Source organism: Nonomuraea sp. NPDC005650 (assembly GCF_040605375.1).
In the GTDB taxonomy this organism is placed as follows: Bacteria; Actinomycetota; Actinomycetes; order Streptosporangiales; family Streptosporangiaceae; genus Nonomuraea.
The window spans coordinates 1-53,970 of record NZ_JBEXCR010000060.1 but is presented as its reverse complement, the minus strand read 5'-3'; the positions used below and the strand labels follow the sequence as shown (position 1 = coordinate 53,970).

Below are 53,970 nucleotides of genomic sequence, written 5' to 3'. Positions count from 1 at the left end.
GCCGTACGTCGGGCCCGTGACCGCCGAAGCGCCTGACCAGCTCGTCGAGGCGCTCAAGGGCGGGCAGGCCCCGGGCGGGGTCGCGGAGCAGGCCGACGACGCGGCGGGTGGCGGCCAGGGCGTCGGAGCCGGCCGCCTCGATGTCGGCCAGGGAGGTCGCCAGCCGCTCCGGCCGCTTGCCGGCTAGCAGCCGCGCGGTCTGCGCCTGGAGCACGACGCACGTGACGTGGTGGGCGACGACGTCGTGCAGCTCCCTGGCCAGCTCCAGGCGTTCGGCACGGCGTACGCGCTCCTCGACGGCCCGGCGGCGGGCCGCCAGCAACCGCGGCCACAGCCCGGCCGCGACGGCGCCCGCCCAGCCCGTGGCGCTCAGGACCCCCACAACCGCCTGGGGGCTGACGGCGAAGGCCCCCGCCACCACCACGAGCCCGCCGCCGGCCACAGCGCAGGCCGGACGGGGCGGCAGCACCCGGACGGCGGACCCGACGAGCACGGACAGCCCCAGGGTCACGCCGGGACCGGGTTCGGCGGGCAGGCGGGCGACCCGGGCGACCACGATGGCGACCGCCGCGACGACCAGCCCCACGACCGCCGCCCGCAACCGGTTCCGCCGGCGCGCGAGCGCGAGCGCGCAGACCGCCGCCCCGGCGGCGCACCCGAACACCCCGTACGCGCCACCCCAGCTCGCGCCCACCCGGTAGACGTAGAAGGCGAGCACCGCCGCGGCGGCCGCGCCGAGCCCCACGTCGGCCGCCGTCCCGGCCCGCCACTCCCGCACCCGCACACCGCCCAGGCTAGGAGCCGCCACCCGCCGGCCACACCGGCCGAAAGTACGGTCATGCGGCGCGGGCCCAACAAGTAGGAGTCACCGGTCACGGTGAGTCTTCACCGGAGATCGGCCGGACAGCAGACTGTTGCGTGCGGCCATCGCCGGCTCTCCGCGAAACGTGAAACGTGGCTCTTTCGCGGGAGCGTCCATGCGATGGCCGTCACCATTCCGGCATCACCGTTGCGAACGGGGTCGAATCTGCACGTCTCGGGAGGACAGCACACCTGCCGGCGGGGAAAAAACCGTACCCGCTTCGACGATCAATCGCCCCTGATCATGAACGGCTTGCCATCATGTGCTCACACGAAGCAGGGCCCCGGCCGCCCAGGACGGGATCCTTCCGACCGCGGCGAAGGTAGGAGTGCGTGAACGTAGAGGCGGAGATCCTCGAGCTGAAGCTCCGGGTGGAAGCTCTCGAAGCGGCCCTGCGCTCCGACGGCGGCCTTGACCGACGCCCCCGGCACAACGACATCGTCCCCGCCCAGTCCGGCCCCCACCGGCGCGACCTGCCGGCCCACGTCACGCAGACGTCGATCGACGTGGCCGAGCTGCGGGCCGAGATCGCGGACGTCCGCACCGAGGTGAGCCAGGACTTCGAGGCTCTGATCATGGAGGTCGCCGGCCTCCGCCTGCAGATGAACCAGAACTTCAAGACCACCCAGTCGGACCTGCTCGGGAAGATCGACTCGCTGCGCTGCGAGATGATCGACCTCGGCCTCAGGCTCGATCGGCTGCTGGAGCCGGGCGGCGCCTGAGGCGCCCGGCCGGAGCCTCAGGCGCCGAGGTCGTCCGCCAGCCGTCGCAGGTAGGTCGCGAACTGCCGCTGGTCGCGCTCGTCCCAGGAGGCGGTCAGCTCCTCGAAGGCCCGGCGCTGCCACTGCCTCGACCCGGCCAGCAGCGCGTGCCCGCTCTCGGTGAGCCGCAGGGAGGCGCGGCGCCGGTCGCGCTCGGAGGTGTCGCGGGCGAGATAGCCCGCCTCGACGGTGTCCCTGACCATGCGGCTGGCGCCCGAATGATCGAGCCCGAGCTGGTGCGCGACGGTGCCCACCGTGGGCGGCTCGGGTGCGCCCCCGTCGGCGCGCGCGGTCGTGTGCACGGCCTCCACCACCAGGATGTGCTGCACGTGACGCGACTCCCCGGTCAGCTCTTCCGACGCCCGCCCGGCCCAGCGGCGGGACCAGAAGCGCACCAGGCGGAACAGCGCCGGCCCTCCGTCAGGCTCTTCGCTCATGCGCCCTCCTTCGTCGGTCGCATGAGCGAGATTCGGCTGTGTTGGATTGGTCGCTCGCTTCGCTCGCTCATGTCCTCACCTTACGGCAATTTGCGTGCGATACGCACATATGATTATGTGCGAGTCGCATACAACCTCTCCGAAGGGATGCCGTCATGGCCATCGTCATGAACCATCTGATCGTCCCCGCCGCCGACCGCGAGGCGGCGGCCGCATTCTTCGCCGACCTGCTGGGGCTGCGGGTCGGCCCGCCCGCCGGGCCGTTCGCGCCCGTCAGCGTCAACGACGACCTCACGCTCGACTTCGACGACCGCCGCGAGCCCCACCCCGGCCACTACGCCTTCCTGGTCGACGACGCCACCTTCGACGCGGTCATGGAGCGGCTCGGGAAGGACCCGGCGGTCGACTACGGCTCCGGCCCCATGAACGGCTGGGACCGTGCCATCAACCACCTGGCGGGCGGCCGGGGCGTCTACGTGCGCGATCCCAACGGTCACAGCTACGAGCTGTTCACCGCCGTGCCCGAAGATCACTAAGTCGGCGCACCGCCGTGGGCAAGGCATGATTTAGCCGGTAAATCCGGTGGTGCGCGAGAAGGGCAAAGTGCCATCACCTGCCCCCCTTGGGTGGCTAGAGTGAGGGTTCCAATATCGGCGGGATATTCCCTGGTATCCGCAGCGCGAGGAGTCGCGGGTGAATCACCGCGTGACCGATGAGGCCATGGTCCGAGCCCTGTACCGCGAATACGGCGCCCCACTGATGGCCTTCGCCGTCCGGTTGACGGGTGGCGATCGGCGCTGGGCCGAGGACGTCGTGCAGGAGACTCTGGTGCGCGCCTGGCGCAACCTCCCCGACCTGCGTACCGATTCAGGTTCCCTGATGCCCTGGCTGGCGACGGTGGCCCGCCGCGTCGTCATCGACAATCGGCGCCGTTCCGGCACGCGTCCGCTCGACACCGTCGAGGACGTGCCGGAACGCGTCAACGCGGTGGCCGCCGAGGACGAGCGGCTGCTGCGCGAGATCGTCGTGACCGACGCGATGATGTCGCTGTCGCCGGCCCATCGCCAGGTGCTCACGGAGACGTTCCTCCTGGACCGCTCGCTCCAGGAGGCGGCGGAGACGATCGGGGTGCCCGTGGGCACCGTGAAGTCCCGCGTGTACTACGCCATGCGCGCGTTACGCGTGGCGCTGGAGGAAAGGGGGGTGACGCTGCCATGACGTGGGAGGCGCGTCACGACAAGAGTCACAGCGAAAGGGGGGTGACGTTGCCATGACGTGGGAGGCGCGTCACTACGAAAGCCACCGCGAGGGGGGTGACGCGCTCATGAGGGAGCCGCGTCGCCTCGAAAGGGGGGTGACGCGGCCATGACCGAGGTGCGTCACGAGGACGTGGCCGCGTACGCGCTCGGGCTGCTCAGCGGGGAGGAGAAGACCGAGTTCGAGCGTCACCTGCGGGCCTGCCCGAGCTGCTCGGCGGAGGCCGGCGGGTTCGCGGCGATGGGGGAGCTGATCAAGACCGTCCACCCGGACGACCTCCTGCCCAGCCCGCCGGACCCCGAGGTCGAATCCCTCCTGGTGCATCGCGCGGGCATCGAACGCCGCCGCCGGCGCCTGCACCGCACGTTCATGTCCGCCGCCGCCAGCGTGCTCGTCGCGGCCGGCGTCTTCCTCGCGGTCAGCTCATTGACCAGCGGCCCGAACCCCGACAGCATCCACAGCCCGGCCCGCGCGCTCCTCATGACCGGCCACACCTACTCCGCCACCGACAAGGCCACCGGAGTGTCCGCCCTCGTCGGCCTGGAGGACAAGGGCTGGGGCAGCCACGTCGCGCTGGAGCTCAAGGGCGTCAAGGGCCCGCTGCAGTGCCGCCTCCTGGCCGTGGGCAACGACGGCCGCTCCGAGGTGGTGGCGAGCTGGGGCGTCCCCGACAAGGGGTACGGCGTGCCCGGGTCCCCCGACCCCCTGCTGCTGCACGGCGGCACCAGCCTCCCGGAGTCGGAGCTGAACCACTTCACGGTAGAGACCTTCGACGGCAGGAGCCTGGCCACCATCCCAGTGTGATCTCACAGTGCTGATAAGCCCGCGCGCAGCTCGCTGACCTGCCGCGGCTCCGCGATGCCGTCCCAGGGGGCCAGCGCAGCCAGCCCGGCGTCGCGGTGCCCGGCGGCGCGTTCGGGCCGCAGCCGGGCCAGGTGGAGGTGCGCCAGCGCGGTGCCCACTCCCCGCGGGGGCAGTCGCGGCTCGGCCTCCTCCAGCAGCGCGACGACCTCCTCGGGACGGTGATCGGGCTCCTCCAGCAGCACCCCGGCCCGCTGCACCAGGCAGCGGGCCCGCCCGATCTCGTCCGCGGTGCCCGCGTAGAGCCGCTCGGCCTGTTCCAGATGGGACTTCGCGTCGAAGCGCAGGTTCCGGTAGTGGTGCGCGAGCGCGAGCAGCTCGTGCGCGTGCGCCGCCGCGCCGTCGTCGCCGGCCCGCGTCGCCAGGTCGAGCGACTCGAACAGCACGGCGCGGGCGTCGGCATAGAGGCGGTACGCCTCGGGGTCGCGCCCGTCGCGGTCGAGCGTCTGCCCCTTGCGCAGGAGCAGCGCCGCCATGTTGATCAGCCGCAGCGCGTGCCCCGCCAGGTCGCCGCCGGACAGCGCCTGGCCGTAGCGCACGAGCGCCGACTCGACGGCGGTGAACTCGTCGCCGCTGGCCAGGAGGATGGCCGCGTGCTCCAGGTGCAGCTCGGCGGGCCACGACTCCACCTTGACGCGCAGCCTGGCCGCCCGGTTGAAGTGCTGGCGCGCCGTGGGCGGGTCGCCCCAGGTGAGCAGGATCGCGCACTGGCGCAGCTCGGCCGTGGCCTGCACGTGCTCGTCGCGCAGCGCCTTGGCCGCCTTGGCCAGCGCCTCCGCGGCCCGCAGCCGGTCCTCGTGCCGCTGTTCGAGCCGGAACCAGGCCTCCAGCCCGTCGGCGATCCGCGCCAGCGCCCGGGCGGTCTTGGGCGCGGGGCTCTCGTGCGCCAGCACCTCCAGCAGCACCCTGTCCTCGATCGCGAACCAGGCGCGGGCCTCCTCACCGGGCAGCAGGGCGGCGAACGAGTCGGCCTCGTCGGCGAAGTGCTCGACCAGCCGCCGCCAGGCCGCGGCGTCCTTCGGTGAGGGAGGCGGTCCGGGCGTGGCGCCGGTGGGGAAGGCGCCGGTCACCCTGACGCGCGTCATCCGTACGTTCTCCACCAGGCCCAGGTCGGCCAGCTCCCCGATCGCGTCGGCGGCGGAGGGCACGCCGAGCAGCGCGGCGGCCGCCCGGTGGTCGACCTCGGCGATCGGCAGGCCGGCCAGCAGGACGAACAGCTGCTTGGCCGTCGGCCTGAGCTGCCTGATGCTGAGGTTGAGCACGAAGTCGAGGGTCTTGACGACGGACAGGTTCCGCAGGTCGTCGACCAGCGACTGGAGCGCGACGCCGGGGTTGCGGGCCAGCCAGCGGCCGATCCTGACGATCTCCAGCGGGCTGCCCAGGCAGGCGTCCACCAGCAGTCCGAGCGCCTTCGGGTCGCGGTTGACGCGCTCGTCGCCGACGTGGCGGGCCAGCAGTGCCTGCCCCGCCTCGGGCGCGAGCGGGCCGAGCTGGATCGGCTCGATGTGCTGCGGCAGCTCGTCGACGACCGTGCCCGCCACCACGATGTGCGCGCCCGGCACCCGGGGCGGGAGCCAGGCGATCTGGCTCCAGGTGCTGACGTTGTCCAGCAGGAGCACCCGGTCCGTGCCGGTGAGCGCGTCGATCACCTGCGCGGTGGCGTCCGCCGGCTCCTGGATCGCGCCGGGCGGCCGGTCGAGGGTGCGCAGGACCCGCTGGGCCACGCTCAGCGGCGTCTCCGCGTGGTCCCTGTCGGGGCCGCGCAGGTCGGCGTAGCGCTGCTTGCGGGCGTCGGCGGTCAGGTCCCACGTGGCCAGGATCGCCACCGAGGACGTGCCCATGCCCATCGCGCCCTGCACCACGACGATCCCGCGCTCCTTCGCGCGCTCCTTGACCTGCTGGACCTCAGCGTCCCTGCCGACGAGCCCGTCGATCCTGTCGGGGAAGGGCAGGCGCTGGAAGATCGTCTGGGGTGTGGCCCTGCGGCGGCTGCGTACGAAGTGGGTGAGCCAGCCGGCCACGACCGGCAGGGAGACGATCAGGATGACGAGCAGCCAGGCCGGCAGCCACTCCGTCACCCGCTCGATCAGCTTCTCCTGCAGCAGCAGGACCGTGCCGCCCGCGGTCACCAGCCCGCCGAGGCCCAGCTCGGGCAGGTGCGCCCCGGCCTGCCGGGAGAGCTGGGACAGGCGGAAGCGCAGCCGCTCCCTTCGCGAGATGTCGGTCATCGGCGCACCCCTCGCGTCAGCCCCCGGTACAGCCAGGGCCCGGTGACGACCACCAGCAGCACGGGCACCGCGGTCGCGATCACCGCCTGCGCCGCCAGCGGCCCGGCGGCGCTCATGAAGTGGCGGGCCTGCTCCAGCAGGATCAGCGGCAGGTGGTCGCCCGACGGCCAGTTGAGCAGCAGCCCGACGACCGTGTCGTTCCACACCAGGACGAACGCCAGGACCCCGGCCAGCACCAGGGCCGGGCGCGCCTCGCGTACGACGTGGACCAGCTCCCAGCGGTCCCGCGCCAGCATGGGGGCCGGCACGCGGACGAACGCGTTGTACAGCACCAGCACCGCCAGCGGGATCACCAGCGCCGCGTGCACGATGGCCAGCGCCGGGGCGGTGCCGACGACCGGGCTGAGCCAGCGCTGCAGCGGCACCGCGAACGCCTGCGGCGGCAGCACGGCCAGCGCCACCGCGACCAGCAGCACGGGCCGCCAGGCGCGGCGCGGCAGCAGGTGCTCGTGCGCCAGCACGTACGCGGCCGGCACGGCCGCCAGCAGCACCAGGCACACCACCACGACGGCCCGCAGGAACGTGGTGCCGAGCGCGCCGGCGAACCCGCCGTCGGCCAGCGCCTGCGTGTACGAGCCGAGCGTCCACGGCCCGCCGTCCCACCACCCGGACAGCGCCGCGGCGACCGGGTCGCGCAGCGAGGTCAGCACGAGCACCAGGAACGGCAGCACCCAGAGCACCGACACGGCCGCGCACAGCAGCCAGATCCGCCAGCCCTTCCTGGGCGGCGGCGGGACCACGGGCTCGGCCCAGGTCACCCGCCCGCGCAGCCCGAACAGGGCGGGCACCGCCATCACGGCCACGAGGACCGACAGCCCCACGGAGAGCGCGGAGGCCCGCGTGACGCCCAGGTCGCCGTGGTGCCGCCACCAGAACAGCCCGCCGCCCTCGATCTCGGCCTGCATCGACCCGGGCGCGCCCATCAGCACGACGTCGAACACGCGGGCCGCCGCCGCCAGCGCGAAGAGGTACGCCAGCGCGGCCGGCCCGGCGAGCGCCGGCACCACGACGGACCAGATCCTGCGCCGCCGCCCGACGCCGAACGCCCTGGCCATCCGCAGCAGGTTGGTCGGCAGCCGCGCCAGCGCCTCGTGGAAGACCAGGAACGCGACCCCGGCCCACTGCCAGACCAGCGCGAGCCCGAACACCGCCCAGATCCACACGGGGCCGAGGAAGGCCACGTCCGTGCCGAACAGGGCGTTGACCAGGCCGCGGCGCGGGTTGGTGTCGAACATCAGCCGGAAGATCGCCCCTGTGGTGAGCGGGGACACCGCGGCCGGCAGCACCAGCAGGAAGCGCAGCACGCCGCCGAGCACCGGGCCCGCGTTCCTGGCCAGCCAGGCCAGGCCGAGCCCCACGGCGCACACGACCACGGCCAGCACCAGCCACATGAACGAGTTGCCGAGCGACTGGAGCACCCGGCCGTCGAGCAGCACGTCGTACGCGCCGAGCCCGCCGGAGAGGCTGAGCACCACCGTCGCGCAGAGCGGGACCAGGATGACGCCCGCCGACAGCAGGACCGCCAGGAGCAGGTAGAGCGAGGCGCGCAGGCGCCCGATCCCGTGCCCGGCCAGCGGGATCCTGGCATCGTGGTGCGTGGCGACCTCGAACAGGAAGGCGTTCCGCTCGCTCACAGCGCGCCCTCCTTGCTGCCCGCCACCAGCTTGTCGCGGGCCGCGCCCGCCGCGGTGGCGGGGTCGACCGCGTTGACGGCGACGGCGGTGAACAGCTCGGTGAGCACCCGCCACAGCCCGCGCCCGTCGCCGCCCTCCAGGCCGCCGATGAGCCGGTCGGACAGGTCGTAGTGGGCGTTCACGGCGGCGTTCAGCTCCTGGGCGGGGCCGCGCAGCAGCTCGTGGGAGGGCGGCGTGAACGGCGTCAGGAAACCGCCGTCGGCGATCCAGGCGGTCAGCGCGTCGCGCTCGCCGCTCGCCCGCGGCCTGGTCAGCCAATTGACGAACTCGATCGCGTTCGCCGGCCCGTCCCTCATCGCCACCGCCACGTCGCCGCCGACGACCAGCGGGGGCAGATTGCTCCCGTAGGCGGGGAAGCGGAAGTGCGCGGCGACGCCCCTGCCGCCGTAGCGCTCGATGACCGGCAGGGCGAAGTCCGGCGCGGCCACCACACTCGCGGTGCGGTAGGCGAAGACGTCGAAGATCGAGTCGTGGAACTGCATGGTGAGCGCCCGCCGGGCCTGCTCGGGCGTGAACGCGCCGCGCCAGATCGTGCCGAGCAGCTCCAGCGCGTCCGCGAGCTGCGGCGCGCTCCACCAGTCGGGATTGCCCGGCAGCCCGGGCGGGAAGAGGCCGCCGTAGACCTCGGGGGCGTAGGCGAGCAGCACGTTCTCGAACCAGTCGCTGAGCACCCACCCGTCGGCCGCCCCGATCGCCAGGCTGCCGGGGGTGGGCTGCCAGGAGGCCAGGTCGGCGGGCGGCGTGTACTCCCCTGCCCGGTGCCAGACGAGCGACTTGTGCGCGAGCTTGAACCAGGCGCCCAGCTCCTCGTAGCTCCCCGGCGGCGTCACGAGCCCGCGCCAGAACTCCCGCTGCCTGTGGTCTCCCGTCCACGGCCGGATGCGCGGCCGGATCATGGGATCGAAGAGCAGGCCCAGCCTCGGGATCACGGCCACGTCGGGCACGACCTCCTCGGCGGGCCCGCGCAGCACGGCCGCGATGTTGTCGCCGGCCGAGAAGACGTGGACCGGGCGCCCGTACTCCTTGACCACGTCGAGGAAGCGCCGCAGCTCGTCGCCGCTCCACACCACCGCCACCTGCAGCGGCCGCTCGCGGGCGCAGCCGGCGAGGGCCGCCGCCGGCAGCGCGGCCAGCAACGCTCTACGGCTCAGGGACATCGGCGATCTCCCAGAAACGCGAGGGGGAGGCGAGGCTGGCCACCCTGGTGCGGTCGTCGGTGACGACCAGCACGGCCAGGCTGGGGTCGGTGCCCAGCGCCGCGCTCACGGCCGCGTGGCAGGGCCCGCAGCCCGTACGGTCCTCGACCACCATCACCTTGACCGGCGCCCGCCGGCACAGGGCCCGGGCCAGCGCCACGTTCAGCCGCTCGTCGTGGGCCAGCTCGTGCGGCCTCGACCGCAGGAAGCCCTGGATGTCCATCCGCTTGGCCATGTACGCGACCAGGCCGCGGACCGGCGGGGGCGCCTGGCCCCGGGCGGCCAGCGCGAGGTTCTGCTCGACGGTCAGGTGCGGCAGCAGGCCGGCCCCGGCCGGGACCAGCCCGATCTCGCGCTCGGCCGGCAGCCGCATGGTGATCTCCTGGCCGCCGAGCCGGATCTGGCCGTCGTCGGGCATCTCCAGGCCGATCAGGATGTCGGTGAACGTGTCGGCCTCGGCGCAGTCGGCGGCCACCACCACGGCGGTGCGCCCCGAGCCGAGGGTCAGGGGATCGGGCGCGAGCCCACGGCGCGTCCCGTACGCCTGCCAGGCGAGGCCGGACAGCTCAAGAAGCGGCGGATCCTCGACCATCTTTCGACGGTTTCACAAAGAGTGGATCACGGCAACGTGATTGACCGCTTCCGCTACGTGGCCACCCAGAGGCAGAACGGGTGCCCGGCCGGGTCGAAATGCACGCGTACGTCGTCTTGGGGCTGGAAATCGGCCACGGTCGCGCCCAGCTCGACGGCGCGGGCGCTGCTCGCGTCGAGATCGTCGACCTCGACGTCCAGGTGCATCATCAGCTGCTGCCGGCCGGGCGACGTGGGCCAGGCCGGGCGGACGAAGCCGGGGTCGCTCTGGAAGGACAGCCCCGGGCCGTCGCCCGGCGGGGCGAGCAGCACCCAGTCGGGCTCCTCGGCCTTGACCCGCCAGCCGAGCAACTCGCGGTAGAACGCGGCCAGCGCCGGCCCGTCGAGCGCCTCCAGGCAGACGGTCGACCACCTGAACCTGGGCGTCCCGCTCATCCCGGCCCCATGAAATGGGTCGTGAACCAGTCTCTGGCGTGCCCGGCCACGGCCTCCAGCGCGCCGGGCTCCTCGAACAGGTGGGTCGCCCCGGGCACCACGGTGATCCGGCTCTCGGCGCGCAGGCGCTGCTGAGCCTCCTCGTTCAGCTTCACCACGATAGGGTCCCGGCCGCCCACGATGAGCAGCGTAGGCGCGCGTACCGCGGCGAGTCGAGGCCCGGCCAGGTCGGGCCGGCCGCCGCGCGAGACGATCGCGGAGATCGCGTTGTCCGGCTCGGCCGCCGCCCACAGCGCCGCCGCCGCGCCGGTGCTGGCCCCGAAGTAGCCGATGGGCAGCCCCGCCGCCTCCTCCTGCCCGCGCAGCCGTTCCGTACGTTCCAGCAGCCGCTCGGCCAGGAGCCCGATGTCGAAGACGTTCGCCCTGTCGGCCTCCTCGTCGGGCGTGAGCAGGTCGAACAGCAGCGTGCCCAGCCCCGCCCGGTTGAGCTCCGCGGCCACGTAACGGTTACGCGGGCTGAGCCGGCTGCTGCCGCTGCCGTGCGCGAACACCACCACTCCACGAGCGGCGTCAGGAACGACCAGATCGCCGGACACGTGCCCCACCTTTCTGCCGGCGACGGCCCGCTCAAGGACCCCCGCCCGCGACTGCCGTCCACCTGCCACTTCCCGCACGAGCCCGCCTCTATCCCGCGCCTCCTCCCGGGCCGATCGGCCCGTCTCCTCGTTCTCGGGCTCATGGCGCCGGGATGGGCCCGGACCGCGCCGGCGTGGCGTGATCAGGCATACTGCACGGATGTCCGATTTCGCCGACTTTCAGGCCGAGGGGCGGGCGGCGCTGCTGGCGGGCCGGGCGACCCACGACAGTCCCATGGTGGAGGGCGCGAGGCGGTGGGGAGCGGCGGCCGTGCTCCGCCCCTCGGGCGAGGTGCTGGACCGGCTGGCGGCGCTGGCCGGGACCATAGAGGCGCCGGGGCACTGGGTGCACGGCCGGCGGACCCTGCACGTCACGCTCAGGTCCCTGGAGCCCTACCGCGACCGGATCCCGGCCGGCGACCCGCTCCGCGCGGTCTACCGGGACGCCCTGGCCGAGGCGGCGCGGGGCATCCGGCCCGCGCGGGTGCGGCTGGCGGGCGTGAGCCCCCACCCCGGCGGCGTCCTGGTCTGCGGCCATCCCGAGGACGACACGCTGGCCAGGCTGTGGGAGCGGTTCGCCCGCGCGATGGCCGCCCGCGGCGTGCGGGACCTGGAGCACGGACGCGTACGCGACCGCTGGTACGTCAGCCTCGTCCACTTCGCCGGCCCGCTCGCGAACCCCCGCCGGATCGTCGAGTGGTGCGACGCCCACGCCGACGCCGACCTCGGCCTGGCCGAGCTGGACACGGCGGAGATCGTACAGTTCGTCCTCGCGGACTCCGGCATCCACGTGAAGGCGCTGGAGGAGGCCCGGCTGGGCCGGGCGTGACGGCGGGGCGCCACCCGGCCCCAATCCGAGGGTGGCGCCCCGCCGCCGTCCAGATCAGCCCAGCACCACCGCCGTGACGAACTGCAGCAGGTGCCAGGCCACATAGGCGCTCAGCGCGCAGAAGGCCCACTCCTTGCCCCGGCTGATCCTGGAGATCCACCGGAGCTCCTCCGCCGGCTCCCTGCGGGCCTTGAGGGACCTGGTGACGAAGTACGCCGACATCACCCAGGCGACCCCCGACCCGCCGAGCAGCCCCAGCGAGAGCGCCAGCAGGATCGGGGACCCGTCCATGAGGTCCGGCGGCGGGAGCTGGCGGACCCAGGCGGCCAGCACGCCGGTGAGCAGGACAACCGTGATCCGCCTGTCCTTGCGCGCCTGGCGTTTGAGCCACTGAAGGTCTCGACGCAGATGGTTCTTGAGCATCCGGATCACCCCCGTTGGAGTAGCTGGTCGCACCAGCTAACGGAAATTTCCGGAGAAGATCTGCGACCTCACAACCGAGATTTCACGACTTTTAGCGATATTTCAGGGTGTGAGGCCGGCTCCCAGCTCGCGAAGATCCTCCGACACCCGCCGTACCTCGAAGACGTCCCCCACCTCCTCCAGCAGCCGCAGCGCCTCCCGCAGTTGCCCGCCGGCCGGGCCCCGGTTCCCCAGCCTGGCCGAGATCAGCCCCAGCGCCCGCAGCGCGCACCCCAGATCCCGCCTGGTGCCGCACTCCAGATGGACGTCCCTGGCCTGCCGCGCGTAGACCAGCGCCTCCTCGGCCAGATCCAGGTCCAGCAGCACCATGGCCAGCGTCGTGAGCGCCGCCGCCCACCGGTCCTTGGTGCCGGTCTCGTTCTGCAGCTCGACCGTCTCCCGCGCGAGCTTCAGCGCCTCCTGCGGCTTGCCCGCCGTGTGCAGCGCCTGCGCCATCGACAGCAGCGCGCTGGCCCGGTTGTCCCGCAGCTCCTCCCTGATCGCCAGCGACGCCTTGGCCGCCTGCAACGCGGGCCGGTGCTGCCCCAGCGACAGGTACGTGTTCGCCAGCGTCTCCTGCACGTCCGCCTCGGCCCGCCGGTTCCCCATGCCCTGCACGATGTCCAGGGCTTCGAGCGCGTACACGAACGCCACGTGCGGCAGCCCCTGCCGCCGCCGCACCCTGGCGAGCCGGTTGAGCATGCGGGCCTCCACCGGCTCGTCGCGGATCACCCGGCTGATCGTCAGCGCCTGGTTGAGGTAGTCGTCGGCCCGCAGGTAGTCGGACAGCCGCCAGTGCACCAGCCCGATGTCCCCGAGCGTCTCCGCCTTGCCCTGCTCGTGGTGGAGCTCCACCTGCACGGCCAGCGCCTGCTCGTAGTAGGCGAGGGCCTCGTCGTACCGGGAGCCGTTGCGCGCGATCCGGCCGAGCGCGCACAGGGCGCGCCCGCAGCCGTGCTGGTCGCCCGTCGCCGTGTACCCGGCCAGGGCCCGCTCGGCGTCCCGCTGCGCGTCGTGCGGCAGCCGCAGCAGGTCGTAGATCTCGGCCAGGCAGAGCAGCGTCTCGGCCTCGGCGTGCTCGTCGCCCAGCTCGTGGCAGATCGACAGCGCCTCCAGGCCCTCGGACAGCGCCGCGTTCGGCTCGCCCAGGTTCCGCTGCACCGTGGCCAGGATGATCAGGCTCTGCGCGGTGCCCCTGCGGTCGCCGAGCTCCTCCCGCACCTCCAGGGCCTGGCCCGCGTGCTGCAGCGCCGGCTCGTACCGCTCCTGGGTCACGTGCAGCCGCGAGATGGTGTGCAGGCAGCTCGCCACCCCGGCCAGGTCGCCGATCTCGCGGTAGAGGTCGAGCGCCTCGCCCGCGCACTTCAGCGCCTCCTCGTTGTGGCCCGCGATGCCGTGCACCTCGGCCAGGTCGTTGAGCGCGCGGGCCCGTCCCTCGGCGTCGCCGAGCGAGGCGAACTCCTCCAGCGCCTCCCCGATGAACCTGGCCGCGAGCGTCGAGGGCCCGATGTCCCGGTGGATGGAGCCCAGGTTGCTGCGCATGCGCGCGATCGCCCGCCGGTTGCTCACCTGCATCGCCGAGGTCAGCCCGGCCTGCTGGATCTCCAGGTTGATCTCGTTGTACCGCAGCTTCCTGAACGGCTCGAACACGGCCTCGGCCAGCCGCCAGGCCATCCCCTGGGCGCCGCTCTCCTCGGCCAGCCGCACGGCCGAGACCAGCGAGCGCCGCTCGGCCTCGAACCACTCGGGCGCCGTCGCGGGGTCGATCGCCACCGCCAGATAGTGGTCGAGCAGCCGCGCCCTGGCCTCCCGCACGCCTGCCTCGGCGTGCCTGCCCAGCTCCCTGGCCAGCCGCTTGACCAGGTCGTGCACCCGGTAGCGCGGCCCGGCCAGCGGCTCGACCAGGTACGCCCGGTGCAGCCCTTCCACCGCCACCACGGCCTCGCCGACCGGGGCGCCGAGCGCCGCGGCCAGCACCTCGGGGGTGAAGTCCCGGCCCGGCAGCAGCCCCACATGCCGGAACGCCCGCCGCTGCCCCGGGCTCAGCGACTCGTACGCCAGGTCGAGCGCCGACCTGAACGCCTCCTCCGGATCGCCCACCAGGAGCGTGCCCGGCCTGCGCAGCTCCTGGACCCGGTGCTGCACGCTCAGCCCGGGGTTCTCGGCCAGCTTGGCCGCCGAGATCCGCAGCGCGAAAGGGTGGTACGAGCACACCCTGGCCAGCTCGGCCAGCGCGTCCCGGTCGGCGGCCCGCGGCGAGTGCTCCCCGAGCACGGCCACCAGCAGCGCCACCGCGTTGCCCGGGTCCAGCACCGGCAGGTCCATGAGGTCGGCGTGCCCGGTGGCCCGCAGCGGCGCCATCCGCGTGCGGCTGGTCACCAGCACCACGCAGTCCTTGCCGCCCGGCAGCAGCGCCCGCACCTGCGCGGGGTCGGCGGCGTTGTCGAGGATGAGCAGCAGCCTGCGCCCGGCGATCCGGCTGCGGTAGAGCAGCGTCAACTCGGCCTCGTCGTCGGCGGGCATGTGCTCGCCGACCCCGAGCGAGCGCAGGATCTGCCCCAGTGCCTCGGCCGGCGACATCGGCGGCTGGCTCGGCGACTGCCCGCGCAGGTCGATCACGATCTGGCCGTCGGGGAACCGGTCGGCGTGCAGGTGCCCCCAGTGCGTCACCAGCGCGGTCTTGCCCACGCCAGGGAGGCCCTGAACGATCATGGTGTTCGTCCGCCTGGGCCGTTCCAGCCAGGCGGTGAGCAGGTCCAGGCTCTGCTGCCGCCCGGTGAAGTCGGGCACGTCGGCGGGGAGCTGGCGCGGCTTCGGCACCTCGCCGACGGGCAGCGGCTCGGAGAGCGCCCCCGGCCTGGTCAGGAACGGCGTCACCCGTCCCTGCCACGGCTCCGACAGGTGCTCCCAGCCGCCCGCCAGGGCGCGCAGCGCGGACGGGTCCTCGATGCGCAGCCGCCGGTAGCCGGGCCGTACCAGCCAGCCCCGCTGGACCCACTGCATGAGCTGGCGCTGCACCACGTCGGGGGAGCTGCCCACGAGGTCGGCCAGCGTCTCCATGGACAGCGGCGGCGCCGACTCCGAGGCCAGCGTGTAACGCTCGTCCAGGTGCAGCAGCCACACGGCCAGCCGGGCGGCGACGGGGGCGCGGGCCAGCGACTCGTGCCTGCGGGCGGCCACGTTCCTGGCGAACAGCTCCTGCACCATCGCCGTGGCCACGGCCGGGCCGGCGGCGGCATGCTCGCGCAGCCGGCGCATGTCGATGGGCCAGGCCCGCACCTCGGTCAGCGCGTCGACCTTGGCGCGCTCGGCCGGGTTCCAGAAGGCCAGCTCGCCGACGAGGTCGCCGTCACCGCGCAGGTCGTGGATGGCCTCACGCTCGCCCGCGGGGGCGTATTCGCGGGCGTAGCCGTAGTCGATGAGGTAAACCCGGTTGGCGGGCCGCAACGGCGAGCAAATGGTCTCGTTACGCCGGAAAACGCGGGGCCTGGCGCCCTCGTCCACCAACGACCGGAACAGACCCACCCCGAACCCCCAATCCGGGGACGGCGGTGTCCTCGTATGACAGACGCGAAACAGCCTCAACGACCATTTGTCACATCGTCGGGCGCCTCTGTCAACGATCAGACGGCGGCGCTGTCCTGCCGGTCGGGGACGAAGCGGTAGCCGACGTTGCGGACCGTGCCGATGAGGGACTCGTACTCGGTGCCGAGCTTGGCGCGCAGGCGCCGCACGTGGACGTCGACCGTCCGGGTGCCGCCGAAGTAGTCGTAACCCCAGACCTCCTGCAGCAGCTGGGCGCGGGTGAAGACCCTGCCCGGGTGCTGGGCGAGGTATTTCAGCAGCTCGAACTCCTTGAACGTGAGGTCGAGCACCCGGCCGCGCAGCCGCGCGGTGTAGGTGGCCTCGTCGATCGACAGGTCGCCGCTGCGGATCTCGTCGGGGACGTCCTCCGTGGCGGCCTGGGAGATGCGGCCCGTGGCCATGCGCAGGCGCGCCTCCACCTCGGCCGGGCCCGCGCTGTCGAGCAGCACGTCGTCCACGCCCCACTCGGCGGTCATCGCGGCCAGCCCGCCCTCGGTCACGATCACCAGGAGCGGGCAGTCGATGCCGGTCGTGCGGATCAACCGGCACAGGCTCTTGGCCTGCACGAGCTCCTTCCGCGCGTCGACGAGGACGGCGTCGGCGGGAGGTGTGTCGATCAGCGCGGACGCCTCAGCGGGCGAGACCCGGACCGAGTGGAGCAGCAAGCCCAGCGCCGGAAGCACCTCGGCGGACGGCTCGAGGGCGTTGGTCAGCAGGAGCAGGTTGCTCATTACGGCCTCCTCAAACACGCAAGGACCCGGGGGCTACGTCGCCCAGGTCCCGTAGGTGAGGATATCCCACGAGTAAGTGGCGTCCATTGCGCGTCCAGCAGATGAACAGCGCGTCTCCCGAAACAACCTTGTTAAGGGCGACGCACAATAGACCGGAAAGCGATTGTGAGGTGCCCATGGCCACGGGAAAAGTACGTTATTGGGCTGCGGCGAAGGAGGCGGCCGGAGTGGCGGAGGAGCCGTTCGACGCGGTCACTCTTGGTGAACTCATGACGAAAATCACACAAAACCATGCAGATCTGGCACGTGTGGTGAGGCGTTGTTCGTTCCTCGTGGACGGTTCCCCGGTCGGCAGACGCCCTCATGACGAGGTCGTTCTCGCGGACGGGGCGACCGTGGAGGTGCTGCCGCCGTTCGCCGGCGGGTGATTGAACACTGTGTGGGGGAATGAGTGAGGCCAGTCGATAGGCTCTTGACCCCCGCCATAGACAGGGAGCCCCATGCGGAAGCTGATCATTTTCCTGATCGTGCTGATCATTCTCCTTGTCGCCGTCGACCGGGTCGCCGTGGCCGGGGTGGAGCGCGACCTCGCGAACCGCATCGCGGCCGCGTCCGACCTCTCGGGCACGCCGACCGTGACGATCGAGGGCATCCCTTTTCTCACCCAGGCGGTCTCCGGGCACTATCCCGAGGTACGGTTCGATCTCGGCACGTTCACCTACGGTGGCGTGCCGGTCAAGAACCTCCGGGGCGCCGCCTACGACGTGACGGCGCCCCTGGCGGACGTCCTGCAGAACAGAGCCAACATCAAGGCCGGGCGCGTGACCGTCAGCGGCACCCTGACCAGGGCGACGATCGACAAGTACGCCCCCCGTGGCGTCAAGATCGGCGGCAACGGGGACCGGCTCACGGCGTCGGGTGAGGTGACGGTCGGGGTGCAGAAGGTGAAGTTCAACGCCGAGATGCGGGTCGAGCTGGCCGACGGCGGCATCAAGATCCGGGCCGAGAAGATCGAGGGCGTGCCCGACCAGCTCGCGCAGTTCGTCTCCTACACGATCCCGTTCAAGGGCAAGCTGCCCTTCGACGTGAAGGTGACCGGGGTCAAAAGCGTGGCCGATGGATTGGAGTTCTCGGCCGAAGCGTCTGACGTGCCGATCCGTGGATGACTCTGAACCGGACCCGGGGCCGGTACGTGATGAGGTACGTGAGCGAGCGCAGCGAGAGAGCCAAGCGGCACAGCAGCGCAGCGCTCACAGGTCCGACGAAGGAGGGCCTGTGAGCGCAGCCGGCACGACCGCGGATGAGGAACTCGTGAAGACCCTCTTCGACGAGCATGCCGGGCCACTCTACGGCTACGTCCTGCGGCTGACCGGTGATTCCATGCGGGCGGAGGATGTCGTGCAGGAGACCCTGTTGCGGGCCTGGCGACATCCCGACGCCCTCACGGGGCGGCCGGTGCGCGCGTGGCTGTTCACGGTGGCCCGCAATCTCGTCGTGGACCAGCATCGGGCCAAGAAGGCCAGACCGCAGGAGACTGGGGACGAGGCGCTGGCCGTCCTGCCGGCGGACGACGACCTCGAACGCGCCGTCGAGTCGTGGGCGGTGGCCGAGGCTCTGGCCGCGCTCAGGCAGGAGCACCGTGAGGTGCTGCTGGAGGTCTACTATCGGGGGCGATCGGTGAAGGAGGCGTCGGCGACGCTGGGCATACCGCCGGGCACGGTCAAATCGCGCACCTACTACGCGTTGCGGGCGCTCAAACTGGCCCTCGAGGAGCGGGGGTTGGCGCCATGATGACGTGCGAGGAGGTAAGGCTCGCCCTGGGCGCGCACGCGCTGGGCGCGCTGGACCCCGACGAGGCGCTGGAGATGGACCACCACCTGGCGACCTGCGAGGAGTGCGGTCGCGAGCTGCTCGACCTCGAAGGCGTGGCCTCCTTTCTTGGCAAGGTGTCCGAGCGAGACGTGGAGCTGGTGGCAAGCCCGCCGCGGCAGGTGCTCGACCGGCTGCTGAACGCCCGCGCCAAACGGAACAGGCGCGGCCGGCTGCTGCTGGTGGCGGCCGCCTCCGTAGCGGTGCTGGCGCTGGGCGGCACGGTCGTGACGGTCGTGAACAGCGGCGCACAGCAGCAGCGGACGTCCGCCGCGGCCGCCCCCATGCCCACCCAGGAGCCGGGGAGCGCGCAGAGCGCGTCACCGGAAAGTGCGCAGGACTCGGCCTCGCAGAGCGACCAGGCGCCGCTGAGCCGCCTGGCCGAGCCGTCGGCCATGCCCAAGCGGCCCACCACGGCCCCGAGCGCGTCGCCGTTCATGATGGCCGAGGGCCTGAAGTTCTCCGGCGTGAACAGGGCCGAGGGCTACCGCGCCACGGTGTCTGCCTGGCCCGGCGACAGCGGCACGGAGCTGGACGTGAGCGTGCGGGGCGTGCCCGTCGACTCGACCTGCAGCCTCCTCGTCGTGGCCGCCGACGGGCGGCGCGACCTGACGGAGAGCTGGACGGTCAGCCGCGAGGCGTACCAGGACAAGGCCGTCTTCAAGCGGTCGACGACGTTGCCGATGGCGGAGATCGCCACGTTCTACGTGGTCGACCAGCAGGAGAAGGTGCTCATCAAGATCTCGGTGCGGAAGTAAACGCGGGCTCGCGTGGTTGCATGAGTCGATGACTGGTTGGTGGGTGGCGCTGGCGACTCTGGCGCTCGGTTCTGTGATCGGGGTGGTTCGCCTGCGCCGCGACGGACGGGTGCGTGACACGGGTGGCGACCGGCTGTCCGAGGCCGATCTCGGCGCCGGGCTGGGCGAGCGGGCGACGCTGGTGCAGTTCTCCACCGCGTTCTGCCAGCCGTGCCGGGCGACCAGGCGGATCCTGGCCGACGTCAGCGGGATCGTGCCGGGGGTGACCCACGTCGAGATCGACGCCGAGTCCCGGCTGGACCTCGTACGGCGGCTGGACATCATGCGCACGCCTACGGTCCTCGTGCTCGACACCAGCGGAAAGATCGTGAAAAGGGCCGCCGGCCAGCCCCGCAAGGCGGACGTGCTGGCGGCCCTCGCCGCGGCCGTGTCGCCGCCGCCGTCTCACGAATCGTCTCACCAACCGGACGAGATGTGACAGATGACGAGACGCCGAGTAGTGTCGTCGGCATGAACCCATCGACAGAGCTGCTGACGAAGCGGCGCGCGGTTGATTTCTGCCGCGTGACCACCGCGCTCTGTCGCGCTGCCTGAGGACGATCCCGCGGACATCCGGTCCGCCCCGTCGACCCTTCAGGAGCATCCCGCGATGCGTGCCGATCCTAGAGCGCTGCGCTTCGGCGCGGCCATCACCACCCTGGTTCTCGCCCTCGTCCTGGTGACGGGGACTGCCTGGCTTCTCGCCGTCCAGGCGGTGGTCTTCGCACTCGGCGTCGTGTCGCGCTCGCCGTACACGATGCTCTTCCGCTCGCTCGTCAAGAGCGCGCCCAAGGAGACCGAGGACGCCCGCCCGCCGCGTTTCGCGCAGGCGGTGGGGCTGGTCTTCGCGGTCGCGGGCCTGGTCGGATATCTCACCGGGATCACGCCGCTGGCCCTCGTGGCCACGGCTGCGGCTCTCCTCGCCGCCTTCCTCAACGCAGCCTTCGGATTCTGCCTTGGCTGCGAGATGTACCTGCTCATTCGCCGTCTACTGCCCGCCGCCAAAATGGAGGTTTCCAAATGAGCCGCTCCGCCGCCCTGGTGGACGCCGACTGGGTCGAGGCCAACCTCGACACTCCCGGAGTCGTCCTCGTCGAAGTCGACGAAGACGTCAGCGCCTACGACAAAGGCCACATCCGTGGCGCCGTGAAGGTCGACTGGCGACAGGACCTGCAGGACCCGGTGCGCCGCGACTTCGTGGACAAGACCGGTTTCGAGGCTCTGCTGTCCGACCGCGGCATCTCCAACGATGACACCGTCGTGCTCTACGGCGGCAACAACAACTGGTTCGCCTCCTACGCGTACTGGTACTTCAAGCTCTACGGCCACGGCAATGTCAAGCTGCTCGACGGCGGGCGCAAGAAGTGGGAGCTCGACTCCCGCGAGCTGGTTCGTGACGTGCCGGAGCGGGCCAAGACGCAGTACGTGGCGCAGGAGCAGGACACCAAGATCCGCGCCTTCCGCGACGACGTGGTCGGCGCCATCAGCAAGCTCAACCTGGTCGACGTGCGCTCGCCCGACGAGTTCACCGGCAAGCTGCTCGCTCCCGCGCACCTCCCGCAGGAGCAGGCGCAGCGCGCCGGCCACGTGCCCACCGCCCGCAACATCCCGTGGTCCAAGGCCGCCAACGACGACGGCACGTTCAAGTCCGACGACGACCTGCGCACGCTCTACGGCGAGGCCGGGGTCGACTTCGGCAAGGACACCATCGCCTACTGCCGCATCGGCGAGCGTTCTGCGCACACCTGGTTCGTGCTGCACGAGCTGCTCGAGCAGGACAACGTGAAGAACTACGACGGTTCGTGGACCGAGTACGGCTCGCTCGTGGGCGTGCCGATCGAGCTGGGAGAGGCCCGCTGATGACGACTGCACAGGGTTGCGGAGCGCCGGAGCAGACGATCGCTCTGCCCGCCGGGATCGACCTGTCCACCCAGGCCGTGATCCAGGGCGTGGTGACCGGCGCCGGCACGGCGTACGCGCGGCTGCTCGACCACTCCGGCGAGTTCACCGGCGAGGTCGTGGTGTCCGACGAGGGCGTCTTCCGCTTCTTCGCCGCCCCCGGCGACTGGACCGTCCGCATCATCGCGGGCGGCGGCGTCACCAGGGACATCAAGGTAGAGGCGAAGCTGGGCGAGGTCTCCTCGCTCGCGGTCGCCGTCTGAGCCTGCTCAGGTAAAAGACCCGCGTCCGGTCCGGACGCGGGTCTTTCGCTGCAACGGATCCGGACGCGGCGGTGTTGTAGCCAGTGTGAGAGAAACCGACTGTCCAGACCCGGTGCGCAAGGCGCTGCTCGACGACCTCGACGAGGGGTTCGCCGAGCTGTACGGCGCCTACCGCGGCCTGGTCTTCTCGACCGCGCTGCGGCTGAGCGGGCGCTGGGCCGACGCCGAGGATCTCACCGCGGAGGCGTTCTTGCGCGCGTACCGGGCGCTGGCCGGATACGAACGTGACCGCATCGCGACGCTCCAGCCGCGCGCCTGGCTGATGACGATCCTGATGAACATCTGGCGCAACTGCGCCAGGTCCAGGTCCCGCAAGCCGCCACCGGAGCTGCAGGACCAGCCGGTCGAGGAGGCCGACCCCGGTCAGGACGTAGAGGAGGCCGCGGTGCGGCGCGAGACCGGCGACGAGCTGGCCGGGCTGCTCGAACAGCTGCCCGAGGAGCAGCGGGTCGCGGTGGTGCTCAGGCACGTCGTCGACCTGCCGGTCAGCGAGATCGCCACCGTGCTCAGGATCCCCCAGGGCACGGTCAAGTCGCACGTGTCGCGGGGGCTGCGGCGGCTGCGCGCACTGGGAGGTGCCCGATGACCCACGATCCACTGTCCACCGGCCGGGCGTCCGACGGGCTGCTGGCGGGGCTGGCCGCCCTGGCCACCGACGCGCCCGATGGGCTGCTCGACCGGATCGCCGCCCGCTGGGTGAGCGTCCCGAGCCCGATAGGGGAGCTGCGGGTCGCGTTCACCGACCAGGGCGTGGCTTACGTGCACTCGGGCGACGGGTTCGCCGAGGCGTTCAGGGGGCGCTTCGCCCGCCCGCTGCTGCCCGCCGGACGTCCGCCCGCCGGGCTGCTGCCCGCGCTGCGCTCGGGCCGCCTGGGCAAGGTACGGCTGGACCTGCGCGGGCTGAGCGACTTCCAGCGCGACGTGCTGGAGACGGCCCGGACGATCCCGCGCGGCGAGGTCAGGCCGTACTCGTGGATCGCGGAGCGGATCGGCCGGCCCCGGGCGGTACGCGCGGTGGGCACGGCGCTCGGCCGCAACCCCGTGCCGCTGCTCATCCCGTGTCACCGCGTCACGCGGTCGGACGGCGTCGTGGGGGACTACGTGTTCGGCCCGGCGGCCAAGGAACGGTTGCTGCTGGCCGAGGGCGCCGACCTGGAGCGGGTGCGGGAGCTGGCCGGGGACCGGGTGTTCTACCTGGCCAGCGACACCACGGGCGTGGTGTGCTTCCCGACCTGCCACAACGCCCGGCGCATCACGCCGCGGCACCGGCACGGCTTCCGCACCCTCGCCCAGGCCGGCGCCGCCGGCTACCGGCCGTGCCGCACGTGCCGGCCCGCCGGCGCTCAGGGCTTGATCGGGTAGCGCATGAGGAGCGTGGCGCGCACGACGTCGGGGCCGTGCGCGCGGTAGCCGTGCGGCACGTCGGAGACCCATGAGATGTGGTCGCCCGGTCCGGCCGTGAGCGGCTCGCGCATGGGGCCGGCGCTGAGCGTGCCGGTGAAGACCGTGACGTGCTCGCTCACGCCCTCGTGGTGGGCGGGCGAGGTCTGGGTGAGGCCCGGCGGGACGGTCACCCGGTAGAGCTCGTACGTGACCCGGTCGTCCTCGAACACCTCGAGCAGCTCGGCCTCCATCGCCCGGCCCCGCATGATCTGCTGCTCGGGCGGCGCGTCGAGGATCGCCCCGATCGGCACCCCGAGCTGGGCGGTGATCGCCCAGAGCATCTCCGCCGACGCGTCGATCTTGCCGGTCTCGACGTCCGACAGGACCTCCCTGTCCATGCCCGCGCGATTGGCGAGCTCCGACAGCGACACGCCCCGCTCGTGCCGCAACCGCCGGAGGCGATCTCCCACGACGTGGGGATCGGCGTCGAGTGCGGGCCGCGGCTCCATAGTGCAATGGCACGCGCCGCGCCTCATGACCGCCATTTCCCCGCCGATAATTCTTTTGTCACTGCCCAGGGACCACACCCGCACTGAAACGCGCTTTCTAGGGGTTGCTGGTGCGACACAAGGGACAGACCGCTACGATTCTGCAGATGTCCGGTTCGACAGGTGTGGCGGCACCTCCCCGACCTGGGCCTACGCCGGCTCAGGGGATGCCGTCGCCGTACTCGCTGCCCCTGCACGCCCTCCGGTTGGCGGGGAAATGCGCCCTGCCCCTGATCCTCTGGTACGCCGCCGGCAAGCTGACGCGCTTCGTCCTGCTCTACGCCGCCACGGAGGTCGCCTACGGCGACTTCCGGCAGGTCCGTCTGGTCCTCGTGATGACGTTCCTCACGCTGATCATCCTGTCGGCGATGACGGTCACCGCCGGCATGCTGTTCTCCCTGCGCAACGCCCTGTGGGAGATGCGCGCGAGGACCGAGGAGGGAGTGCGGGACGAGCGCTTCTTCCGGGTGCTCGACCGGGTGGCCCCGGCCTTCGCGGTGCTCTACCTGGCGTGGGGCTTCCAGACGGAGGACGCCAGGGACGTCTACCAGATGGACATCTTCCATCACCTCTACGACCAGCTGGAACAGTCCTTCTTCGGGGAGCAGTCCCAGGTCGGCCGGGGGCTCACGGACCTCGACTGGCGGGTGTCGCTGGGGGCGATGGCCGCCATGTTCGGGCTGAAGCTGCTCTTCGCCAAGCTCCTGGAGAAGACCGGGGGCAGTGGCAGGTTCTACGGCTTCTGCGCCGCCTTCTCGGAGTTCGCCTTCGTCTTCTACGGCCTGAACGCCACCCTCTACATCGGCACCGCGCGCGCCGACTGGGTCACCCACCGCAACGTGGTCGCCGGCACGGAGGAGTTCTGGGCCGAGGCGCAGAAGAACGTGCCGCTGTGGGAGACCGTCACCGGTTTCTTCGGTGAGGTCTGGCCGTTCTTCCTCGACGCCGTCGCCGTCCCGCTGGCCTGGCTCACCGTGGCGATGCTCGTCTTCGGCTCGTACTCCGACGAGACCCGCGCCCTGGTCAGGGGCACCCGCCTGGAGCGGGGCGTGGACCGGCTGGAGGGCTCCCACGATCTCACGCAGAAGTCGTTCGACCAGCTCACCGGCGGGTTCAGGGACCGCTGGCTGCCGCTGGCCAACTCCCTGCGGATGGTGGTCAAGGCCGGCGCCCCGCTGTTCGGCATGATGTGCCTGTGCTACGTGGGCCTGCTGGTGGCAGGGGAGTACGCCGAGCGCGGGCTGCGCCGGCTCATCGGCACCCAGCAGGAGTGGGTGTGGACGTTCCAGGGGCCGCCGCTGACCTTCCTGCGCGAGATGATCGTGGCCGTGCTCACGATGGCGCTGCTGGCGGCCACGTACGACCTCGCGGCCACCAGGGCCCGCCTCAACGGCAAGCCGTTCGACGACGTCTGAGCCCGTCCCCGGGCCGTCCGGGCGGTCGCCGGCCGCGGCCGGTCAGCCTGGGCGGTCGCCGGCCGGTCAGCGCCGCTTGAACCGCAGGACGTCCACGTCTTCCTCCAGCTTGTTCACGGTGTCCCGCTTGAAGAGGTCCGCCGTGGGCGTGTCCGAGCGGTAGTTGCTGGGCCTGAGGGACAGCTCGACCTCGTCCGCCACCGCGGTCGGCACCACCGCCGCCGCCAGGATCTTGTACTCCTTGCCCACCTCCAGCCGGTCCGTCGGCCGATCGTTGGCCTGCGGGTCGATGTTCACGACCCAGCTGCGGCCGGTGCGGTCCTCCAGCTTGGCCTCGGTGAACAGGCCGGTCTTGGTGGCGCTGCCCGCGTCGAGGACCTTCTTGGTGATGTCCACCCTCAGCGCGGCCACCTCGGGGCCGTACGGGAGGCCCTCGGGCATCTTGATGCGCGTGACCGTGGCCCGCCACTCGATGTTCTTCACCCTGGCCGCCTGGCCGACCGGGACGACGGTCTCCTTGGTCTCCTTGGTGGTGGTCTTCTCGAAGAACAGGTAGCCGTCGTACGACTGTGCGCCCATGGTGACCAGCGACACGACGACGGCGGCCACGGCGACCAGCACCGTGCGCTTCTTACGTCCTCCCGGGGCGGCTCCCCGCCGCGACCCGGGCGGGGAGTCCTGCGGGGTGCCGGACGCCGTCTCCGGTCCGGGCGCCTCCTGGGCCTCCTGCGGCGGAGGGGGGTTCTGGTGCCGGGGGTGGGGCGTGGTGGCGCCCTGCGGGGGCGACGTGGACACGGGGACCTGGACGGCCGGCAGGGGCTGCGTCGCGCCGCCCGCGGGCTCGCGCGAGGCCGGGGGCCACACCTGCTGGTCGACCTGCTGGGCGGCGTGCCGGGCACGCGGCTGCTGCGGGGTGGGGCGAGGCGGCAGCCCCGGCCGCCGCGCCGGGCCTCGCGCCTGCGCCGGTCCCTGGTCGTGCGCCGGCCGCTGGTCGTATGCCGGGCCTCGCGCGTGCGCCGGGCCATGCCCTTGCGCCGGTCCCTGAGCGGGCGCGGGGCCGCCTTGGTCGTACGTGGGGCCTTGGGTGTGTGCCGGGCCCGGGGCGTACGGGCGGCCTGGGGCGTCTGTGGGGCCCTGGGCGTGCGTGGGGCCCTGGGCGGGTGTCGGGCCCTGCGGGGGCGCGCTGGGCCACTCCAGGGCCTCCTGAGGCCCACTGGGCCAGCCCGTCGGTTCCGGGGTCGCGCCGGGCCGGCCCATGGGCTCATGGGGCGCGTCCGGCCAGCCCATCGCCTCCGGCGGCACACCCGGCCGTCCCTCCAGCGCGTCGTAGCCCGGAGGCGGCGTTCCGCGGCCGCCCTGGCGTCCGTGGCGGCCCGGCAGGTCGCCCGCCGACGGCACCCGGGGGACCGGCGCCGTCTCGGCACCGGGCGACAAATCCTCATCGAGGCGCGGCTGCCACCCCTGGCCGGGCGGCGGGTTGCCGTGGCCGGAATGCGCGCCGAGGCCGGGGGGCGGCTCCGTGCTGGGCGGGGGCGGTGCCGGATCGTCCTCGCGCCGCGGGTCGTTCTTGGGCGAGAACCAGTCGCGCTCGTTCGTGCTCATCCTGCGATCACTTCTTGTCGGTCGAGTAGACGTCCTGAGGCGAGGCCACGAGCTTGCGCGCGCCCTCGTCGTCCAGGCCGAGATCCACCTCGACCTCCGGCTGGTACGGCTCCACCACGAACCCCTTGCTCAGCCCGAACTCGACGTGCGCCCCCGGCAGCGCGGACGGCGGCACCTCGAAGAAGAAGCGCCCGCTCCGCCAGATGTCCGGCTGCACCCACGACGCGGCCATCGTGAGGTCGTCGTTCACCCGGTCGGTGGCGTCGAACCGCTTCCCGTCGGCGGTGAGCAGTACCGGCTGGGCCAGGTGATAGGGCTTGAGGCTGGACTTGGCCGAGACGTTGACGACGAGGAAGACGTCGTCGGTCCCGATCGTCGTCATGCTGCTCTGGATCGACTTGGCGGCCAGGATCGAGTCGAGCCGCAGGGAGAATCGCCGGGCGTCCACGATCTCGCCTTTGGCGCCCGTGTACGTGATCGGGTCAGTGATCTCACCCTCGGCCATGTGCAGGGTCTGCAGCCAGACGGCGCCGCCCAGCAGCACCAGCCCGATGACGACGCTGAGTAGCCGGGCGCCGATCCCCCGCTCCCGGCCGGCCCTCCTGCTGCGACGGCCCGACGCGACTGTTGATCTTTGCTGTGTGACGGTCACGTTGCGTCACCCTTCTTGACCGCAAGAGTCACCCGGGCCTTGATCTCGGGGTAGAACTTGTAGTTCTCGAGATTCTCCTCGGCGATCATCCGCCAGCGCGGGACGTTGGTGTTCCATTCGGGCTCGAACTCGAACGACGCCACGTCCATGGTGATCTTCTCCGGCGGCTGCTCGGTGTCGTTGAGCCGGTAACGGACGATGACCTGACTGGTCACCCCTGGCTGGAGCTGGCCGGTCTCGCCGCCCTTGGCCTGCGCGAACGTGAGCGGCCCCGAATCCTTGGGGAAGGCGGGAGTGATCTTCACCAGCGAGCCGGCGAAGGAGTTGCTCGTGAAGGCCTGTTCCAGCTTCACCGGGGGCAGGCCGACCTGGTAGGTCTCGTCGCCCTTGTTGGTGACCTCGAAGACCAGCTCCACGAACCGCTTGTCCTTGTCCCAGGTCCCCTTGGCCTTCTCCACCGCCATGCGCGACTCGACGAACTTGGTGGAGTACAGGCCCTGATCGAGCACCGAGCCCGGGCCCAGTGCCTCGGGCTCCTCGGGGGCCTCGCTCAGCCCGCCCAGCAGAGCGGTGATGCCGATGGCGGTGAACGCCATCAGGGCAACGGCGGGCACCACTACCGGGCGTCTGGGCTTTTCACTGCTTGCGCCGGAGGGTTCCGTCATGGGCAAAGATGGTAGTAGGTCTCGCTTGTCCCATCTGCCGCAATACTCCCATCGGACTGGGAGAATTGCCGAGAAACCCTGCCGCTACGGGCCTCGAAGCTCATACGCTGTCACGGAGCGGAAAGGGTTGGCCCTTACTCCTAACGACATATCGGCGGCCGGAGGGTCACGTGACGGACGTGCATCCCGAGCATGCCCAGCTCCAGGCGGACCGCATCTACCTGGGCTGGCAGTACATCCTGCTGCACCCCGACCCCGGCCCACCGCCCAAGCGCCCCTCTCCGCTCGAGGATCCCGCCGAGACGCCCGCCCCCGTCGACCCCGACCTGATGCGCCGCGAGCGGCTCCAGGAGGACATCCTCAACAAGCCCGTGCGCCTCGTCCGGGCCTTCATGGTGATGCTGGCCGTGCTCATCCTGGCCGCGAGCATCGCGGGCTATCTCGCGTGGTCGTTCGCGATCGCCGGGCTCATCGCGACCGTGGGCGTGGCGGGCATCTGCAGTTACGCGCTGTTGCAGGGCGACCGGGCGGTCAAGTACCGCGTGCTGGAGCAGCAGGCCAGGAACGAACGCCGGCGCGAGGAACGTGACAAGGAGCTGTTCCGCGCGCAGGAGGAGCACGCCCAGCGCTACCGCGAGTGGCAGGACTCCAAGGAGCGCCACGACCGGCAGCTCTCGTGGTACGCCGTCGCCGTGCCGGACGAGATCGACCGCATCGACGTGGCGGGTGGCACGCTCCCCGGCTGGTCGGCGCTGATCACGCTGCTCGGCGCCACGCGACTCTACAGCGGCGGCCATCTGACCGTGCTCGACCTGTCCGAGGGCGCGATCGCCAAGGACCTGGTCGAGCTGGCCCGCAAGGGCGGCGACGACCCGCTGGTCTGGGTGCTGCCGGTCGACCTGCCCAGGCTCGACCTGGGCGCCACGCTCAAGCCGGAGGCGTTCGCGGACGTGCTGGCGCACGTGGTGAGCGTGAGCGAGGAGCACCGCACCACGCGCGACCTCAGCTTCGACAACGCGATCCTGGAGCGGGTGCTCGAAGTGCTCGGCGAGAACGCCACGATCAGCCAGGTCACGGCCGCGCTGCGGGCGCTCGCGCAGGTGGGCGACCCGCGCGACGACCTGAGGTTCGGGCTGATCACGGCCGCCCAGCTGGAGCGCATCGGCACGCTGTTCGGCCGCGGGGTGAGCGAGCGGGTGGTGATCGAGCGGGCCTGGGCGCTGGAGTCGCAGCTGCGCAAGCTGGAGTCGCTCGGCACGCAGGCCGTGCGGCTGCCGCCCGCCCGGCTGCGGGTGGTGAGCATGGACCGGCAGGCGGGCGCCTTCGGCAACCGGGTGCTCGGCACGTACGTGGCCACCGCGCTCACCCACATCCTGCGCCAGTCACCCGCCTCCGACCGGCCCTGGTACCACACGATCATCGTGGCGGGCGCGGACAAGCTCAGGGGCGACGTGCTCGATCGGCTGATGGACGCCTGCGAGACCTCCCGTACCGGACTGGTCCTGACGTATCGGTCGTTGACCCCCACCGTGCGGGAGCGGCTCGGCAGGGGGCACGCGGCGGTGGCGTTCATGCGGCTGGGCAACGCCGAGGACGCGCGGGTCGCCAGCGAGCACGTGGGCACCGAGCACCGGCTGGAGCTGGCCCAGCTCACCGAGACGATCAGCGACTCGCTGCCGGGCCTCGACGGCGGCTACACCTCCACGATCTCCCAGATGGACGACGACCGGGAGGACCGCGACGAGAACCTCGCGGATCTGGCCGGCGACATCACCGAGTCCACCGAGTGGGGCAGGACCGCCGACAAGATCTCGGAGAAGGAGCGGGTGCTGCAGCGCTCTCGCGAGTTCCTGGTCGAGCCGCACCAGCTCCAGCAGCTCCCCACCACCTCCGTGATCGTCACCGACGCCACGGCCCAGGGCAGGCGCGTACGCCTCGCCGACGCCAACCCGGCCATCCTGACCTTCCCCAAGACCACGCTCGGCGAGCTGGAGGACGTACGCGAGGCCGTGCTGGCGCTCGACCCCCAGGCACAGGACGGCGACGGGGAGCCCCCACCGAACCTCGGGCCACCACCGCCACGCCTGGACTGGCGCAAGGGCAGGCAATGACATGGTCAATGTCAACGTGACGAGCTGACGGTTGGCGGAATTTAACAAAGAACCGTCTGTGGGGGAATGAAATGCAGCCGAGTGTGTCGCTGAGTGGGCCCTGGTATCGAATCCAGTCGATCGCAGCACCCTCGCGAAGCTCGTCGGCGGAGTGGGATTTCGTCACCGTGCTGCCCGCGGTGCTGTCGGCGGCGCAACGCGACCGGCCGTTCGTCATCGGGTGGCTGTCACGGGGATCCGGCGCGCCGCTTGAGCTCATCACCAACGCCGGACCGCTGTCGCCGCCGCGCCAGCCGCGCAGGTCCACCGACGCGCCCGACCGCCCGAGCGGGCCGCAGCCGCTGCTGTTCCCGGGTGGGGCGCGCGGGGTCCAGCTCGACGAGGAGTATCTCGCCGACCTGGCCGACCTGGTGTGGACGCCGTGCCCGGGCCGCCAGGCGCCGCCGCTGGGGAGCAAGGGGCGCGAGTTCGACCCGGACGAGCTCAGGCGGCCGACGCTGTTCGAGTCGACGCTGGTGACGTTGATGTCGCGGCCTTTCGCCTGGCTGGTGGTGGCCGAGCCGACCGACCTGCTCGACGCCGAGGTGGCGCACCTGCGTACCCAGCTCAACGTGCTCAGGCAGTACGGGGACGCCTCCGAGCGGTCCCGCTTCGACGCCGAGCGGGCCGAGCGGCGCATGCAGGAGCTGGACTCCTTCAGGGAGGCGGGGCTCTGGAACGTACGCGTGCTGGCCGGGGGCGCCACCGCCGAGGAGCTGCGGCAGATCGCTCCCGTGCTGGTCGGGTCGGTCGAGATGAGCCACCACCCGTACCGGCTGCGCAGCTCGCACGGCGCGGTCTACGGGCTGTCGGAGGCCCTCGCCATGACCATGCAGGACCCGTCCGACGGCGCCGCCGCCCCGTTCGCCGCCACCGCCGGCGCCCTCGCGGCGCTGGCCGGGCTGCCCAGGAGGGAGGTCCCGGGGGTACGCGTGCTGGAGTCGGGCTTCTTCGACGTGACCTCAGAGGCCGACGGCGGCGAGCTGGAGCTGGGCGAGATCCTCGACGGGCAGGACCGGGGGGTCGGGACGTTCCGGGTGCCGCTGGCCACGCTCAACCGGCACGCGTTCGTCACCGGGGCGACCGGCTCGGGCAAGTCGCAGACCGTGCGTCACCTGCTGGAGCAGCTCAGCCGGGCCCGCATCCCGTGGCTGGCCATCGAGCCCGCAAAGTCCGAGTACGCCGCCATGGCCGGGCGCCTCGACGACCCGGTCACCGTCATCAACCCGTCGGCCCCGGACGGCGTGCCGTTCAGCATCAACCCGCTCGAACCCGAGCCCGGCTACCCCGTCCAGGCCCACATCGACATGGTCAGGGCGCTGTTCATGGCGGCGTTCGACGCCGAGGAGCCGTTCCCGCAGATCATGTCGCTGGCGCTGCAGCGCGTCTACGAGGCCACCGGCTGGGACGTCGTCACCGGCGGCGCCGTGCCGGGCTCGAACGTCCCGCCCAGCGTCCCCACCCTCGAACAGCTCCAGCAGCACGCCATGGACGTGATCAAGGAGATCGGCTACGGCCGCGAGGTCCAGGCCGACGTCGAGGGCTTCATCTCGCTCCGGCTCCGGTCCCTGCGGGTCGGCTCGGCCGGGCGCTTCTTCGAGGGCGGCCACCCCGCCGACATCGGCGGCCTGCTGGAGCGGGACGTCGTGCTGGCGATCGAGGACGTGGCCAACGACGAGGACAAGGCGTTCCTCATGGGCACGCTGATCATCCGGATCGTCGAGCACCTGCGCATGCGGGCCCGCCGGGAGAAGTCCCACGAGCTGCGCCACGTCATCGTGATCGAGGAGGCGCACCGGCTGCTGCGCGACCGCGGCCACGGCCGGGCCTCCACGCACGCGGTGGAGCTGCTGGCCGGGCTGCTGGCGGAGATCCGCGCGTACGGCGAGGGCATCGTGGTGGCCGAGCAGATCCCGACCAAGCTCGTCTCCGACGTCGTCAAGAACACCGCGCTGAAGGTCGTGCACCGGCTCCCGGCGGAGGACGACAGGAAGCTCGTCGGCGCCGCCATGAACCTCAGCGACGAGCAGTCCCGCCACGTGGTCTCCCTGCAGCCGGGTTCGGCCGCGGTCTTCGCCGACGGGATGGACCGGCCGCTGCGGGTCCGCGTACCGCTGGGGGAGGCCCGCGAGAAGGTGCTGCCCGGCCCGCCGCCGCCCATCCGCGGGCGCCGGTCCGCGGCCTGCGGCGCGACCTGCCGTACCGGGCAGGCGTGCACGCTGGTCGAGCTGCGCGAGGCCGACGTCCTTGCCGACGCCCCCGAGTGGGCCTGGCTGCGCATCTGGTGCGACACGGTCGTGCTCGCCTTCGTCAGCAACCGGCCGCTGCCCGGGGTGCCGCGCGCCCTGGGCGCCGCCTGGTCCGACCTGCCTGCGCGGCGGGCGGAGTGTGTGCTCGCGACCCTGATCGAACGCTCGGTGCAGCGGCGCGCCTGGTCGCTGCGCAGCTGGTTCGACCCGGCCCTGCTCACGGAGAAGGCCGCCGAGACCGCCACGCGCCTGCTCTCCGGGCTCGACGGGGGCGGCGAACGGCCGGGGGCGTCGTGGGTGATCCCGCAGGTCCGGTGGCTGCACGAGGTGGACAGGCTCTTCCCGTACGGCCACCCCGCCCCCAACCTGCGCAGCCCGGCGCCGCCCATGGAGTACGCCCTCTTCCGCCAGCCCTCGAACGGCAACGGCGCCAACTCCGACCTCGTCCACACCGAGCTCCTCGGGCACCGGGCCAAGGCGCTGCGGCACCACCCGCTGTCGATGGAGGTGGACCGGAACCGGGCACTGGCCTGGCGGGTCATCCTGGGGGACGACGAGAACGAGGGGCTGCAGCGGGACATCACGACGGTGGCGATCGGGATCGAGTCTTCGGCGCGGCTGCGGCACGTGGGGCAGACGATGGGGGCGGGGTGGCTGGAAGGGGTGCTGTCATGGCCGCGCCGGTTCGTCCTGCCGTTCGACCACGGCGGCGCCCCGGAGATCGCCTTCGCCGACTCCGCCCCCTCCCCGTCCTGACCTCTGAACTCCTGGGGACCTCAGCCGCCGGCGGCCTGTCGAGGCCGCTTCCGGCACACCGGACATCCCATGGAAGGGGGATACGGTGATGCTTCGCCCGGGCTACCGACCGGGCCGCGTTTTCGTGTGCATCTCCAGACTAAGGGCCAATGCCGACTAGGATCCTTGGGCATGACCCAGCTTCCTCTGCGGGCCCAGCTCGCCAGCGCTCTGGGCCGCAGTGCCGCCACGCTGTCCAAGATGACCGGGCGTGGGGACGGCTCGGTGATCGGCGGGCGAGTGGGCCTGCTGCTTGAGCCCGACCTCCTGCGCAAGCTGGCCCGCGACCGCAAGCTGGCCCTGGTCAGCGCCACCAACGGCAAGACCACCACCACTCGGCTGATCACCTCGGCGCTGCTCGAGCTCGGAGACGTCGCCACCAACGCGCTGGGCGCCAACATGCCCGCCGGCCACGTCTCGGCGCTCTCCCAGAACAAGGCGGCCCCGTACGGCGTGCTGGAGGTGGACGAGAAATACCTGCCGGAGGTCCTCGACACCACCGGCGCGGGCGTCGTCTGCCTGATGAACCTCAGCCGCGACCAGATGGATCGTGCCGCCGAGATCTGGCTGCTCGCGCAGAAGTGGCGCAGGGCCCTGTCCGGCAAGCCCACCCACGTCATCGCCAACTGCGACGACCCGCTGGTGACCTGGGGCGCCTCGACGGCGGCCAAGGTCACCTGGGTCTCCGGCGGCCAGCGGTGGAAGGAAGACTCCTGGTGCTGCCCTGAGTGCGGCGGCCCGCTCGACCGTAAGGACGCCGACTGGGCGTGCAAGGAGTGCACGTTCCACCGGCCGGAGCCGCAGTGGGTGCTCGACGACGACGTGGCCGTCGACCCGCGCGGGCAGCGGTGGCTGCTCGACATCCAGCTTCCCGGGCTGGCCAACCGGTCCAACGCGGTGATGGCGCTGGCGGTGTCCGAGGCGTTCGGGGTGCCGGTGGAGCGGGCGCTGCCCCGGCTGCGCGAGGTCACCTCGGTGGCCGGCCGCTACACCACCGTCGAGCGCGACGGCCGCCACGCGCGGCTGCTGCTGGCCAAGAACCCGGCGGGGTGGCTGGAGGCGTTCGACGTGGCCGACCCGCAGCTGCCGATCATCCTCTCGGTCAACGCCAACGGCCCCGACGGGCGTGACACCTCGTGGCTGTGGGACGTCGACTACCGCATCCTGCGCGGGCGCCCCGTCTTCGTGACGGGCGAGCGCCGCCTCGACCTGGCGCTCCGGCTCGACGTGGCGGACGTGCCGTTCACGCTGTGCGGCACGTTCGCGGAGGCGCTGGCCATGCAGCCGGCCGGCCGGGTCGACGTCATCGCCAACTACACCGCCTTCCAGCAGATCCGAACGGAGTTCGGCCGTGCCGTCTGACAGCGCCCTTCGCATCGTCTGGATCTACCCTGACCTGCTGAGCACGTACGGGGACCAGGGCAACGTGCTCGTCCTGGAGCAGCGCGCGAACCGCAGGGGGATCGCGACCGAGACGATCCACGTACGCTCGGCGGACCCGGTGCCGGAAACGGGCGACATCTACCTCATCGGCGGCGGCGAGGACCGGCCCCAGATCCTGGCCGCCGAGCGCCTCCGCCGTGACGGCGGCCTGCACCAGGCCATCGCCCGGGGCGCCGCCCTGCTGGCGGTGTGCGCCGGATACCAGATCATGGGCAGCACGTTCGGGGGCGAGGAGGGCCAGCCGGTGGACGGCATCGGCCTGCTGGACATCGCCAGCTCCCGCGGCCCCGCCCGCGCGGTCGGCGAGCTGGCCGCCGAGGTCGACGCCGCACTCGACCTCCCCACCCTGACCGGCTTCGAGAACCACATGGGCGTCACCCACCTGGGCCCCGGCGTCAAGCCGCTGTCGCGGACCCTCGTCGGGGTGGGCAACGGTGACGGCTTCGAGGGCTGCTACGCGGGCCACGTGGTGGGCACCTACCTGCACGGCCCGGCCCTGGCCCGCAACCCGGCCCTGGCCGACCTGCTGCTGTCGTGGCGCGTCGGAGCCCTCGCGCCCCTCGACAGCTCCCGCTACGAGGCCCTCCGTCAGGAACGCCTGACCGCCGTCCTCCCGGGCTGACCGTCCCGGCTCCACCACACCGCCCCGGCCGTACGCGCCCGAGGCGGTGTGGCCCCGCCCGGCGCCGTCAGTAGACCAGGGCCTGGGCGCCTTCGCTGACCACTTCCTCGACGAACGCCGGAGCGCCCGCGATGCGGACCCCGTCGATGAGATCGTCCACGGTGATGTTCCTGCGGGCCGCGCACTGGGTGCAGAGTGTCACGCGCCCGGCGGCCAGCACGACATCGAGCAGGTCGGCGAGCGGCGCGGCGTGCGGCAGGCTGAACTCCTTGGCCCTGCCCGGCAGCGCGAACCACGACGCCTCGCCGGTCAGCCACAGGGAAACGGGCACGCCGCTCGCGAGCGCGGCGGCCGCGACATTGAACGCCTGGTTGCACCGCTCAGGGGCGTCCGCCCCGGCGGTCACCTTGATCACCAGCGATCGTTCCATGCCGTCACCCTAACTCCCCCCGGCTCCCGGCGAAGGAGGAGCATGAGGATCGAGGCCGTGCGGCGGGTCGGGAGCACTAGGCTTGGGGAACATGGAAGAACCTGAGGTGCACCCCGCCCTGGAGCCCATCGCGTTCCTGCTCGGCCGGTGGGAAGGCGCCGGTGTGGGCGGCTACCCGTCGATCGAGAGCTTCAACTTCGGGCAGGAGATCGAGTTCGGGCACAACGGGAAGCCGTTCCTGAGCTACGTGAGCCGCACCTGGCTGCTCGACCAGGACGGAAACCGGGTCAGGCCGCTGGCCACCGAGTCGGGGTTCTGGCGCCCGCAGCCCGACAGGCAGGTCGAGGTGGTGCTCTCCCACCCGACCGGGATCGTCGAGATCTACATCGGCGAGGTCGTCTTCCACAAGATCGAGCTGCGCACGGACGTCGTGGCCCGCACCGCCTCCGCCAAGGAGTACACAGCGGGGCACCGGCTGTACGGGTTGGTCAACGGCAACCTGATGTGGGCGTACGAGATGGCGGCCATGGGCCACCCGCTCACGGACCATATGTCGGCGGAGCTGAAGAAGGTAGCTTGAGCCGATATGAGCACGCCTTTCACCGCTGACGCCGTCGAGGCGATCAAGCGCCACATGAATGACGACCATGCCGGGGATTCGCTGATCATCGTGCGGGCGCTCGGCGACCGGCCCGAGGCCACCTCGGCGGTGACGAGTGACGTGGACGCGGAGGCGATCGAGTTCACGGTCGACGGCGGCGACCGGGTGCGGGTGCCCTGGGGGGAGACGCTCACCGAGCGGGCCCAGGTGCGCAAGGCCGTGGTGCGGCTCTACCGGGACGCGTGCGACAAGCTCGGGATCGCGGCGCGCGGCGAGCACTGAGAGGGCATGAAGAGGGCCCCAGGCTAACTCCACCTGCTGGGCAGGCGGGCCGGATGGACCATGGCCGGGATCGGCGTCCCGCCCTCCGGCTGCCGGGGGCCCCGGTGGTTGCCTCGTATTTCGCGTACGTCACGAGACAACAGTCCGCGACGCTAGCGGACAACCACCTCGCTAGCCCAACTATGATTCACCATTGTTTGGACCACCTCCTTTCCGCGTACCAAAGACGCTATGCGCTCTCGCTCAAAAGGGGCAAGTGAATATCGCTGAGTCGTAGACTCGGGGCATGACGGAGACGCAGTGGCATGAGGAACTCCGCGCCAAGGGCTACCGGGTCACCCCGCAGCGCCAGCTCGTCCTTGAGGCGGTCAAGACGTTGGAGCACGCCACGCCCGAGGAGATCTGCGTCAAGGTGCGCGAGACCGCGCGCGGCGTGAACATCTCCACGGTCTACCGCACGTTGGAGCTGCTCGAAGAGCTCGGCATGGTGACCCACACGCATCTGGGGCACGGCGCGCCGACCTACCACCTGGCCGCCGAGGCCGATCACGTGCACCTGGTGTGCCGGGGGTGCGACGAGGTGTTCGAGGTGCGTCCTGAGCTGGCCGACGGGCTGGTCAAGGGGCTGGACGAGGAGCTGGGGTTCGTCGCCGACGTACACCATCTGACCGTCTTCGGCCGGTGCCGCAACTGCCGGTAGGCCGATCCGGCAGTCGGGCGTCGGCGTGGGTGCGGATAGCCTGGAAGGCATGCGTAGCCCTCTGCTCGATCTCCCCGGTGCCGTCGCGGCCGACGAGCCGGATTCCGACGTAGCGGCGCACTACGGCGACCTGTTCGCCGAGCAGCGCGCGCTGGCCAAGGGTGAGGCGGTCGTCGACCGCAGCAACCGTGAGGTGGTCCGCATCTCCGGCGTCGACCGGCTGAAATGGCTCAACGACCTGACCTCGCAGAAGCTCGACACGCTGCGCCCCGGCGAATGGACGCAGACGCTCGATCTCGACCTGCAGGGCCATGTGCTGCACCACCTGACGCTCGTCGACGACGGTGAGAGCCTGCTGGCCCATGTCGAGCCGGGCACGGCGCAGAGCCTGATCGACTATCTCGACCGGATGCGGTTCATGCTGCGGGTCGAGGTGTCGCGGGCCGACGACCTGGCCGTGTTGTCCACGGCGACGGAGGACTTCTTCGTGCCGCGCGACGAGCTGCCCGACCACCTGGGCAAGCCGCTGGCGGGGCTGTGGGCGTACGAGGCGCTGCGGATCGAGGCGCACCAGCCGCGGCTGGGGTTCGACACCGACCACAAGACGATCCCCCATGAGGTGGCCTGGATCGGCACGGCCGTGCACCTGAGCAAGGGGTGCTACCGCGGCCAGGAGACGGTCGCCCGGGTGCACAATCTCGGGCACCCGCCGCGCCGCCTGGTGTTCCTGCACCTCGACGGCAGCGTCGACACGCTGCCGGCGCACGGTGATCCGGTGATCTTCGAGAGCCAGGAGGTGGGCGTGGTCGGGTCGGCCGCCCGCCACCACGAGCTCGGGCCGATCGCGCTGGCCGTGGTCAAGCGCACGGTGCCGGTGGACGCGCCGCTGCTGGCCGGCGGGGTGGCCGCCGCGCAGGAGGTCATCGTGCCGCCGGACGCGGGCCGCAACGTCTCCATCGACCCGGCCCTGCGCCGCCGCGTCCGCTGAGAGATCGGGAAAGCCGGGCTTGAGGCCCCCGGAAGGGGCCGCGGGCCCGGTTTGGCGCGTTCAGAGGTCGAGGACGAGGGTGATCGGGCCGTCGTTGACGAGCGACACCTTCATGTCGGCGCCGAAGACACCCGTCTCCACGTGCGCCCCCAACCCCCGCAGCTCCTCCACCACGGCCTCCACCAGCGGCTCCGCGACCGGCCCCGGGGCGGCCGCCTGCCACGTGGGCCGGCGCCCCTTGCGGGCGTCGCCGTACAGGGTGAACTGGCTGATCACCAGGAGCGGCGCCGACACGTCCGAGCAGGACTTCTCGCCGTGCAGGATGCGCAGGCCCCAGAGCTTGGCCGCGAGTTTGGCGGCCTCGGCCCGCGTGTCCGTGTGGGTGACGCCCACCAGCACCAGCAGGCCGGGCTCGTCGATGGCCCCCACCGTCTGACCGTCGACCACCACCGACGCCGAACTCACCCTCTGCACCACTGCTCGCATGGCACCCCATTCTGGACCAGTAAGAGAGCGGCGAGAACGGTCCGTAGACTCATGCCGAAAGGAGAGGCGAAATGTCGATGATTGTGGAAGTTGTCCGATCCGGGTTCGTGGAGTCCACGCATCAGGCTCACATGCTGACCGTGGACGCGGAAGGACGCCCGGTCGAGGCGAAGGGCGCGGTGCACGTTCCCGCGTCGCCACGGTCGTCGATGAAGCCGCTCCAGGCGCTCGGCATGCTCCGCTCCGGCCTCGGCCTGGAGGGGGAGCTGCTGGCGCTGGCCTGCGCCTCGCACTCGGGCGAGCAGTTCCACGTGGACGGCGTCAGGAAGATCCTCGCGGGCGCCGGGCTGGAGGAAGCGGCGCTGCTGTGCCCCGAGGACTACCCGTACGACCGCAGTGTCACCGAACGCGGGCGCGTCTACATGAACTGCTCGGGCAAGCACGCTGCCATGCTGGCCACCTGTGTGCTGAACGACTGGCCCACCGAGTCCTACCTTGAGCCCAGGCACCCGCTCCAGCGCGCGATCCGCGAGACCGTGGAGGACCTGACGGGGGAGCGGGTGGCGGCATCCGGGGTGGACGGGTGCGGGGCGCCGCTGTTCTTCGTGTCGATGCTCGGCGTGACGAAGGCGTTCAGGGCGTTCCCGATGTCGTCCCCCGACTCGTACGAGCGCAAGATCTTCGAGGCGATGAGCACCTACCCCGAGTGGACCTCGGGCACCGACCGCCCCGAGGCCAAGCTGATGCGCGCGCTGCCCGGGCTCATGCTGAAGGCGGGGGCGGAGGCGTTCGACGCGTTCGTGTTCGAGGACGGGCGCGCGGGCACCGTCAAGATCGAGGACGGCTCGCAGCGCGCCCGCGTCCCGGTCACCGTGGCGGCCCTGCGCTCGCTCGGCCTGGACGCGCCCGAGCTGGCCGAACTGGCCGCCCCGCCGGTGCTCGGCGGCGGCCGGCCGGTCGGTGAGCTGCGACTGCGTTAGAGGGTGCGGAACTGGCGGGCCGCGGAGATGGCGCCCGAGGTCGTCGTGGTGAACGTCCGCATCGACCCGGCGAACTTGGACAGGTCCCACTCCGCGGGCCCGTGGTACCAGTACAGGTTGTCGGACTGGTGGCCGTTCCCCGTGACCGAGGCCACCACCCGCGACCAGTGCTCCACCCCGTCGAAGATCACCGCATAGGGCAGATACCTGGAGAACAGCTCCACCCGGTGCTGCTCCGGCACGTTCCCCAGCTCGCCGGAGAACAGGTACTGCCGGAAGCCCATCGTGTGCGCCAGCGCCGCCGAGCCCTTGGCCGTCTTGGCCGGCATGTACTGTCCGCCGGCGGCCAGCGCGCCGCCCGCGATGATCAGGGCCAGCCCCAGCAGCCCGTACGTGGTGAACCAGGCCAGCCCCACCGTGGCCAGGATGCCGACCCCCATGAGGATCACGCCGACCGTCGTCCACCTGGTGCGCTCGGTGTCGGGCCGGCGGGCGAACCAGCCCTGCCGGACCACGTCGGCGTACAGCGCGTCGCGCACCTTGCCCAGATGGGCCGCGAACGAGCCGGACAGCTGCGACAGCAGCACCCCGTCCCGTCCCTCGAAGATGGCGTCGTACAGGGCGCGCTCGTACGGCAGCAGCGCGTTGACCGGCGCGTTCGGCAGCCGGACCAGCATCCAGTCGGGCGCGTCGTACGTCTGGCGCGGCTGCTCGTCGATCCGCAGGTAGCCGCGGACCGCGAGGTCCACGATCGTCGCGGTCACGTCGACCACATCGGCCTGTTCGTCCACCAAGGTGCCGATCTGGCCGGGCCGGACGCCGTCGGGCGGGGAGAAATGGCCGTTCTGCACAGGATCGACCGGGCTCTGCGCGTGGCCGGCGGCCCTGGCGTCACGGCCACGCGTCCAGTAGAGCAGGGCGACGCCGCCGAGCAGGAGCACCAGCAGGCCGGCCAGGGCGCCGCCGGTGACGAGGTTCAGCGTGAACGCCGCGGCCAGCGAGAAGCGCTTCTCCAGGATGGGGGCGCCGGAGCTGGACCCCTTGGGGTAGCCGATGACCACGGTCAGGGCCTGGCCGGGCGCGATGTTCTCCTGCTCGAAGTCGGCCTGGGTGGCCGAATGGTCCATGGAGGCCGAGGTGCAGCCGATGGCCGAGGTCAGCTCCCCGGCGAAGCAGGACAGGTTCTGGACCTGCCCGGGGCCGTCCACCTTGACCGTCGCCTTGGCGACCTGCTGGCTCCAGCCGTTCACCGCGAACCAGCGCAGCTCCTCGACACCGCCCGAGGTGGTCACCGCTCCCTTGACGTCGTACTCGACCGTTCCGTCGCCCTTCACGGTGAGCACGTCGCCGGCGAGGGTGCCGCCCTTGACGTTCGAGATCTGGTAGACGCGGTCGTTGCCGTCGTCGTACCGCGTCCTGGTGATGAACGTCCGCTTGAGCTCCCCCGACGCCCCGCTGATCTTCTCGACCACGTGCAGGGTGCCGTTCTTGCCGAGGGTCATCGTCACCTCGTCCGTGATCCCGGCACCCGCTGCGTGCGCGGGTGCGGCGGTCAACGTCAGAGCGGTGGCCCCGAGCGCGGCCATCGTGAGTCTGATACCCATGGCGGCAAATCGTATCGGTTCGTGACTGTCAGTCCAGCGTGATGCTGGTTGCGGCCCGCTGAACGCTCTCCGGCGAGGCGCCCTGGCCGGGGTTCTCGAGGGCGAGAGCCTGGTTCTGCGCGACGTACGGGCGCAGGCGCTCCTCGTACCGGTCGAAGGCCCCGATCGGGTCCCTGCCGAGCTCCTGCGCCAGCACGTACGCCCCCACCAGCGCCAGGCTGGTGCCCTGCCCCGACAGCGGCGAGGCGCAGTAGCCCGCATCGCCGACCAGCGCGATCCGGCCCTTCGACCAGCGCTCCATCTTGACCTGGGCCATCGCGTCGAAGTAGAAGTCGTCGGCCTGCCACATGGCCTCCAGCAGCTTGGGCACCTCCCAGCGCAGCCCCGAGCACCGCTCCTGGATCAGGCGCTTCTGCCCTTCGACGTCGCGGTGGTCGTAGTCGACCAGGCCCGCGCCGAAGCCCAGGTTGACCCGCATCACGGCGGTGTCCCGGTCGCTGAAGACGGCACCTCCCACGTCGCCCTCGCGGAACCAGGTCTGCCAGTGGTCCAGGCCGAGGAAGTTGTCGGCGGTGAAGATGGAGACGTACATGCCGAGGTGGGTGAGGAACTGCGCTTCGGGGCCGAAGGTGAGCCTGCGCACGTTGGAGTGCAGGCCGTCGGCGCCGATCACGTAGTCGTAGCGCCCCCGGCCGCCGCTCTCGAACGTCACGTCCACGCCGCCGGCGTCCTGGACGAGGGTGGCGATCGAGTCGCCGTAGACGTACTCGCCGCCGGAGACCGAGGTGAGGACGGCGGTCAGGTCGTCGCGCATGATCTCGATGTCCGGGCTGTCGAACCGGCCGCCGCTGATCGTCTCCTCGTAGCTGCGCATCAGCTCGTTGCCGTCGCCGTCCACCATGGACATGCCGCGCATGGTCGTGCGCAGGGCCCTGATCTGCTCGATGACGCCCGTCTTCGCGACCACGTCCAGCGCGGCCCCTCTGATGTCGATGGCCTGACCGCCCTTGCGCGGGGCCGGGGCCCGCTCGACGAGCGTGGTCTCGTACCCGTGCCGCCCCAGCCAGTACGCCAGGACGGGGCCGCCGACGCTCGCGCCGGAGATGAGCACCTTCATGGTCTGCTCCTTGTCGAAGTTGACGTTGTACGCTGAATGTACGACGTACGGACAGCAGCTCACAAGGGTATGATGGCGGGATCTGTACTAGTACAGGAGGTCAGGATGGCAGCGCCCTACGCCGAGATCGTCGCCGACATCAAGCGCCGCATAGCCGAAGGCCGGCTCCGCCCGGGAGACCGCGTCCCGTCCACCAGGCAGATCGCCAGAGACCGGGGCGTCGCCCTGGCCACCGCCGCCAAGGCGCTGGCGCTCCTGGCCCAGGAGGGCGTGGTGGTCGCCGAGCCGCGCGTGGGGACGATCGTGGCCGAGCCGCGCGGGGGCAGGCAGGCGGCCCGGCGGCCGGATGTTTCAGGCAATGAGGAGACGCGGGAGCGCATCGTACGGGCCGCCATCGAGATCGCCGACGCCGAGGGCCTCCCCGAGCTGACCATGCGCGGCGTCGCCGACCGGCTCGGCATGGCCACCATGTCCCTCTACCGCCACGTGGGCGGCAAGGACGACCTGATCCTGCTGATGGTCGAAGCCGTCATCGACGAGTTCCCGCTGCCCGCGCAGGCCTCGGACGGCTGGCGGGCCAGGCTGGAGACGTCGGCCCGCCTGCAGTGGGCCGGCTACCGCGCGCACCCGTGGATGGCCGGCGTCACCTCGCTGACCAGGCCGCTGCCCTCGGCCAGCCTGCTCAGGCACACGGAGTGGGCCATGGCGGCGCTGGCGGGCACGAGGCTCGACGCCACGGCCAAGATGCACGTGCACACCCTGGTCTACAGCTACGTGCAGGGCATCGCCGCCAACATCGAGCTGGAGCGGCGCGCCCAGGCCGCCACGGGCGTCAGCGCCGACGAGTGGATGGCCGATCAGGAGGAGCACCTGCTCTGGATCACCGAGTCGAACGACTATCCGGCCTTCGCCGGGGTCGTGGCCGAGCTGGGCGGCGACTTCGACCTCGACCTGGACCGGCTCTTCGAGTTCGGGCTCGGCCCGCTGCTCGACGGCCTGGCCAAGGTGATCGACTAGTCGGAGATCTGGATGCGCAGCCGGCGGAAGCCCCGGCCCTTGCTCTCGATCTTGGCCACCTTGATGTGGCCGATCTGCTTGGTGGAGGCCACGTGGGTGCCGCCGTCGGCCTGGGTGTCGAGGCCCACGATGTCGACGATCCGCACGTCCTGGACGGCCTCGGGGACCAGGTTGGTGGCCGTGCGGATGATGTCGGGGATCTCGAACGCCTCCTTGCGGGGCAGCACGCGTACGTCGATGCGCCGGTCGGCGGCGATCTCGGAGTTGCACGCGTCCTCGACGGCCTCCTTGAACCCGGCGGGCACCTCGGGCAGGTTGAAGTCCATGCGCGCGCTGAGCTCGTCCATGTTGCCGCCGGTGACGAGGCAGCCGTAGTCCCTGAACACCACCCCGCACAGCACGTGGAGCCCCGAGTGCGTACGCATGAGGGCCGAGCGCCGCTGGTCGGCCACCGCCGCCCGCACCACGGTGCCCACCGGCGGGATCGGGTCGCCCTCGGCCGGGATCAGGTGGAGGTCGTCACCCTTGCGCGCCCCCATGATGCGGGTCTCGACGCCCTGCCAGATCAGCACCCCGTGATCCGCCGGCTGGCCGCCGCCACCCGGGTAGAACGCCGACCTGTCGAGCACGATCCCCTCGGGCGTCGCCTCCAGCACGACCGCCTCGAAGTCGCGAAGAGCCTGGTCCGACAGTTCCAGCCGCTGGGTGCGCCCGTGGAGGTCGTAGGTCATGTCGGCAGCCTAACGCCCGGGCAGGTCACCAGGGGCCGTAGGGACCGTTGTTGCCCCGGCCGCCCATGCCCTTGACGGCCGGCTTGACGTCCACGATGTAGATCGTGGCGGCGATGACCGCGAGGATCGAGAAGAAGCCCAGGCCGATGCCGATGAACTCGGCGCCGCCGAAGACGAGGAAGGCGTTGAAGTAGCTCCACGCGCCCGCGCCCGAGAACAGCGTCGCCAGCACGAGGATCAGCAGCCAGAGGTTCTTCTGCAGCTTGCCCGCCGAGACGAACGCCGCGGTCGGCACCCGTGCCGCGTGCACGAGCGCGTATACCGACATTCCGAAGATGACGGCGGCGAGCACCAGGAAGAGGAGGTTGAAGACACCATTGATCAAATTCATGTTGTTGGCTCCGCACAACGCCGCAATGAAATCGGCTTCAGCCTAATAGGCCACCCCGACAGACGGGCACCCCAAAGCGGAAAGCCCGCCTCCCCGGGAGGCGGGCTTTCGCTGGATCACTTGGCCTTGGTGGTGCGGGGCTTCCTGGCCGGCGTGGCGGGCTTGGCGGCCCGCGAAACCTCTTCGAGCTCCAGCGCGGCGTCGCCGCTCGTCTTGCTGACGACCCGGCGGCCGCGCGTGGCGAAGTCCTCGTAGGCCTCGGTGGCCCTGCCGGCGAGCTGGTCGGCGTACCCGCGGGCCTTCTCCGGGAACTCCTTGGCGAAGCTCTCGGCCTTGCCGGCGTACACGCGGGCCCGCTCCGGCAGGTCCTTGGCCAGCTCGGTGCGGCGCGACTGCAGCTTCTGCAGCTGCTCGGGCAGCTCGCGGAGCTTCTCGACCGCGAAGTCGCCGACCCCGGCGACGGCGTAGAACGGCTTGGACTCCGTAAGCTTCTTGACCTCGGTTGCGAGCGTCATGGGTTAACCTTCCTTGGTTTCCTGGGTGACGTTGCCGTTGCCGGAGGGCGCCGTATAGGGCTCAAGAGCGGCGAGAAACTCCTCCGGCAGCGGTTCGTCGTCCGATTCGGAGTCGTGCCGAGGGCGAGCATTCTGGGAGGTCTGCTCGTCTTCGGCGCGCTTCTCCTTGCGGAACGACTCATAGATATCAATCAGCACCTGGCGTTGCCGCTCGCTGAGGTGCGTGTCGGCCCTGATCGCCGTGATGACGTCACTCGGCGGCTCACGGTCGTCGATGAGGCCCGCCTGCACGTAGAGCGCCTGCGAGGAGATGCGCAGACCCTTGGCGATCTGGTTGAGGATCTCCGCGCTCGGCTTGCGCAACCCGCGCTCGATCTGGCTCAGGTAGGGGTTGGAGACCCCTGCCGCCGCCGCGAGCTGGCGCAGCGAGATCTGCGCCTGCTGCCGTTGCTCACGGATGTATTCACCGATCGAGCCGACCTTGGGTAGTGCCATGCCCCATAGTCTGCCCCGTAGTGCTTGCAATTGCAAACGGGGCAGTTAACACCAGCAAGCACGTCAGAGCTGGAAGACCCACAGGAGCGGTGCTGAGGTGACCAAGGTCACAGAAAGTGCGATGTAGCCGTAGCGCACCGGGGCGGCCAGCTCGGGACCCGGCTTGATCAGGCGGTCGACCCTGGCCATGACGTGCTTGGCGTGCACGCCCAGCATGCCGTGCGGGGTCGGCATGGCGCCCGCCGTACCGAACCTGAGCAGCGCCGTCGCCAGCCTGCGCGGCGAGCAGTAGCGCCGGGCGCGGTCGTCTGCGGCCATCTCGACGAGCAGCTCCACCTGCGACTGCGCGTCGGCCACCACCTTCGACCAGGGCAGCGCCCTGCGCAGCGCGGCGAACGGCAGCAGCACCAGGTCGTGCCGCTCGCGCACGTGGGCGGCCTCGTGCGCGAGCACGGCCGCCAGCTCGTCCTCCGACAGCAGCTTGAGCGCGCCCTCGCTCACCACGACCTGCGAGCGCAGGCCGGGCACGCAGTACGCGGCGGCGCTGGGGTGGTCGAGCACCCGCACCCCGGGCACGCCCGGATCGTCGTGGGAGATCAGCGCGAGCAGCATGCGGTGCCGCCGGCGGGCGCGCAGCGCCTGCATGCCCGCGGTGAGCAGCACCGCGATCAGCACGGTGAGGGCGGTGAGCCCCGCGATCAGGGCCAGCACGTGCAGCGGGTCCCACGCCTCAAGCGGCGCCCGCCCCTGCGCGAACGCGATCAGCCCGGGCAGCACCCCCTCGCCGTACGGCTGGACCGCGTAGGCGAGCATGGCGCCGGTGGTGGCCAGGCCCCAGGCCACGCCGAGGGACTGCCAGACGATGATGGCCAGCCGGGGAGCGCGTGAGGTCCACCGGGCAGTCGTGAAACGCCAGGAGCCAACCGCGCACGCCGTGGCGAGCGCTGCCAGCGCCGCTGCCGTGATCACTCTTCCTCCAGCTCCGTAAGGGCTCTGCGCAGGATCTCCGCCTCCGAGCCCGACACGGCCTGGGCGAAGCGGGTCAGGGCGGCCGATCGGTCGCCCGTCATGTCCAAGGCTTCAAGCATAAGCTCGGCAATGTACGCGTCGCGGCTTTCGGCGGGTAGATATCTCCACGCGCGGCCGTCCCTGGTGCGCTGGAGGAAGCCCTTGCGGGTGAGGCGGTCGAGGACGGTCATCACCGTGGTGGGGGCAAGATCGCGGTCGGCAATGAGTCGGCCGACCTCACGGGCGGTCAGCGCGCGGCTCTCCGCCCAGAGGATGTCCATGATGCTGCGCTCAAGCTCGCCAAGACCCTTCACGTCCTTCAGCGTAGCTCTACAACCTGTCGAGCTGGCATTCGGGGCGTGTGAACCAGGTCTCCGTGTCGTGCGTATCTCCGTGCATGCGTTGGCGAACAGCGGTTGTGGCCCTGCTTGGTCTCGTGCTGGCGTCCGGGTGCGCCGCCTCGGCGGACAGCACGGCGACGCACGTCCAGGCGGACGTGGTCTTCAGCCAGGAGATGATCACACACCATCAGCAGACGATCCAGCTGGCCGAGGTGGGGGCCAAGAGCGGGAAGTCCGCGTACGTACGTGACCTGAGCACGAAGCTCATCGCGGAGGAGAAGGCGGACATCGACATGATGTCGTCGTGGCTGCAGTCCTGGCAGCAGCCGGTGCCGCCGGACCCGACCGCCCAGATGGGCTCGGAGCTGAAGGCCGGCTCCGGGTTCGACAAGGAGTGGCTGTCGGCGTTGTCCGGGCATCTGGAACACGGCCTGATGATGGCCGAGACCGTCAAGAAGGCGGGCAAGCACGGGCCCACCCTGGAGCTCGCTGACAAGATCATCACGGCGCAGAAGGCGGAGCTGGCCGAGATCGCCAAGCAAGCGGGCTGACCGTGGCCAGGGCGTTCCCGTACATCGTCGAAGGTCGCTCGGCCAGGACCCGCGCCTCGGCCAGGACGTACGCCGGCGCGGCGGTGGCCGCCGGCGTCGTGGTGCTGGTCGTCGTGCTGCGGTTCGGCGGGGCGATCAAGCCGGAGATCCCAGGGCTGCCCACCGCCGGGCCGCTCACCGAGTGGGGGCTGCCCCTGGCCCGGTTCTGCTACGACGTGTGCGCGGTCGGCTGCGTCGGGACGCTCACGGCCGCCCTCCTGGCTCCCGCCTCCTCCCCGGAGTCCCTGGCCTGCCGCCGCGCGGCCGGCCGGTGGGCGCTCGGCTGGGCGCTGGCCACGGCGCTCAGCTACGTGCTGACCCTGTCCAACCTCATCCCGCTGCCCGTCGGCGCGCTGCTCGCCTCTCCGGACATGCTGGAGTTCGGCGTCTCTATCCCGCAGACCCAGGCGCTGCTCCTGGTCCTGGCCGTCACCGCCGTCCTGGGCCTCTCCCGGCGGCTGCCCGCCGGGGTCCGGCTGGCGGTCGCGGTGTTCGGGCTGCTGCCGCCCGCGTACGTCGGGCACGCCGCCTCCGCGGGCGACCACGACATCGCCGTCTCCGCCCTCATGTCGCACCTGGTGTCGGTCTCGGTCTGGGTCGGCGGCCTGGTCGCGGTCCTCGTCCACTTCCGGCGCTCCGCGGATCTGCCGACGGTGCTGGCCAGGTTCAGCGCCCTCGCCCTGTGCTGCTTCGCCGCCGTGGCCGTCTCGGGCGTGGCCAGCGCCTGGGTACGGCTCAGCGACCCGTCCGACCTGTGGCAGAGCGCGTACGGGCAGCTCCTGCTGGCCAAGACCGCCGCCCTCGTGGTGCTCGGATTGTTCGGCTGGACCCATCGCCGCCGCACGGTCGCGGGCGTCGCCGACCGCACCGTACGCGGGACCTTCGTCCGCCTGGCCACCGGCGAGGTGATCGTGATGGCAGCGGCCGTCGGGCTGGCCATCGGCCTGTCCCGCACCCCGCCACCGCCCGGCGGCGGCGGTGGCCATGACCAGGCCGCCCTGGACTACGCGCTCGCCCCCTTCACCCCGGGAGCGCTGATCACCGAGGTCCGCCTGGACCCGACCGTCCTGATCCTGCTGATCCTGCCCGCGGTCGCCTACGCGATCAACGTGCGCAGGACGGCCGCCTGGCCCGCCGGCCGCATGGTGGCCTGGTACGCGGGCCTGGCGCTGACCGCGCTGGTGCTGCTCGGCGGGGTCGGGAGCTACGCGCGGGCGATGTTGTCGGTGCACGCGGTCCAGCACACGGTGCTCACCGTCGTCGCCCCGCTCCTGCTCTGCCTGGGCGCCCCGGTCGCGCTCGCCGGCCGGCGCCGGCTGCTCGCCCATCCGGCCGTCTACTTCGCGGCGTTCGTCCTCCTCTACGGCACGCCCTGGTTGTCGTGGTCGCTGTCCGGCTACGCCCCCCACCTGCTTACCGAGCTCCTGTCCTTGGGCCTCGGCCTGCTGGTGTTCGGCGTGCTGACCGGGACGGACCCGGCGACGTGGGGCGAGCGCGCCCGCCTGCTGGCCGCCGTGACGCTGACCCACCTCGCCGTCGGGACGTACCTGCTGCTCGCCTCCCCGGTCGCGGCCGACTGGATCTCGCTCGCGGCCCCGCCCGGCGCGCCCGGCGTCCTCGCCGACCAGCGCCTGGCCGGAGCCGTGGTCATGCTCCTGCCGCTGCCCGCGCTCGTCCTGCTGGCCGTGCGCATGGTGACGGGCAGGGCGGCGGGCAGGGGGAGCGCGGTAGTAGCGCGCGCGGGCCGGTGATTGTCACCCTGGTGGGATGCACATCACGCTGGTGAAGGGCGACATCACCGAGCAGCGGGCGGACGCCGTCGTGAACGCCGCCAACTCCTCCCTCATGGGCGGCGGAGGCGTGGACGGCGCCATCCACCGCCGCGGCGGTCCGGAGATCCTGGAGGAGTGCCGGAGGCTGCGTGCCGGCCACTACGGCAAGGGGCTGCGCACCGGACAGGCGGTCGCGACGACGGCCGGGCGCCTGCCCGCCAAGTGGGTGATCCACACGGTCGGGCCGGTGTACTCCATGTCACAGGACCGTTCGGAGCTGCTGGCCTCCTGCTACCGGGAGTCGCTGCGGGTGGCCGACTCGCTGGGGGCCAGGTCGGTGGCCTTCCCCGCGATCTCGACCGGGATCTACGGCTGGCCCATGGACGACGCCGCGCGGATCGCCCTGGACGCGGTGCGGCAGGCGGACACGTCGGTGGAGGACGTTCGCTTCGTGCTGTTCGACAGTGCGGCCTACGCCGTGTTCGAGGCACGCCTCTAAGCGCGGGGGTCCACCGCTGAGAACGGGAGGGTCAGCTCGCCGAGCCGCCACCGGGCCGGGCCGCCGAGCGGCGGACGCATGGGGACGGGCCAGGAGCCCGACAGCGCGCGCACGGAGGCCAGCCACCGCTGCCGCAGCCCATGAGCCCCGTACGGCGCGCTCACCGCCCACGCGTGGTCGAAGTCGCTCAGGAACGCATGGATCCGCTCACCCGGCACATTCCGGTGGATGAGCGCCTTCGGCAGCCGGTCGGCCAGGTCAGAAGGCCGCTCGAAGGCCTCGAAACGGGCCGAGAACGTGATCGTCCTGGGCCCTTCCGGAGAGAGCCCCACCCAGACCGCGCGCCGCCCGTTCTCGGACGAGGTGCCCTCGACCAGGACGCCGCCGGGGGCCAGCCGGCCTCTGAGCACGTCCCAGTAGTGCCAGGCCTCGGCCTCGCCGTACTGCCTGAGGACGTTGAAGGCCCGCACCACCGTCGGCGGGCGCGGCACGGGCAGCTCGAAGCCGCCCAGCCGGAAGCTCAGGCCCTCCCGCTCGTACGGCTTGGCCACCGCCACCCGCGCCGGGTCGATCTCGATCCCGACGACCTCGACGCCGGGGGCCACCAGGCGCAGGCGGGTGAACAGCTCCAGCGTCGTCGTGTGCGACGCCCCGTACCCGAGATCCACCACGAGCGGTCGTTCGGCGGCCCGCAGCAGCCCGCCGTGGGCGGCGGCGAGCCATCGGTCGGAGCGGCGCAGCCGGTTGTGGCCGGTCGTCCCTCTCGTGATGGCGCCGACCGGTCTGCCCCCGGCTCCGGCGGCCGGTCTAGCCACTGACGCGGTGGACCTTGTGCTGGGCGGCCTGGGCTCTCGGGCGGATGATCATGCGGTCGATGTTCACGTGGGCGGGGCGGGTCACGCACCAGGCGATCGCGTCGGCCACGTCCTCGGAGGTCAGCGGGTCGGGCACGCCCTCGTAGACGCGGGCCGCGGCCGCCTCGTCGCCGCGGAACCGGGTGACGGCGAACCCCTCGCTCTGCACCATGCCCGGCGCGATCTCCACGACCCGCACCGGCTGGCCGACGAGCTCCAGGCGGAGCGTCTCGACCATCGACGTCTGCGCGTGCTTGGCCGCGACGTAGCCGCCGCCGCCCTCGTACGACACCAGGCCCGCCGTCGAGGTCAACATCACCAGCACGCCGTCGCCGGACTCGACGAGCCTGGGAACGAGCGCCTTGGTCATGCGCAGGGAGCCGAGCACGTTCACGTCGTACATGTGCTGCCAGTCATCCAGGTGCCCCTCCGCGACCGATTCAAGGCCGAGGGCGCCACCGGCGTTGTTGACCAGCACGTCGCACCGCTCGAGCGAGCCCGCCAGCGCGTCGACCGACTCCTGGGAGGTCACATCCAACGTCACCGGCCTGATCGAGGGCACCTCCGCGGCGAGCTTGTCGAGCCGCTCGCGCCGCCGCGCACCCGCCACCACCTCGAAACCCTCGGCGGCGAGCCGTCGCGCGGTCGCCTCCCCGATCCCGCTGCTCGCCCCGGTCACCACTGCCGTTCTCCGCATGCTCCTCATCCTGCCAGCACGCCTGGGGACCGTTGACGACAGCCCTTAATCCCCCGTTATGACCATGTGTCGGGAATGTCGCAAAAAATTGGATGGTTATAACCCGCTTGGAGGTGATGTCGAGTGAGGCGAAGACGGGTCAGCCGGGTCGCGACCATCAGCATGCACACATCGCCCCTGGACCAGCCCGGAACGGGCGACGCCGGAGGCATGAACGTGTACATCGTGGAGTCCGCCAAGCGGCTGGCTCAACTCGGCGTGGAAGTGGAGATCTTCACCCGGGCCACCGCCCGCGACCTCCCACCCGTGGCCGAACTCGTCCCGGGCGTCCTCGTCCGCCACCTCACCGCGGGACCGTACGAGGAGATGGACCGGAGCGAGCTCCCGAGCCAGCTCTGCGCGTTCCTGTCCGGAGTGCTGCGGACCGAGGCCATGTACGACCCTGGCCACTACGACGTCATCCACTCCCACTACTGGCTCTCCGGCCAGGTCGGCTGGCTGGCCAAGGAACGCTGGGGCGTGCCACTCGTCCACACCATGCACACCATGGCCAAGGTCAAGAACCTCCTGCTCGCCCAGGGCGACAACCCGGAGCCCCGCGCCCGCGTGGTCGGCGAGGAGCAGGTCGTGCAGGTCGCCGACCGCCTCGTGGCCAACACCGTCGACGAGGCCCGCGAGCTGATCGACCTGTACGGCGCCGTCGAGGAGCGCGTCGCCGTCGTGAACCCGGGCGTCAACCTCACCGTCTTCCAGCCCGCCTCCCAGGGCGCCGCGCGCCGGCGGCTCGGCCTGCCGCAGGACGCGCACGTCCTCCTCTTCGTGGGCCGCATCCAGCCGCTCAAGGCCCCGGACGTGCTGCTCCGCGCCGCCTCCAGGATGCTCATCGACGATCCGTCGCTGCGCGACCGCCTGGTCGTGGCCTGCGTCGGCGGCCCCTCGGGCAACGGCCTGGCCAGGCCGTCCCTGCTCACCGAGTTGGCCGCCGAACTCGGCATCTCGGACGTCGTCCGCCTTGTCCCCCCGGCCCCGCAGGAGGAACTGGCCGACTGGTACCGGGCCGCCTCGGTGACGGTGGTGCCCTCCTACAGCGAGTCGTTCGGCCTCGTCGCCCTGGAGTCCCAGGCCTGCGGCACGCCCGTGGCCGCCGCGGCCGTGGGCGGGCTGCGCACCGCCGTGCGGGACGGGGTGTCGGGCGTCCTCGTGGACGGCCACGACCCGGCGCAGTGGGCGCAGGCGCTGCGCCGCTTCGTCGTCGCGCCGCGCTGGCGCGACTCGTTGTCGGCGGGAGCGCGCGCGCACGCGGCCGCGTTCGGCTGGCAGGCGACCGCGTCCCGCCTGGTCGAGACGTACACGGCCGCTGTCGCGCACCTGCACAAGACGCCCATAGCGCTGAACCTTTAGCCCCGACTTTTGTTCTGGGGCTTCTATCCTGTCGGCATGCGCGATGTCGTCGAAGCCGCGCTCAAGGCCGCGGACGTCACCTACGACGAGCCGCGGCCGGGGGCGTTCCTGGTCAAACTGCCCGGGCAGCACAAGCTCGCCACCATGACCTGGTTGATCGTGGGGGATCAGGCGCTGCATGTCGAAGCGTTCTTCTGCCGCCAGCCCGACGAGAACCACGCCGAGTTCTACCGCTGGCTGCTTGGCAAGAACGGCTCCATGTACGGCGTGCACTTCTCGCTCGATCCCATCGGGGACGTGTACCTGGTGGGCCGGGTGCCCCCGGCCGCCGTCACCCCGGAGGAGGTCGACCGGCTGCTGGGGTGCGTGCTGACGTACTCGGACGACTGGTTCGACCGGGCGCTGGAGCTGGGGTTCGCCTCGTCGATCAGGCGGGAGTGGGAATGGCGGGTTAAGCGCGGGGAATCGCTGGCCAACCTGCAGGCGTTCGCCCGTTTCGCCGACCCGGAGCGGTGACACCTGACCATAGGATTGGCGATATGGCGACTTTGGTGCTGCTTAGGCACGGCGAGAGTGACTGGAACGCGAAGGGCCTGTTCACCGGCTGGGTGGACGTGAGCCTCTCGGCCAAGGGCGAGGACGAGGCCCGTCGCGGCGGCAAGCTCCTCCAGGACGCCGGACTGCGCCCGGACATCGTCCACACCAGCCTGCTGACGCGGGCCATCCAGACGGCCCAGCTGGCGTTGGCGGAGGCGGACCTGCTCTGGCTGCCGGTGACGCGGAGCTGGCGCCTCAACGAGCGCCACTACGGCGCCCTCCAGGGCAAGAACAAGGCCCAGACGCGCGAGGAGTTCGGCGACGAGCAGTTCATGCTGTGGCGCCGCTCCTACGACGTGCCGCCGCCCCCGATCGCGGACGACGACGAGTTCTCCCAGTCCGGCGACCCCCGCTACGCCCTGCTTCCCCCGGAGCTGATGCCCCGTACGGAGTGCCTGAAGGACGTGGTCGAGCGCATGCTCCCGTACTGGTACGACTCGATCGTCCCCGACCTGTCGGCCGGCCGCACGGTCCTGGTGGCCGCCCACGGCAACTCCCTGAGGGCCCTGGTCAAGCACCTGGACGGGGTCGGCGACGAGGAGATCGCGGGCCTCAACATCCCGACGGGGATTCCGCTGCTGTACGAGCTCGACTCCGACTTCCAGCCGCGGCGGCCGGGCGGCGAATACCTGGACCCGGACGCCGCCAAGGCCGCCATCGAAGCCGTCGCCAACCAGGGCCGCTGAAACGGCCTTCCACGGGGTGGCGCTTCGCGCGAAGGGGCTCAGGCTGGGTTGTGTGGGCGGTGCCGACCCCGCCCACCCCGTGACCGTCCCGTCGCTGCGCACCCCGCTCTGGCGCGTGCTGGTGACGCTCATGCCCGACCGCCGCTTCCAGG

At 71.5% G+C, this 53,970-nt stretch carries 59 protein-coding genes (1 of these 59 only partly in view); 32 read left to right on the top strand and 27 right to left on the bottom strand.

The genetic code is table 11. The features are described from left to right. A protein-coding gene (locus ABZS69_RS58945) for a sensor histidine kinase (protein ID WP_355391110.1) crosses the window boundary here: on the bottom strand, positions 1–784 show its 5' portion. Its footprint begins 341 nt before the window's first position; 784 of the gene's 1,125 nt are visible here — the first part of the coding sequence; its start codon is at positions 782–784; the stop codon falls past the left edge of the window. A 410-nt stretch (positions 785–1,194) separates the two neighbouring features. Between ABZS69_RS58945 and ABZS69_RS58940 the strand changes: the two genes are divergently transcribed. Further along, entirely contained in the window at positions 1,195–1,584 is a 390-nt protein-coding gene (locus tag ABZS69_RS58940; RefSeq protein ID WP_355391107.1) for a hypothetical protein, read from the top strand. Positions 1,585–1,601: 17 nt separating this feature from the next. On the opposite strand, the gene ABZS69_RS58935 is transcribed toward ABZS69_RS58940, so the two are convergent. Continuing rightward, a complete protein-coding gene (locus ABZS69_RS58935; protein ID WP_355391104.1) occupies positions 1,602–2,060 on the bottom strand; it encodes a MarR family transcriptional regulator in 459 nt (152 codons plus the stop codon). 155 nt (positions 2,061–2,215) lie between these two features. Here ABZS69_RS58935 and ABZS69_RS58930 point away from each other — a divergent pair, with 155 nt between their 5' ends. From ABZS69_RS58930 to ABZS69_RS58920, 3 genes are all read left to right on the top strand, one after another. Continuing rightward, positions 2,216–2,596 carry a VOC family protein gene (locus tag ABZS69_RS58930; protein WP_355391101.1) on the top strand — a complete coding sequence of 127 codons (381 nt, stop codon included), beginning with the start codon at positions 2,216–2,218 and terminating at the stop codon, positions 2,594–2,596. 184 nt (positions 2,597–2,780) lie between these two features. After that, positions 2,781–3,278 carry a sigma-70 family RNA polymerase sigma factor gene (locus tag ABZS69_RS58925; protein ID WP_355391162.1) on the top strand — a complete coding sequence of 166 codons (498 nt, stop codon included), beginning with the start codon at positions 2,781–2,783 and terminating at the stop codon, positions 3,276–3,278. A 147-nt stretch (positions 3,279–3,425) separates the two neighbouring features. Then, positions 3,426–4,121: a zf-HC2 domain-containing protein gene (locus ABZS69_RS58920; protein WP_355391098.1), complete on the top strand. Its 696-nt coding sequence runs from the start codon at positions 3,426–3,428 to the stop codon at positions 4,119–4,121. Between the two features lie 2 nt (positions 4,122–4,123). Here the strand turns inward: ABZS69_RS58920 and ABZS69_RS58915 are convergent, their stop codons facing one another. From ABZS69_RS58915 to ABZS69_RS58890, 6 genes are read right to left on the bottom strand one after another with little or no spacing between them, the layout of a single operon-like run. After that, the gene (locus ABZS69_RS58915; protein WP_355391095.1) at positions 4,124–6,406 is read right to left on the bottom strand and encodes a hypothetical protein; all 2,283 of its coding nucleotides are present in this window, start codon (positions 6,404–6,406) and stop codon (positions 4,124–4,126) included. Next, positions 6,403–8,100: an ABC transporter permease subunit gene (locus ABZS69_RS58910; protein WP_355391092.1), complete on the bottom strand. Its 1,698-nt coding sequence runs from the start codon at positions 8,098–8,100 to the stop codon at positions 6,403–6,405. The genes ABZS69_RS58915 and ABZS69_RS58910 overlap by 4 nt, the downstream gene beginning before the upstream one ends. After that, on the bottom strand, positions 8,097–9,317 hold the full coding sequence (locus tag ABZS69_RS58905; RefSeq protein ID WP_355391090.1) for a hypothetical protein: 1,221 nt from the start codon (positions 9,315–9,317) through the stop codon (positions 8,097–8,099). Before ABZS69_RS58905 ends, ABZS69_RS58910 begins: the two co-directional genes overlap by 4 nt. Further along, on the bottom strand, positions 9,301–9,948 hold the full coding sequence (locus tag ABZS69_RS58900; RefSeq protein WP_355391087.1) for an ATP-binding cassette domain-containing protein: 648 nt from the start codon (positions 9,946–9,948) through the stop codon (positions 9,301–9,303). The genes ABZS69_RS58905 and ABZS69_RS58900 overlap by 17 nt, the downstream gene beginning before the upstream one ends. A gap of 53 nt (positions 9,949–10,001) precedes the next feature. Next, positions 10,002–10,382 (bottom strand): VOC family protein, encoded by a 381-nt coding sequence (locus ABZS69_RS58895; RefSeq protein WP_355391084.1) that lies wholly within the window; start codon positions 10,380–10,382, stop codon positions 10,002–10,004. Continuing rightward, positions 10,379–10,978 (bottom strand): alpha/beta hydrolase, encoded by a 600-nt coding sequence (locus ABZS69_RS58890; protein ID WP_355391081.1) that lies wholly within the window; start codon positions 10,976–10,978, stop codon positions 10,379–10,381. Before ABZS69_RS58890 ends, ABZS69_RS58895 begins: the two co-directional genes overlap by 4 nt. 199 nt (positions 10,979–11,177) lie before the next feature. On the opposite strand from ABZS69_RS58890, the gene ABZS69_RS58885 reads away from it, so the two are divergent. Then, positions 11,178–11,846: a hypothetical protein gene (locus ABZS69_RS58885; protein WP_355391078.1), complete on the top strand. Its 669-nt coding sequence runs from the start codon at positions 11,178–11,180 to the stop codon at positions 11,844–11,846. Between the two features lie 54 nt (positions 11,847–11,900). On the opposite strand, the gene ABZS69_RS58880 is transcribed toward ABZS69_RS58885, so the two are convergent. The 3 genes from ABZS69_RS58880 to ABZS69_RS58870 all read right to left on the bottom strand — a co-directional run bounded on the left by ABZS69_RS58880 (position 11,901) and on the right by ABZS69_RS58870 (position 16,624). Next, positions 11,901–12,269 (bottom strand): hypothetical protein, encoded by a 369-nt coding sequence (locus ABZS69_RS58880; RefSeq protein WP_355391075.1) that lies wholly within the window; start codon positions 12,267–12,269, stop codon positions 11,901–11,903. A 102-nt stretch (positions 12,270–12,371) separates the two neighbouring features. Then, positions 12,372–15,833 carry a tetratricopeptide repeat protein gene (locus ABZS69_RS58875; RefSeq protein WP_355391072.1) on the bottom strand — a complete coding sequence of 1,154 codons (3,462 nt, stop codon included), beginning with the start codon at positions 15,831–15,833 and terminating at the stop codon, positions 12,372–12,374. Between the two features lie 98 nt (positions 15,834–15,931). After that, positions 15,932–16,624 (bottom strand): response regulator transcription factor, encoded by a 693-nt coding sequence (locus tag ABZS69_RS58870; protein WP_355391069.1) that lies wholly within the window; start codon positions 16,622–16,624, stop codon positions 15,932–15,934. A gap of 176 nt (positions 16,625–16,800) precedes the next feature. Here ABZS69_RS58870 and ABZS69_RS58865 point away from each other — a divergent pair, with 176 nt between their 5' ends. The 10 genes from ABZS69_RS58865 to ABZS69_RS58820 all read left to right on the top strand — a co-directional run bounded on the left by ABZS69_RS58865 (position 16,801) and on the right by ABZS69_RS58820 (position 22,874). Further along, a complete protein-coding gene (locus tag ABZS69_RS58865; RefSeq protein ID WP_355391066.1) occupies positions 16,801–17,052 on the top strand; it encodes a MoaD/ThiS family protein in 252 nt (83 codons plus the stop codon). 72 nt (positions 17,053–17,124) lie between these two features. After that, on the top strand, positions 17,125–17,790 hold the full coding sequence (locus ABZS69_RS58860; RefSeq protein WP_355391063.1) for a DUF2993 domain-containing protein: 666 nt from the start codon (positions 17,125–17,127) through the stop codon (positions 17,788–17,790). Positions 17,791–17,899: 109 nt separating this feature from the next. Next, positions 17,900–18,415 carry a sigma-70 family RNA polymerase sigma factor gene (locus ABZS69_RS58855; protein ID WP_355391060.1) on the top strand — a complete coding sequence of 172 codons (516 nt, stop codon included), beginning with the start codon at positions 17,900–17,902 and terminating at the stop codon, positions 18,413–18,415. After that, positions 18,412–19,251, top strand: a complete 840-nt coding sequence (locus ABZS69_RS58850; protein ID WP_355391057.1) for a zf-HC2 domain-containing protein — start codon at positions 18,412–18,414, stop codon at positions 19,249–19,251. Before ABZS69_RS58855 ends, ABZS69_RS58850 begins: the two co-directional genes overlap by 4 nt. Positions 19,252–19,279: 28 nt before the next feature. Beyond that, entirely contained in the window at positions 19,280–19,729 is a 450-nt protein-coding gene (locus ABZS69_RS58845; protein ID WP_355391055.1) for a thioredoxin family protein, read from the top strand. A 171-nt stretch (positions 19,730–19,900) separates the two neighbouring features. Then, positions 19,901–20,314 carry a DUF4395 domain-containing protein gene (locus ABZS69_RS58840; protein ID WP_355391052.1) on the top strand — a complete coding sequence of 138 codons (414 nt, stop codon included), beginning with the start codon at positions 19,901–19,903 and terminating at the stop codon, positions 20,312–20,314. Next, positions 20,311–21,150 (top strand): sulfurtransferase, encoded by an 840-nt coding sequence (locus ABZS69_RS58835; protein ID WP_355391049.1) that lies wholly within the window; start codon positions 20,311–20,313, stop codon positions 21,148–21,150. Before ABZS69_RS58840 ends, ABZS69_RS58835 begins: the two co-directional genes overlap by 4 nt. Next, the gene (locus ABZS69_RS58830) at positions 21,150–21,452 is read left to right on the top strand and encodes a DUF1416 domain-containing protein (protein WP_355391046.1); all 303 of its coding nucleotides are present in this window, start codon (positions 21,150–21,152) and stop codon (positions 21,450–21,452) included. Before ABZS69_RS58835 ends, ABZS69_RS58830 begins: the two co-directional genes overlap by 1 nt. 85 nt (positions 21,453–21,537) lie before the next feature. After that, a complete protein-coding gene (locus tag ABZS69_RS58825; RefSeq protein WP_355391043.1) occupies positions 21,538–22,098 on the top strand; it encodes an RNA polymerase sigma factor in 561 nt (186 codons plus the stop codon). After that, positions 22,095–22,874 (top strand): methylated-DNA--[protein]-cysteine S-methyltransferase, encoded by a 780-nt coding sequence (locus ABZS69_RS58820; RefSeq protein ID WP_355391040.1) that lies wholly within the window; start codon positions 22,095–22,097, stop codon positions 22,872–22,874. Before ABZS69_RS58825 ends, ABZS69_RS58820 begins: the two co-directional genes overlap by 4 nt. Here ABZS69_RS58820 and ABZS69_RS58815 read toward each other — a convergent pair. After that, positions 22,856–23,404: an XRE family transcriptional regulator gene (locus ABZS69_RS58815; RefSeq protein WP_355391037.1), complete on the bottom strand. Its 549-nt coding sequence runs from the start codon at positions 23,402–23,404 to the stop codon at positions 22,856–22,858. The two genes, ABZS69_RS58820 and ABZS69_RS58815, sit on opposite strands and share 19 nt — an antisense overlap. Positions 23,405–23,610: 206 nt before the next feature. Between ABZS69_RS58815 and ABZS69_RS58810 the strand changes: the two genes are divergently transcribed. Beyond that, on the top strand, positions 23,611–24,858 hold the full coding sequence (locus ABZS69_RS58810; RefSeq protein WP_355391034.1) for a hypothetical protein: 1,248 nt from the start codon (positions 23,611–23,613) through the stop codon (positions 24,856–24,858). A gap of 66 nt (positions 24,859–24,924) precedes the next feature. On the opposite strand, the gene ABZS69_RS58805 is transcribed toward ABZS69_RS58810, so the two are convergent. The 3 genes from ABZS69_RS58805 to ABZS69_RS58795 are packed head-to-tail and all read right to left on the bottom strand — an operon-like array spanning position 24,925 to position 27,708. After that, a complete protein-coding gene (locus ABZS69_RS58805) occupies positions 24,925–26,460 on the bottom strand; it encodes a hypothetical protein (RefSeq protein WP_355391032.1) in 1,536 nt (511 codons plus the stop codon). Positions 26,461–26,467: 7 nt separating this feature from the next. Next, complete coding sequence (locus ABZS69_RS58800; RefSeq protein ID WP_355391029.1) at positions 26,468–27,112, bottom strand: hypothetical protein; 645 nt, start codon at positions 27,110–27,112, stop codon at positions 26,468–26,470. Next, positions 27,109–27,708, bottom strand: a complete 600-nt coding sequence (locus tag ABZS69_RS58795; protein WP_355391026.1) for a hypothetical protein — start codon at positions 27,706–27,708, stop codon at positions 27,109–27,111. Before ABZS69_RS58795 ends, ABZS69_RS58800 begins: the two co-directional genes overlap by 4 nt. 239 nt (positions 27,709–27,947) lie before the next feature. On the opposite strand from ABZS69_RS58795, the gene ABZS69_RS58790 reads away from it, so the two are divergent. From ABZS69_RS58790 to ABZS69_RS58775, 4 genes are all read left to right on the top strand, one after another. Next, positions 27,948–29,888, top strand: a complete 1,941-nt coding sequence (locus ABZS69_RS58790; protein ID WP_355391024.1) for a hypothetical protein — start codon at positions 27,948–27,950, stop codon at positions 29,886–29,888. An 83-nt stretch (positions 29,889–29,971) separates the two neighbouring features. Then, positions 29,972–32,932, top strand: coding sequence for an ATP-binding protein (locus tag ABZS69_RS58785; RefSeq protein ID WP_355391021.1), 2,961 nt, complete (start codon positions 29,972–29,974; stop codon positions 32,930–32,932). A 171-nt stretch (positions 32,933–33,103) separates the two neighbouring features. Further along, on the top strand, positions 33,104–34,333 hold the full coding sequence (locus tag ABZS69_RS58780; protein ID WP_355391018.1) for a MurT ligase domain-containing protein: 1,230 nt from the start codon (positions 33,104–33,106) through the stop codon (positions 34,331–34,333). After that, positions 34,323–35,036, top strand: coding sequence for a glutamine amidotransferase (locus tag ABZS69_RS58775; RefSeq protein WP_355391016.1), 714 nt, complete (start codon positions 34,323–34,325; stop codon positions 35,034–35,036). The genes ABZS69_RS58780 and ABZS69_RS58775 overlap by 11 nt, the downstream gene beginning before the upstream one ends. Before the next feature lie 67 nt (positions 35,037–35,103). Here the strand turns inward: ABZS69_RS58775 and ABZS69_RS58770 are convergent, their stop codons facing one another. Continuing rightward, complete coding sequence (locus tag ABZS69_RS58770; RefSeq protein ID WP_355391013.1) at positions 35,104–35,466, bottom strand: DsrE family protein; 363 nt, start codon at positions 35,464–35,466, stop codon at positions 35,104–35,106. A gap of 91 nt (positions 35,467–35,557) precedes the next feature. Between ABZS69_RS58770 and ABZS69_RS58765 the strand changes: the two genes are divergently transcribed. The 4 genes from ABZS69_RS58765 to ABZS69_RS58750 all read left to right on the top strand — a co-directional run bounded on the left by ABZS69_RS58765 (position 35,558) and on the right by ABZS69_RS58750 (position 38,037). Next, positions 35,558–36,046 (top strand): FABP family protein, encoded by a 489-nt coding sequence (locus ABZS69_RS58765; protein ID WP_355391011.1) that lies wholly within the window; start codon positions 35,558–35,560, stop codon positions 36,044–36,046. Positions 36,047–36,052: 6 nt separating this feature from the next. Further along, a complete protein-coding gene (locus ABZS69_RS58760; RefSeq protein WP_355391008.1) occupies positions 36,053–36,349 on the top strand; it encodes a DUF2470 domain-containing protein in 297 nt (98 codons plus the stop codon). 286 nt (positions 36,350–36,635) lie between these two features. Continuing rightward, a complete protein-coding gene (locus ABZS69_RS58755; protein WP_185070409.1) occupies positions 36,636–37,049 on the top strand; it encodes a Fur family transcriptional regulator in 414 nt (137 codons plus the stop codon). 49 nt (positions 37,050–37,098) lie between these two features. Then, positions 37,099–38,037, top strand: a complete 939-nt coding sequence (locus tag ABZS69_RS58750; RefSeq protein ID WP_355391004.1) for a folate-binding protein — start codon at positions 37,099–37,101, stop codon at positions 38,035–38,037. Positions 38,038–38,097: 60 nt separating this feature from the next. On the opposite strand, the gene dtd is transcribed toward ABZS69_RS58750, so the two are convergent. Next, positions 38,098–38,523 (bottom strand): D-aminoacyl-tRNA deacylase, encoded by a 426-nt coding sequence (gene dtd, locus ABZS69_RS58745; RefSeq protein ID WP_355391001.1) that lies wholly within the window; start codon positions 38,521–38,523, stop codon positions 38,098–38,100. A gap of 71 nt (positions 38,524–38,594) precedes the next feature. Between dtd and ABZS69_RS58740 the strand changes: the two genes are divergently transcribed. Next, positions 38,595–39,503 carry an asparaginase gene (locus ABZS69_RS58740; protein ID WP_355390998.1) on the top strand — a complete coding sequence of 303 codons (909 nt, stop codon included), beginning with the start codon at positions 38,595–38,597 and terminating at the stop codon, positions 39,501–39,503. Here ABZS69_RS58740 and ABZS69_RS58735 read toward each other — a convergent pair. Together ABZS69_RS58735 and ABZS69_RS58730 are read right to left on the bottom strand one after the other, a co-directional pair. Further along, on the bottom strand, positions 39,500–41,107 hold the full coding sequence (locus ABZS69_RS58735) for a DUF2207 domain-containing protein (protein ID WP_355390995.1): 1,608 nt from the start codon (positions 41,105–41,107) through the stop codon (positions 39,500–39,502). The two genes, ABZS69_RS58740 and ABZS69_RS58735, sit on opposite strands and share 4 nt — an antisense overlap. Before the next feature lie 28 nt (positions 41,108–41,135). Continuing rightward, positions 41,136–42,224 (bottom strand): FAD-dependent monooxygenase, encoded by a 1,089-nt coding sequence (locus ABZS69_RS58730; protein WP_355390992.1) that lies wholly within the window; start codon positions 42,222–42,224, stop codon positions 41,136–41,138. A gap of 105 nt (positions 42,225–42,329) precedes the next feature. Between ABZS69_RS58730 and ABZS69_RS58725 the strand changes: the two genes are divergently transcribed. Further along, positions 42,330–43,241 (top strand): TetR/AcrR family transcriptional regulator C-terminal domain-containing protein, encoded by a 912-nt coding sequence (locus ABZS69_RS58725; protein ID WP_355390989.1) that lies wholly within the window; start codon positions 42,330–42,332, stop codon positions 43,239–43,241. Here ABZS69_RS58725 and ABZS69_RS58720 read toward each other — a convergent pair. From ABZS69_RS58720 to ABZS69_RS58695, 6 genes are all read right to left on the bottom strand, one after another. Further along, positions 43,238–43,972 (bottom strand): alanyl-tRNA editing protein, encoded by a 735-nt coding sequence (locus tag ABZS69_RS58720; RefSeq protein ID WP_355390986.1) that lies wholly within the window; start codon positions 43,970–43,972, stop codon positions 43,238–43,240. The genes ABZS69_RS58725 and ABZS69_RS58720 overlap by 4 nt on opposite strands. Before the next feature lie 25 nt (positions 43,973–43,997). Continuing rightward, complete coding sequence (locus ABZS69_RS58715; RefSeq protein WP_355390983.1) at positions 43,998–44,363, bottom strand: DUF2516 family protein; 366 nt, start codon at positions 44,361–44,363, stop codon at positions 43,998–44,000. Between the two features lie 116 nt (positions 44,364–44,479). After that, positions 44,480–44,878 (bottom strand): hypothetical protein, encoded by a 399-nt coding sequence (locus ABZS69_RS58710; protein WP_355390980.1) that lies wholly within the window; start codon positions 44,876–44,878, stop codon positions 44,480–44,482. A 3-nt stretch (positions 44,879–44,881) separates the two neighbouring features. Then, a complete protein-coding gene (locus ABZS69_RS58705; protein WP_355390977.1) occupies positions 44,882–45,373 on the bottom strand; it encodes a helix-turn-helix domain-containing protein in 492 nt (163 codons plus the stop codon). A gap of 63 nt (positions 45,374–45,436) precedes the next feature. Further along, positions 45,437–46,342, bottom strand: a complete 906-nt coding sequence (locus tag ABZS69_RS58700) for a M56 family metallopeptidase (RefSeq protein WP_355390975.1) — start codon at positions 46,340–46,342, stop codon at positions 45,437–45,439. Beyond that, positions 46,339–46,695: a BlaI/MecI/CopY family transcriptional regulator gene (locus tag ABZS69_RS58695; protein WP_355390972.1), complete on the bottom strand. Its 357-nt coding sequence runs from the start codon at positions 46,693–46,695 to the stop codon at positions 46,339–46,341. Before ABZS69_RS58695 ends, ABZS69_RS58700 begins: the two co-directional genes overlap by 4 nt. 104 nt (positions 46,696–46,799) lie before the next feature. Between ABZS69_RS58695 and ABZS69_RS58690 the strand changes: the two genes are divergently transcribed. Genes ABZS69_RS58690 through ABZS69_RS58680 form a run of 3 tightly spaced genes read left to right on the top strand, consistent with a single transcriptional unit; the run spans position 46,800 to position 49,583 of the window. Further along, a complete protein-coding gene (locus tag ABZS69_RS58690) occupies positions 46,800–47,273 on the top strand; it encodes a DUF305 domain-containing protein (protein WP_355390969.1) in 474 nt (157 codons plus the stop codon). Between the two features lie 2 nt (positions 47,274–47,275). Then, entirely contained in the window at positions 47,276–49,063 is a 1,788-nt protein-coding gene (locus tag ABZS69_RS58685; RefSeq protein ID WP_355390966.1) for a cytochrome c oxidase assembly protein, read from the top strand. A 16-nt stretch (positions 49,064–49,079) separates the two neighbouring features. Next, the gene (locus tag ABZS69_RS58680; RefSeq protein ID WP_355390964.1) at positions 49,080–49,583 is read left to right on the top strand and encodes an O-acetyl-ADP-ribose deacetylase; all 504 of its coding nucleotides are present in this window, start codon (positions 49,080–49,082) and stop codon (positions 49,581–49,583) included. On the opposite strand, the gene ABZS69_RS58675 is transcribed toward ABZS69_RS58680, so the two are convergent. Continuing rightward, on the bottom strand, positions 49,580–50,398 hold the full coding sequence (locus tag ABZS69_RS58675; RefSeq protein WP_355390961.1) for a class I SAM-dependent methyltransferase: 819 nt from the start codon (positions 50,396–50,398) through the stop codon (positions 49,580–49,582). The two genes, ABZS69_RS58680 and ABZS69_RS58675, sit on opposite strands and share 4 nt — an antisense overlap. Next, positions 50,391–51,134, bottom strand: coding sequence for an SDR family NAD(P)-dependent oxidoreductase (locus ABZS69_RS58670; RefSeq protein ID WP_355390958.1), 744 nt, complete (start codon positions 51,132–51,134; stop codon positions 50,391–50,393). Before ABZS69_RS58670 ends, ABZS69_RS58675 begins: the two co-directional genes overlap by 8 nt. A 162-nt stretch (positions 51,135–51,296) precedes the next feature. Here ABZS69_RS58670 and mshA point away from each other — a divergent pair, with 162 nt between their 5' ends. The 3 genes from mshA to ABZS69_RS58655 are packed head-to-tail and all read left to right on the top strand — an operon-like array spanning position 51,297 to position 53,818. Continuing rightward, positions 51,297–52,535: a D-inositol-3-phosphate glycosyltransferase gene (mshA, locus tag ABZS69_RS58665; protein ID WP_355391159.1), complete on the top strand. Its 1,239-nt coding sequence runs from the start codon at positions 51,297–51,299 to the stop codon at positions 52,533–52,535. Between the two features lie 36 nt (positions 52,536–52,571). Further along, entirely contained in the window at positions 52,572–53,051 is a 480-nt protein-coding gene (locus ABZS69_RS58660; protein ID WP_355390955.1) for a YbjN domain-containing protein, read from the top strand. Between the two features lie 23 nt (positions 53,052–53,074). After that, positions 53,075–53,818, top strand: coding sequence for a phosphoglyceromutase (locus ABZS69_RS58655; RefSeq protein WP_355390952.1), 744 nt, complete (start codon positions 53,075–53,077; stop codon positions 53,816–53,818). The last annotated feature ends 152 nt before the right edge of the window (positions 53,819–53,970 follow it).

What these genes read in the sequence shown, in the direction of transcription:
- ABZS69_RS58805 (WP_355391032.1), bottom strand. Translation starts at nt 26,460, where the DNA reads ATGAGCACGAACGAGCGCGACTGGTTCTCGCCCAAGAACGACCCGCGG.
- ABZS69_RS58680 (WP_355390964.1), top strand. Translation starts at nt 49,080, where the DNA reads ATGCACATCACGCTGGTGAAGGGCGACATCACCGAGCAGCGGGCGGAC.
- ABZS69_RS58705 (WP_355390977.1), bottom strand. Translation starts at nt 45,373, where the DNA reads ATGGCACTACCCAAGGTCGGCTCGATCGGTGAATACATCCGTGAGCAA.
- ABZS69_RS58765 (WP_355391011.1), top strand. Translation starts at nt 35,558, where the DNA reads ATGGAAGAACCTGAGGTGCACCCCGCCCTGGAGCCCATCGCGTTCCTG.
- ABZS69_RS58935 (WP_355391104.1), bottom strand. Translation starts at nt 2,060, where the DNA reads ATGAGCGAAGAGCCTGACGGAGGGCCGGCGCTGTTCCGCCTGGTGCGC.
- ABZS69_RS58740 (WP_355390998.1), top strand. Translation starts at nt 38,595, where the DNA reads ATGTCGATGATTGTGGAAGTTGTCCGATCCGGGTTCGTGGAGTCCACG.
- ABZS69_RS58770 (WP_355391013.1), bottom strand. Translation starts at nt 35,466, where the DNA reads ATGGAACGATCGCTGGTGATCAAGGTGACCGCCGGGGCGGACGCCCCT.
- ABZS69_RS58755 (WP_185070409.1), top strand. Translation starts at nt 36,636, where the DNA reads ATGACGGAGACGCAGTGGCATGAGGAACTCCGCGCCAAGGGCTACCGG.
- ABZS69_RS58845 (WP_355391055.1), top strand. Translation starts at nt 19,280, where the DNA reads ATGACTGGTTGGTGGGTGGCGCTGGCGACTCTGGCGCTCGGTTCTGTG.
- ABZS69_RS58815 (WP_355391037.1), bottom strand. Translation starts at nt 23,404, where the DNA reads ATGGAGCCGCGGCCCGCACTCGACGCCGATCCCCACGTCGTGGGAGAT.
- ABZS69_RS58730 (WP_355390992.1), bottom strand. Translation starts at nt 42,224, where the DNA reads ATGAAGGTGCTCATCTCCGGCGCGAGCGTCGGCGGCCCCGTCCTGGCG.
- ABZS69_RS58710 (WP_355390980.1), bottom strand. Translation starts at nt 44,878, where the DNA reads ATGACGCTCGCAACCGAGGTCAAGAAGCTTACGGAGTCCAAGCCGTTC.
- mshA (WP_355391159.1), top strand. Translation starts at nt 51,297, where the DNA reads ATGCACACATCGCCCCTGGACCAGCCCGGAACGGGCGACGCCGGAGGC.
- ABZS69_RS58880 (WP_355391075.1), bottom strand. Translation starts at nt 12,269, where the DNA reads ATGCTCAAGAACCATCTGCGTCGAGACCTTCAGTGGCTCAAACGCCAG.
- ABZS69_RS58885 (WP_355391078.1), top strand. Translation starts at nt 11,178, where the DNA reads ATGTCCGATTTCGCCGACTTTCAGGCCGAGGGGCGGGCGGCGCTGCTG.
- ABZS69_RS58860 (WP_355391063.1), top strand. Translation starts at nt 17,125, where the DNA reads ATGCGGAAGCTGATCATTTTCCTGATCGTGCTGATCATTCTCCTTGTC.
- ABZS69_RS58655 (WP_355390952.1), top strand. Translation starts at nt 53,075, where the DNA reads ATGGCGACTTTGGTGCTGCTTAGGCACGGCGAGAGTGACTGGAACGCG.
- ABZS69_RS58660 (WP_355390955.1), top strand. Translation starts at nt 52,572, where the DNA reads ATGCGCGATGTCGTCGAAGCCGCGCTCAAGGCCGCGGACGTCACCTAC.
- ABZS69_RS58715 (WP_355390983.1), bottom strand. Translation starts at nt 44,363, where the DNA reads ATGAATTTGATCAATGGTGTCTTCAACCTCCTCTTCCTGGTGCTCGCC.
- ABZS69_RS58735 (WP_355390995.1), bottom strand. Translation starts at nt 41,107, where the DNA reads ATGGGTATCAGACTCACGATGGCCGCGCTCGGGGCCACCGCTCTGACG.
- ABZS69_RS58850 (WP_355391057.1), top strand. Translation starts at nt 18,412, where the DNA reads ATGATGACGTGCGAGGAGGTAAGGCTCGCCCTGGGCGCGCACGCGCTG.
- ABZS69_RS58780 (WP_355391018.1), top strand. Translation starts at nt 33,104, where the DNA reads ATGACCCAGCTTCCTCTGCGGGCCCAGCTCGCCAGCGCTCTGGGCCGC.
- ABZS69_RS58925 (WP_355391162.1), top strand. Translation starts at nt 2,781, where the DNA reads ATGGTCCGAGCCCTGTACCGCGAATACGGCGCCCCACTGATGGCCTTC.
- ABZS69_RS58670 (WP_355390958.1), bottom strand. Translation starts at nt 51,134, where the DNA reads ATGCGGAGAACGGCAGTGGTGACCGGGGCGAGCAGCGGGATCGGGGAG.
- ABZS69_RS58865 (WP_355391066.1), top strand. Translation starts at nt 16,801, where the DNA reads ATGGCCACGGGAAAAGTACGTTATTGGGCTGCGGCGAAGGAGGCGGCC.
- ABZS69_RS58900 (WP_355391087.1), bottom strand. Translation starts at nt 9,948, where the DNA reads ATGGTCGAGGATCCGCCGCTTCTTGAGCTGTCCGGCCTCGCCTGGCAG.
- dtd (WP_355391001.1), bottom strand. Translation starts at nt 38,523, where the DNA reads ATGCGAGCAGTGGTGCAGAGGGTGAGTTCGGCGTCGGTGGTGGTCGAC.
- ABZS69_RS58795 (WP_355391026.1), bottom strand. Translation starts at nt 27,708, where the DNA reads ATGGCGTTCACCGCCATCGGCATCACCGCTCTGCTGGGCGGGCTGAGC.
- ABZS69_RS58905 (WP_355391090.1), bottom strand. Translation starts at nt 9,317, where the DNA reads ATGTCCCTGAGCCGTAGAGCGTTGCTGGCCGCGCTGCCGGCGGCGGCC.
- ABZS69_RS58810 (WP_355391034.1), top strand. Translation starts at nt 23,611, where the DNA reads ATGCCGTCGCCGTACTCGCTGCCCCTGCACGCCCTCCGGTTGGCGGGG.
- ABZS69_RS58895 (WP_355391084.1), bottom strand. Translation starts at nt 10,382, where the DNA reads ATGAGCGGGACGCCCAGGTTCAGGTGGTCGACCGTCTGCCTGGAGGCG.
- ABZS69_RS58870 (WP_355391069.1), bottom strand. Translation starts at nt 16,624, where the DNA reads ATGAGCAACCTGCTCCTGCTGACCAACGCCCTCGAGCCGTCCGCCGAG.
- ABZS69_RS58840 (WP_355391052.1), top strand. Translation starts at nt 19,901, where the DNA reads ATGCGTGCCGATCCTAGAGCGCTGCGCTTCGGCGCGGCCATCACCACC.
- ABZS69_RS58835 (WP_355391049.1), top strand. Translation starts at nt 20,311, where the DNA reads ATGAGCCGCTCCGCCGCCCTGGTGGACGCCGACTGGGTCGAGGCCAAC.
- ABZS69_RS58720 (WP_355390986.1), bottom strand. Translation starts at nt 43,972, where the DNA reads ATGACCTACGACCTCCACGGGCGCACCCAGCGGCTGGAACTGTCGGAC.
- ABZS69_RS58760 (WP_355391008.1), top strand. Translation starts at nt 36,053, where the DNA reads ATGAGCACGCCTTTCACCGCTGACGCCGTCGAGGCGATCAAGCGCCAC.
- ABZS69_RS58750 (WP_355391004.1), top strand. Translation starts at nt 37,099, where the DNA reads ATGCGTAGCCCTCTGCTCGATCTCCCCGGTGCCGTCGCGGCCGACGAG.
- ABZS69_RS58915 (WP_355391095.1), bottom strand. Translation starts at nt 6,406, where the DNA reads ATGACCGACATCTCGCGAAGGGAGCGGCTGCGCTTCCGCCTGTCCCAG.
- ABZS69_RS58930 (WP_355391101.1), top strand. Translation starts at nt 2,216, where the DNA reads ATGGCCATCGTCATGAACCATCTGATCGTCCCCGCCGCCGACCGCGAG.
- ABZS69_RS58830 (WP_355391046.1), top strand. Translation starts at nt 21,150, where the DNA reads ATGACGACTGCACAGGGTTGCGGAGCGCCGGAGCAGACGATCGCTCTG.
- ABZS69_RS58920 (WP_355391098.1), top strand. Translation starts at nt 3,426, where the DNA reads ATGACCGAGGTGCGTCACGAGGACGTGGCCGCGTACGCGCTCGGGCTG.
- ABZS69_RS58725 (WP_355390989.1), top strand. Translation starts at nt 42,330, where the DNA reads ATGGCAGCGCCCTACGCCGAGATCGTCGCCGACATCAAGCGCCGCATA.
- ABZS69_RS58820 (WP_355391040.1), top strand. Translation starts at nt 22,095, where the DNA reads ATGACCCACGATCCACTGTCCACCGGCCGGGCGTCCGACGGGCTGCTG.